Genomic DNA, 57,671 nt, shown 5'->3' on the forward strand with positions numbered 1-57,671 from the left:
CTGCCTAAATAAAAGCCTAAAACTAGTTGATGAGATTTACGAGTTATAAGTCCGGGTAATACTCGAGGAGAAAGGCTGGCGCTGGCGCTATTTAAAACTACCATAACCATAGAGAAGCTAAATACAGTTAACGAAATAATGCTTCCGGCTAAAGTACTGAGGATGGTACGTGCATTTTCTTCACTGTCTACTAGCAATACACTTAAGACTTTCTTAACACTCATTGCTGGATCAGAATACTCAACAGCTGTTGTAATTAAAGCAAAAGTCAAAAATACAACAGACAGCATAGACGGATAAAATCCTATGCTGCTGATCATTTCACGGTAATTATCGGCTATTTTTCTTGGCGTAATCATGCACTTCCTTAAGAACTGTTAGACTTTAATTAGGATTTTGAGCTAACCTAGCAAATTATATGTCAGCCTAGCAATAAACAGTGCTAGGCGTCTAACTTTAAATAATAAATGGAATAAATTGTGATAGTTTCAACTTTTGCTGCTATTTTGGCTATTTTGTATATTCAACTTAGCTTTCGCGTTATTAAAATCCGTAAAGCTAAGCGTATTTCTTTAGGAGACGGTGGTGATGCAAGTTTACAAGCCGCGATCCGCACCCATGCTAATTTTATAGAATATGTGCCATTTTCTTTAATTCTGCTATTTTTATTAGAGTATCAAGGGTTACCCAGCCATTTTACTTATATTTTAGGTGCGATGTTATTAGTAGGTCGTTTTTGTCATAGTTATGCATTAGCAGATGAAAAAATGCAGCTACGCGTCGTTGGCATGGTTTTAACGTTTTTAATGATCTTCATAAGTTCGGTTATGTTATTAATAACACAGGTTTTTTAATATGATAAGAGTTGTATTTACGATTGCATTCGTATTTGTTTCGAATCAAGTTGCCGGCAGTACAGAAGATACAGCTCATGTCAAAAAATCAACTATTCCACCAAAAGTTTTAAATATAATTTATCCTAAAACCTTGCCCAGTTTAGTTGAAGAAGTTTATTACCCACTTATTTTGTTGGATACAGCACTAAAACGCAGTGGCTACAAATACAAATTAACTGCTGCACCAAAGTTATTAGGTCAAAATAGGGTATTAAAAGAAATTGAACATGGCGGTGATATCGATGTCACCTGGACTATGACTAACAAAGTAAGAGAAGACAAGTTACTGCCGGTTCGTGTTCCTATATTTAAAGGCTTGTTTGGTTGGCGTTTAATGTTCACAACAGAGCCGAAACTACCTTATTTAAGCCGACTAAAAACCCTCGACGATTTAAAGAAAGTTTACTTTGTACAAGGACAAGATTGGCCCGATACCCAAATATTGCGTGACAATGGCTTGGTTATATCAACGTCAGGAAACTTTGATTCGTTGTTTGTTATGCTCGACAGAGGCCGGGGCGACTTATTCCCACGCTCTGTGCTTGAAATTGAAGATGAACTAGCAGTTTTTAAGCAACAAATGCCTCTGGTTGTATTGCCTCATTTAATGTTGAAATACACCAGCCCAATCTATTTCTTCTTCAACAAAGACAACACCGCAGTTGCAAAAGCAGTCAATAAAGGCTTACGCATAATGATAGAAAGCGGTGAGTTCGATGAAATCTTTTTTAAATACAATGGTAAATTAATAGAAAACGCCCATATTCATGACAAGATTATTGTAGAATTAGAAAACAAAGAACTACCACCGCTAACCCCAGTAGGCGATAAGTCCTTATGGTTACCGATCCAAAAAGTTAAATGAACAACAAAATATTTATTATTGGCCTACCTCGCACAGGCACTACCAGTCTGTGCCATAGTTTTTTACAATTGGGCTATAAAACGGCCCACACAGCGTATACCGAAACAGCCTTAAAAGAAGCAGACGTTATTGCTGATACTCCTGTTTTTAGCGAATTCCCGTTATTAGATGCGCACTTTGCTAATAGCCGCTTTATTAACCTTGAACGAGACTTGTCTAGATGGGTACCTTCGATCCGTCAACTGCTGGCCCGAATGCACACCAATTTAATGCGAAGTGACGGAGGCTTTAACACGCATTTAAAGCGTTGCTACTTTGAGACATTTGGTAAATATTCGTTAGGAGATATTCAGTCTGATGAGTATTTGATTAACTGCTATGAGCAACATCAACAACGTGTCTCTAATTTCTTTAAAGACAAAAAAGCCAACCTATTAACGTTAAATGTTGCACAGCCACACAGCGCTAAAGCGTTACAGACATTTTTAGGTACAGATGCAGATATACAGTTCGAGCAGCTAAATATGGGTGGTAAAGTAACGGCTTGGAATGATATTAAACACCCCGATAAAATTGCCTCCACCAGAAACGGCAAAATTGATAAGTCACTTGGTTACAATCACAAGATTTTATAACAGAAATACGCTAAAATCGCCGCCATTGTTAGTTAAGTAGTTCGTCATCATGTTTGAATTAAAATATCACACTCCATTTGAGTGGACAGAAGGTGTCTTGGCTGATTTTGATACCTTTTTACAAGATCATGCCGCTGCTGAGAAGAAAGCCTCAGGTATGGCAATGTCAATGCTATCGCATTATCCTGACCGTCGTAAGCTTGTAAAAGCAATGACAGACTTAGCTCTTGAAGAAATGATACATTTTAAACAAGTACTTAAGTTATTAATGGAACGTGATGTTTCACTTGGTAATGACCAAAAAGATCCTTATATCAAACAAATTCGTGCGGTATTCAGAAACGGTCGTGATGAGTTTTTAATGGACCGCTTACTCGTTGCAGGTGTAATTGAAGCTCGAGGCCATGAACGCTTTTCATTGGTCGCTGAAGCATTGCCACCGGGCAAAGAAAAAGAGTTTTATGTTGCAATTGCAAAGTCTGAAGAAAAGCACAAAAACCTATTTGTAGAGTTAGCGTACGAGTATTTTGATAAACATGAAGTGGATGCCCGATTAGAAGAAATTCTTGTGGCCGAAGCTGAAATTTGTAAAAAAATTCCGTTTACCGCGGCACTACATTAATTTAAATACTTATGTATTAGGTTGTAAAACCTAATACATAAAATAGGTACTTATAAAACAATAATTAAGTATTTTGTAAATACTTACAACCAGCCAAATTGATTAAATAAACGGTAAATCATTCATATTATCTCCTATAGTTATAATAGAGCTTTTAACAGGGATAGAAGTATGAAATGGATGATGACTCTTACAACCCTTTCATTAATTGGGATTGTTTTTACAGGTAACTCGATTTATACAGAGCTAAAACTATATAAATCGAATAAAAAACCGACAGAAATCAGTGCTAGTATGTATCGTTCGCTAATTTGGCACAGTGATGTATATAAAGATAATGTGTTTTTATATACCGCTGAACAATATTTTAGTGATGGTATCATCGACACCAGTGAATATATTAAATTAAACCGCTTAGCAAAAGAAACCTCAGGGCCACTTATATTTATTCAGCAAGATAATGAGCAATTATGGCATGCTCGTTTGGCCTATAAACAATATCTTGAAGTACATGCATTAACACAGGTTGCATCCTTAGACTGAATTTAGCTGCATAAATGCTTTAATGAGTGGTTTAAGTTCAACAATGGTAGGCTTGCCACTCAAATAATGAGTATCTATATGATAAGTGTTGCCAAGCCAATAAGGTTCAGCAGTGGTGTTGTGGCCATGCACAGAAAAGTCTATGCTGGCATTTATCTTTGTTATCGTTTGTTTCACAATAGTGCGATCCCACAACAACGATGCCGCGGCATATGGTTTATGCTCACTAGGAGCTTGCCAATTCCAATCTGCAGATACTGTGTGCGACAAGCCTATTTGCATACCAGCATAGTCAAGCAAATAAGAAAGAGGGCACTGTAAAAGCTGCTCAGTTATTGCTTTTAATTCATCATCGGTTGCTTGAGTATGCCAACGTCCACCATTTTCAACCCATAGAGAATAGTAGCTATGATCATCGGCAAGTAGCGATTCAAGCATCATGTGCTCATGATTACCCAGTGTCATATAAACACCCAGCTCTTTAAAACGTGATAACAACGCAAAATTGTCGTTGCCTCTATCTATTGCATCACCAAGTGAAAATAAAACATCGTTGCTTTCATCAAAATCGACAGCGACTAAAGCTTGCTCAAACTTAGCTAAATTAGCATCGAGATCGCTGATAATAAATACACGTTTATTTTCGTTTATCTTAAGTTTCATTTGCGTTGGGTTATTGGCTATCGCTTGACAGTTAACGTGCTTCAAAATCCTTTCCTTTAATGCAATATCAATCAAACCCTAACATAAATTGTTGCCAATTTAATACTAACTGGCTAGTATAAAGGGCATATTTTTAGGAGTAATAGCCAACATGAACAACTAAACCTGTTATCCATTTTTACATTTTTCTTTGGAACAACAGGGCTAGTAGGCGTTGCTCACTCTTGTCAGTAGTATAAATCAATTACCATTTTGGTGGTCATACGCTTAGTTCAATTCGCTTTATAATTAAACGAATTGTATCACTGTCCCTGTATAACAGGAGGCAGTATGCCAAAATTACAAGCAGCCAACTTATCATATCAACACGCCAATGGCGGCCAAGTTCTGAATAATATTTCAGTGTCATTAAATGCTAAAACAACAGCTTTAGTAGGGCGAAATGGTGTAGGGAAGTCAGTATTAGCATCGCTACTTTGTAATCGCCTTATTCCGTCGTCGGGTAATGTTGTTTGCAATGGTCAACTTGGTTTTTATGAGCAACTAGTTGATAGCCACACATTAAAAAATAAAACGATTATAGACGTACTAGGGCTTAACCACTATTTCAAAGCATTACAGCAAATAAATAACGGTCATTTTACAGAGCACGAACTTAACTTACTTGATGGGTTTTGGGATCTGCCCGAGCGATTTTATGCTGAGTTAACTCGTTTAGGTATTTATGGTATTAATGCGAACAGCTGTGCAACAGCGTTAAGTGGCGGTCAACTAAGCCAACTCAGATTATGGGCGCTATTTACCATACACCACGACATTATAATCCTTGATGAACCTTCTAATCATTTAGATAAACAAGGTAAAAGCTGGCTTTTAAATCACATAGAACAATTCACTGGGCAGCTACTTTTAATAAGTCATGACCGTGAAATACTGCAAGTAGCCGATGAAATATGGGAACTCACATCTATGGGGTTATCAGTGTTTGGCACCGGTTTTAGTGATTACGTAACCCAAAAAAACTACCAGCTAGCAGCGCTTGAAAATAAACTATCTCATACTACTAAAGAGCAAAATAAACTGCTATTAGAGCAGCAGCGCAGCAAACAAAAAGCAGCAAAAAGAGCCGCTAAAGGTGTAGTAACAAGAAAATCTGGTAGCCAAGCTAAAGTGCTTATGGATGCTAAAAAAGATAAAGCGAGCGCTAATTTATCTTCGCAAAATAAAAATACCGCAAAGCGAGAAGAGCTACTTAATAGTAATAAGAAGCAGATACTTAACCAGCTCGAACAAGTAAAACAACAGCAGTTTTACTTTAATAATACTGACACTAAACAACGCAACGCACTAAATCTTGAAAACGTAATTTTACAATATGGGTCGCAAACCCCCATTAACCTACAGATATTCAATAATGAAAAAATACACTTAATTGGTGCAAATGGCGCAGGAAAATCGACGCTACTAAAAACCTTAACAGGTGAGTTAAAAGTGAGAGCAGGGCACATACATAGGAATAGCCCGTTGTTGTATTTAGATCAGTACTTTTCCTTAATTAAGGCAGACCTAACTTTGCTTGATAACTTAAAATACTACTGTAAGACCCTTGATGAAAGCACCGCACGTACATTATTAGCAAGCTTAGGCTTTAGAAAACATGACGTATTCAAGCAAGCGACACATTTAAGTGGCGGTGAAAAAATGAAGCTCGCCATGTGTATCGTCAGTAATATTGAAAGCACCGCATTTTTGTTATTGGATGAGCCAGATAATCATCTAGACCTTGAATCAAAACAGCTCTTGGCTCAATCATTACAAAACTTTAAAGGCGGATTTATCCTAGTAAGTCATGATAATTACTTTGTAGAAAGTATCGGCTGTAATAAGCAAATTGTTCTTTAAAATAGTCATTTAAAAATATGCGTATTAGGGTGGTTGTAGGTAGATTACAATTAATGACAATGAAATTTACAGCCACTAACCGTATTTTTATTGCTTCGGCTTTTACCCTTGGTTTACAAATTACTAAGAAGTCGCCGTTACATCATCCACTTCAACCCTCGATTTTATCATCATCCCAGTATGGGCTACCCTATATGGCGTTGGATTTGTGGTGCTGCATGAAATAGCACTAGGCGTTGCTAGGGTGTTTGATTGGGGGAAGTGAATTTCCGAAATGGTTTCTTCATTTAACCACTCTGATTCGTATTCGGGCACAACTTTATCTTTTGCTTCACTACCAAAGCGGTCAGTTATGAAGTTGCGCAAATTGCTCATAAGGCGTGTGAGGGTGTTTGATGTGCGTTGCGATATACTGTCCATATCACCTGCAGCAAATTCAAAGGTAAGGTCGGCATTCTCATCCTGGTTAAATTGCCAGGCTAAATCGTCAACAGCAGGGGGCTTGCCACCTAAGTAACCAATGTGGGCAAGTTTGTAGCCATTTTCGACTTTTTCTAATTTAACTGAACGGTTAGGGTAGCGCTTGTCTTCAACAGCTTGTGCAAACTCACTGCTGACTTCATCGGCTTTTGCGAAAAGTACGCCGTCTTCGGCTTTTAATTCACTGGCCCAGCCCCAAGCGGGTGATTCCATGGTTGGGTGGCCAATAACGAGCGGGGCGGTTTTAGGCTTAAAGTTAGCAACAACGCTATTTAAATCGGCTTCACTAAATTCGCGAGTAACGCCTTTGCTGTCTGTTTGAGTGCCTGCTTTAAAAACTTCAAACCAGTTGAATTGAGTATTGGTAGTTGCTTTGTGTGCCATGCTCTAAGTGCCAAAAACGAGTAATTGGCACTTAGTTTATGAATTGGTGTGTGTGGGTGCTGCTGGAAAAGAGTTTACATTTATACCTGGCTGAATGGCGCTGGTACACCGAATTGAATTAGCAAACTACAAACAACCGCAAAAAAGAACATGATGATTGGAAGGATACTATCTTGAAAGTGTTCACTTTTCAAAAAGAATAAAATGGCTAAAACGGGCGTTTTAATAAAAAATAAGACTTTATATAAACAGTAGTTGGGTACTGGGATGTATCCACCAAAGACATCATTGTTTTGATTACTGGTGGTTTTTGGGTAAATTACCTTATAATAAATTTGGGGGTAAAAATAATTCCTATTGCTTACTCGCATGATTGAATGAATCTCTATCTCATATGAGCCAATTTCTATTTCTTCATTTAATTTTTGAATTGCTTCTAATCTTCTTTCTTCAAAGTTCTCCTTCTTATTCAGGATGTAATCTTTTTTTGCGATATTACTAAATAATTCTTTGTAATACTTTACGTCACTTACTGAACATTTATCACAAATATACCCTTTGAGACCTGGCAAAATAGTATGCCTGCGATTTACTAAAAACCCCCAAAGCACATACACCAGAACACTATATGCAACCCAAGGTAACATGCCAGGGTTCGTTATTTGATAATTTATGAAGGCTAACTTTATTTCTTCATTTGAAGGTTGTAGCCCGAGTACCCAGTATAAAATAAATAGTGTTGAAACAAATTTTAAGTTTCTTGCGTAGTGGTTGGGTTCATTAATCGTCAAAGGAAGTCCTTATCTAGTCTAAAAGCTTTAAATTCTATGCTTTTAATACTATATTCAAAAAGCTAACAACAACCAAGGATCGGTTATGAAAATAAATATCCCTCGTAAAGTGCTATACGGAATGCTCGCACCATTCATACTTTTTTCATTGGATTATATACTTACGTCCACTTCACCAGTAACAGCAAGTATTACTCAACGAACCCTGATGAAGCCTTGGGTGAGTTTAACGTCGCGCTTGCAAAGTACCTTAATGACAATCCAAGTTCTCAGTACGTTAGTTTGCTTCGTGAAGCATACAAAGATGAAATGATAGATGATGATGAATTTATGGCTTTGGCCACAATCCAAATCGAACATATTAATTTCATTACCATTAGTTACGAACAGCAAATCGTGTTTGATGACGCCAAAGAACAATTCGTTGAATCATTGGAAAAGTATCAGAATGAGAATCCAACACTTTAAATTAGGTTCAAACCATGTTTAAAACACGTTTAAATTCGACTGTAAGCGTTTAAACAGATTGTAGCTATTCAACTACTAGTGACAAACCTTTAAAAAGCCTTAAATTCAATTGAGAGAGATATGAGTTCTTATATAGATAAATTAGCAGGACTATGTGAAAACAACAAAAAACTTAAAGTTTGCCAAGTTCAAAAAATAATTGAGTTGCATCCGTTTTTTAATGGCCAATCAATGAGTATAAGATTTATTAATAGCCCTAACTCAGCATTTAAACTTTCTTCTATGGAATTGAGTGACTCATTCTTGAAGAACTATTCAGCTAAAGGCTTTGATTTTGCCATCGATTTACTTAAATCTATATTAGACATTAAAGAGGTAAACTTTAAACAAATAGCCGTCATATGTGGTGTGGAGGTAAGTGATGAGATCGTTATTAACGATAAGCTTTCTTTAAAGCCATTTATTGAACTTACAAAAGCAGGTGGAATTAAACATTTGATGAATGAGATAAACTCAGCAAGAGAAAATCCACATCCCATAATCGGGGTTTCTCCCTATAAGTTAGATGACCATAAATTTCCTTTTCTGAAAAGGTCTGCTTTGGTGTATGAATACGGAGATTTTGATACCAACCGTGAGAATACCAAAGAAAATATCTTAGAAGTCTCAAATATTGAAAGACATTTAGAAGAAATTATATATTTTTTACCCGTTATTGTACCAGGCTGTTGTCCATTCATAGAGGTGATGGACCTTGTGGTGGAACATCCAGGGTTAAACCAATTACATTCTGGGTTCGGAACTTCGATTAAGTCTTCCCCTATAATCCCAACAGAACAATCTACTACAACAATTACCTCAGATAGTTTTGACCTACCGCTACTGTTAAATTTCATGGCTCTTCAAGGAAGGTTAAAGGATAAATTAAATTTAGCTTTAAAACACTATGTAGAGTCTCTTTGGGTTTTCGATTCAGACCGACAGGTTTTAGGCTGTGCAATTGCTTTAGAATGCATGTTACTAAATAGAAATACCGAACGTAAAACAAGGACTCTTTCAAATAAAGCTGCAAATTTACTTGCAACATCTAGGCGGAAGAAAAAATACTATAGGGAATTATTTAAAGGATTTTATAACTTGAGATCAGAAATTGTACATGCTGGAAAGGCTAATTACAGCAGGGAAATAACTTTAAATACTTCTAAAGTTATCAGCGGAATTGACTCGTTGACAGAAGTTAAAAGCTTAATACCTTTGATTATTAAGGCTTTAATTTACCGAAATCAAAGCAAAAGCTGAAATAGCTTTTTACTGTTGTCTGACTGTATTGTTTGCTTTTCTTTTAGCTATTAAAGCAGGCACGTTAGCGCGGGCTTTCATTAACTTAGTTAGCTCGCTTTTGAAATCACTAATATCCAAACCATATTGCTTAGCATCTTTAAGGTTTTTCTTTGCTATGGCTATTTTATCATCTAATTTTGCTTCTATTCTTAATTGTTCGGCACTCTTAACTTTTTTCTTCGCTAGCCACCAATCAATCCCAAAAACAATTAAATTACATATAAAGGGTGAACTTGTGGAATATGCTAGTTTGGCAGAATCGTCAAATACATGTGCTTGAATCATTGCTATAGCGACCATATTCAATCCAGTCGCACAACTAATGAGCATCGGGTTATTAAAAAACTTACTCATTAGTTTTACCTTCAACATTCAGAAGAGCGTTTACAAGTTCTTCATCGTTTTCTAAATTTATGCGCTTAAAAGTTATATGGTCGCCATCAATTATTTCTACATCAATGAACTTTGGAGGAAAGAATTTTGCGGTAATGATTTTTGCAACTGTAGGTATTACAGACACCCAAATGTATGGCAAACATAAAATAATGCCTACCATAATTATTAATTGAATGTATGCTTCAGTCTCACTCATTATCTGGTACTAATTTATTTACTTTTGCTACTCTATGCCTTTCAACTTTTATTACCTCACGGGTAATTGAAGGAGAAGTGCCAGTTTTAAACTTTGTTGTTGTTTTTAATTTTACAACGAACAAATCACCTTTGGAAACACGTTTATTTTCTTCAATTAGACTTAAAAAAGATTCATCTTTCATTTTAACGCTAATAACTTCACCGGAGGTTAATTCTGCTGTCCACCCAGTAGAACCACTAAAATTAACTTTAACAAAACGAACTTCTTTACTTTCTGTTTCTTCTTTAATTTCTTCTATAATTTCTCTTGAAGGAGTCTTAAAATCCTTAACTTGCTCTTCTTCATATAATGACACCTCATCATCCTTTTCATCTCTGATGACAAGCTTTGCATTAGAAGCTCCATCTAGAGGCGCTTTGATAACTTTTTCTAAGTCTTTTCTAAATGTTCTATCAACTATAAGTCTTGCAACATTACTATCGGCCTCAACTTCAGATCCATCTTTTAAAATTATTTTAGATGTTCCATTTCCTAAGTCTATACGTGAAGCAACAGGTCTTGACTGAATCTCCCCAAGTACTTCCAAAAGTGTTTTAACTCCTAATGGTGCTGCAGAAAAGCCTAATAAACTGAGAGGGTTTATACCGGTACTATTTAGCCAGGTCACAAATTCAATCACAAATGAACCTTGATTATTCGCTCGAACATCAAGATCAATACTTGAATCATCACCATTTATAACTTTATCAGCATGCTTTAAAACACTAGCTGTATTAACTATTGCATTCCCTAAAAGCTCAGCATCAATAGTATGGTCTTTAGTTTCACTTGTATCATAGGATATTTTGAAAACTTGTTTGATTTTATCGTTCATATTATTTCTTATTTTTTTATAGAGGGAGGAGAGTACTTCTTAAATCTTAGTTTAGGAGTAAAAAGCTTAGATGAGTTTTGAAGTATTATTGAAAAGTGCAGTTTCATATAACATTAGATCCATCTAAATTGATTTTTATATTTTAAACACAATAGCATGTAAACGACTAGATATTTAATTTAAAAAGCTACATTCCTTTCATTGCATTTAAAAATGAACTGAATGAATCCTCAAGTATTGCTGAGTTTAAATTTTCTGACTCAGTAAGTTCCGTTTCATCAATCTCAAGACCTAATTCTTTTCTGACTGAGATAATATATGGCGTTGTTAGATACGAAATTTGGTTGTGCTTTTCCATACATAAATTTACAAAGCTCAGAAAGTCTTTTTTTTCTGATGCCTTTAATCGATCTAACTCTAAAATCTCAGAATTGTTTAATTCTTCTTTAGCCTCTAAATAGTTAATGCGATCATTGCAAATAATTAAAGGGGTCCTGTGCTGTTGTAATTCCAATGAAGCAGAATTAAAAGCTGTCATTAATTCAACAGTAGCTTTACAGGTTTCAACTGAACCAACGACCTTAACTTTGGAGATTTTTTTTGCTTCGCTTTCAATTATTGATGTAAATTTACTTTCAGTTAAAGAAAATTTGGATAAGCCAGCCAGACTATTTGTTATTACAGTGAATGACTCCATTGCATCTGTGTAAATTTTAATTTTTAAATCAAGATGTTTATCTACAGTTGAAACAAAAAGTTGATTTTCTTTTCTAATTTCTTCAAGCTTCTTGGCATGTTCTGCTTTTAACTCCTCTAATACGTGAGCATTATCAGACTTGATTTTTTCAACTATAGATGTGATTTTATCAATATCTTCTATAGTTGCTAGATTCTTACTTTTTTGATCTATATATCCAGTAAAAAACCTTTTACCAAAAAATAATATAGGACCAACTATTACGATAGAGTACGCACTAAGTTTTAAGATCTCAGTTAGAAACTGCATCCATGTCATTTATACTTTTTCCTTTGCAAAACTACCTCTACACGGCCAAGAACTGTGAAGCGGCCTGATTCGATATCGTCTATCTAAACAAGGAAACTTGAATAGACTACGTTGTCGCTGTTGACTTTGAGATATTACACTAAAGATTAATGTTTATTCAATCGGGCTGAGATAAAGGGCGCATTAGTTTATTTCTCTTAATATCCTAAGGTAAGGGTAGGGCATGAGCGCCGATGCAAATTCTATAGACTTATTTTTCATTGTTATTGTTCAAATAGGTGGCGAGTTCGCCACCGTTGTAGCGGTGAAAACAGACATTACTTGGATAAAGCGTGTAATTGAAAAACAAAACGAAACTACAGGATAAAAGTTTATAAACAGATAATTTAAGTAGACTTTGATCTGGAAATAACATTAAGTTAAATTGACAGTTAAGTATACGGAAAAAGAGTACACTAAGGATAGTTTTGAATAAATTCATAATTTTTCTCTTTTTATTGCCCCTCGCTATTATCTCTTTTGGTGCTTCAGCAAACGCAGGACTACCTATGATTATGCTTACAGTGCCTGTGTATTCGATCTCTTTGTTACCAATAATTGCTATTGAAGCAATATACCTTCGAAAGAGCCTAGATTTAACCAAAGCACTATCGGTGAAAATGGCATTTGTTTCAAATTTAGTATCTACGATTATAGGGGTTCCTTTAACTTGGGTAACTCTTGTTTTAATACAAGTGCTGACGGGCGGTGGCGCAGCGTATGGTGTGGATACATTTGTCGGTAAAATGTTAGCAGTTACGTGGCAAGCACCTTGGTTAATCCCTTATGAATCAGACTTACATTGGATGATTTTATTTGCGGGGTTATTCCTACTTATTCCATTTTATTTTGTATCATGGTGGTCTGAATTTTTAGTTTCAAAGAAAATTCTTGCAGATACAGCGCTTAGTAGTAATAACATTAAGATAAAAGTAAGGAATGCAAACCTAATCACATATAGTTTGTTGGCGTTTTGGCCAATTGGTTGGTACGTAGTTGGCTACGTATTAAAGTAACTAACAATTTATGAAAGTCTAAAATTAATAAATCATTTTTTATATTCAGAAGTAGCAAATTCTTACAGAGCAAGTTGATCACTCATTTTGATTAAGTCATTACCAATGATATTCAGCATCTAGCTCACATAAACCAAATCGTACAGCTATCCAATTTGATCTTGCAGGGCATCTATGTGGCTTTCGTAATTACGAACAGTTTGTTGTAGAAATAAATCATAGTTAATGAACTTAAAGCCATAACGGTTACAGGCAGTGAAACCAAAATTGCTTTTATATTTTTGGGAAGCCGTACAAGAAAGGCATTTCAAATCTAGGTTTGTAAAAAGTCATCGTTGTGGACTTATTGGAATGAAGTAAGTTTGGTGAAAACTTACAAAGTAAAAATGAGCATTCATAAAAAGCTATAACTTCGTGAAAACCTATATTAAGCAAAAAAGGGGCTAAAAAACCTTAAAATCTAACGACTGACAAAAGACTCATAACTTGAGATCAGACAGCCTTGAGATTAAAGGGCTGGGACAGTTAAGGCGAGATCCAAAAATCCCATTTGGGACACTTAAGCTGAGTCTCTTGGGGTCTTGCGACTCATAAAGTGAGATTTATTTCTTAACCAACTGTTTTTATTTAATTTATCTAATAACAATCTACGGCAAGAATGTTAGAATTGCAACATGCAAAGGGATAAATTGTGATACTGGTTTGGAGTCTGGGCGATTATTATTATTTTTAGCCCACTTATATATAGAGAGTTTTAGGCTGAGTGGATTTGTTGAAATGGCCAGTTGTTCAACCTTTTAGTTTTAAAGGTTCTAATTGGCTGGATAATTTTCCCTTCCTTTATATAGGTAACCACTTGGGTCTTACATTGATAGAAAGAATCACCAACAATTGGATCGATATTATTTTTTGACATTTCGGCTTTAAGCTTATCAAAGTCAATATTTCTAACTAAACAGTATCGCTTTAGATTGAATACCTTGTTTTCAATATTTTCTAAATCGCGGATTCGAAAATAAGTAGCTCCTTGCTGCCAAGGTAGTGAATAGGCCAATTCTTGCTGCCAAAGTGCCTTGAGGTCTTTTTGAGTAAAGCCAAATAAAGCAACTGCTTCGACGTCAGTTATCTTTTCGTCAAGTCTTCCTTTATATTTAGAAAGGATTGTATTTAAAAACTGTCTTGTATCGTTAACTTTCAGCCTTTTGAAAAAACCATCTGTAGATTTCGACTGAGTAAATATTTGAGGTGTCTTGCATACCATTTCGAATACGTCTGCCAAATCACAGTAAAACAATTTCAAAAAATCGTTACTCAAGAGATTATGATCAAAGATTTCATTTTCTTGAAAATCAACCTTTAAGAAGATTGTGCTTAGCTCTCTAATGTCTATTTGAGCTGTTAGACCAGCTTTAGCTGCTCTTAGAGTTTTCACAAACCCATTTAAAATAATCGAATTTGCTTCATTTACGTTACAAGACAAAATATCAGCTAATGTATCCACAGAACATTTACACTGTGCAAGTTCATCTTGTTCCTTGTCACTTAACCCCTTAGTTTTCCAACTTGGCTTAATGCCGAAGTTCTTGGGGCTGAAAGAAGATAATTCCTCTGCTACAGAAAAGCATTCGTTTATGTTAGTTTTCGCCAGTACTTGTTCAAGGATGGGCCATTCCATCTTTGTATCTCTGAACAGGAACCTTGGCCCTGCATATATAGAACGATAATCAGTAAATTGGCTATTTGCTCGTATATTTGCTAACCAGTTCTGTATGTTTCTTACATTTGTGAGTAATGAGAATGCTGACTCAAAAATGTGGTCCCATGTCTTGATGGCATTACGGTTAACGCGTTCCGGTACAATATCAAAAGGTCTTAGAACGAAACCAACAGCAAGTGAAAGGTCATCTAAAAAGAGTGGCAACATCGCCTTATCAAGATTTTCCATAAACGTTATGTACGCTGAAGTTTCGGAATATTGCGTTTGAAGTTTGTTACCACAATGACTGCACAATCCTTTCAGTAGTGCATTATCCCATTTCAACTCTTCACCGCAATGGTTGCAGGTTTGCACTGTTTTACACTGGTGAACACTACAATATGTAGTTGTTAGATAACGACTGTCAAAATTTACATGTCCGTCATCAAGGCAGGTCGGGCAAATGTTCACACCAGTATAAATTAAGGATGTTAAGTAACGGCTTTTATCATACTCAAAGCCTTCTAACTCTTTGGTATTGGTTTCAATACCAGTCGTTTCTTTAATGATTTGATTATAACTTTCGAGGTTGCCATCTAACTTATTAGGAAATCTAAATCCATTCGCACTCACCATATCCTTTAAATCAGCGTAGCCATGCAAACTAGCCACTTTAAGAAGGTAATATGCAGGATGTATTGTTGGACTAAAATCTAATCTAAGTGGCAGCATTACGCAGTCTCCTTCATTTTAGCCTTAGCTTTGCTTAAGGCATTTAGACGAGCGCGTTTAGAAAACTTATTAATCGCTGTAATTCGTTTATTTAAATCAACTTCACTACATGTAAATGGGTTAATGCCGCTTTTATCCCATCCCCCCGTAGCTATAGCATCATGAGCTTTACCAAGTACAGAAAAGTCAATTTGTTGCCCTTCACCGGCTAGCTCAATAGCCCATTGTAAAACCAATGCCATTCTGCCAATAACACCTTCGCTAGATGCCCACATCGCAGCTTGAAATTTTGCTGAGGTCATTTTGATGATCGATATCCCATATTGGCGGTGCAACTTGTCGAATATCATCGTATAACCTTGCATCACGGCAGCCATTGTATCTTTGTCGGACAATTCAATTGTATTGAATTCAATCGGGGGCAATGTTCTGTTAAATAGTTGCTCTTCTTCTAGTTGCATTTCAGAAGCTCTAGAAAAATTGTTTTCAATTAACTTAGAAATAGATGAGATCCCGCACAACAAAATCGGAACATGGCTCTCGTCCACTATATTTTTGATAGTATCTGCCAATTTTTGGGTAGTTTTCGAATTTGTTTTATTTGGCAGTGCATGTTGAGTTTCGTCAATAATGAGTAACTCAATACCAATATTTTTCAATACTTCAATAACTTGATTCTCAAGCTGCGGCTGTTTTGTTCCTGCTTTTGGCTTTATTCCAAGTTGAAGTAATATCGCTTCACAAAAGTCTTTAGGGGTTACTCCAGAAGAGAGTCTTACAAGAACAATATCTTTTATACCGCTATGCTGATCAATGACGTCTGCATGCTTTTTAATGAAATTTTTTAGAAAGTTTGATTTGCCTGTATGAGAACTACCGTACAAAGCACGAACTTTAGCTTCATCATTACTGATCTTAATAAGGTCGATAACTTTTTGTTCCGCGTCTTTATGCAAAATCATATCAAATCGCATTTTTTTGAATTCTAAAGCCGCTTCTTTTAACTTAAATTTCTGTTTTTTAATCATCTATAGATACTCCTAAGTATTTGTTTTCAGCATCGTTAAAATGCTCGTTAGCATGTTCATCACTTAACTCTGATTCTTCCTCATCTAGCTGCTCTTCGGCTTTAACATCAACGCCAGCAGAGTTGATGATTTCATCAATTTCAGAGTTAACTTCGTCTTCTGACAAATCAGAATCTTGGCTATGAGTGATGTCAATGAGGTCGCCTTGCTTTGGCGTACTGCGATAGCCAGATAAGTTATGGTCTTCAAGAAACGTTGTAGCCCCGTCTAGCACTTCGCAACGGCCTTCAATAACGCTCAATTCATTAAATGACTTACCAAAAGCAGATCGATTAGTATTTGGAATACTAAGTAAAACAATTTCATCAGGGTTCGGGCTTACAACGCTCGGTACAACAACGCTTACTGATGAAGCATCGTTTAGATCAACCAGCAGAGTCAGAGGCATAAAATCTTTTTCAGTTGCAATGCAGTACTCTTCATACATAGCTTTCAACTCTGGCGAATTGAAATACTGATAATCATAGGTAGTGCCGTATTTGATATGGTAAGTAACATCCACTTCCAAACCTTTATATTTGCGCAATTCAGGAATATCAGAAGGCTCTAATACTGGGTAAACCTCAGTTCCTTTTATCCATGCTTCGTTTGGTGTTAATCCGTGCAACCTTGCTAAAGGAGCGTTATGGTAATCTCGAACATAGTTGGCAAATTTTTGATGAAATTGTTCAAACGTATATTTTGCATCTTTTTTGATATTTGCTTCGGAATATCGATTTTTATCATATACACCACAATATCCCTCCAGACCTTGGAAAAACTCTAGTCTGAGTCTGTTCACGAAATTCTCTACAAACCCTTTTGAGCTTGGCTTTCTTACTTCGGTTGTTTCAAATACTCCCTGAATCTTTTGTAATAAGCTTTTTGTCATGGATGAGCGATAGGCCGTACCAGCATCCATGACTGCTAAACGCATACACCCGTGTTGAATATAAGTGGGGTCAGGTTTTCTGTTGATAGCATGATGAATAGAGGCAATTACGTAACTTGACGCTTCCTTATTCTTGCCTACTTGAATTGCATAACCTAATAAACTGGCTGTACCGACATCAAACACAAGCGCCATCGAAACGGTTCCACGATAGTACTTTTTACCGTTAATAAACTTAACAATCCCAACGTTAAAGTGAGCCATATCGAGTTCTACTCGATCTAACGGAATAGTGATACCATATTGCTCTAACTTTTGTTTGTATTTGTTTTTTGCGAATGATTCACCATAGCGCAGGCGGTCATAATCATAAGGACCGAGCGATTTAGCTCTTCGTTGTAAAGTCTTAGCACAAGGGGCATTTCCTTCGTACCCAAGCTCTTCATACTCTTTTTTTAAAAGTTTTTGTGTTGCAGCAAAAGATTTTCCATTTTCTTTTAAATGATGAGCATAAAGGTGTTTCCAAATTAAATCTTCCACATCTTGTGTGAATCCAGTGTCGCGATTTCGTTTGTTATTTAACACTTGTGGTGCTGCACTATAATTATCTCGTTTAAATTTTTTAAAGTCCTTACACACACTTGATCGGGCGTAACCAATGGTGTCGCCAGTTTCACGCTGGATATCTTCAACTAATTTTTCGACATCTTTAGTCGGTTCTTTTTTAGCCAGCATAGCGTAGAAATATTTCTCTCGACGATTGATTTCTAATATTTGCTGATTTGTTGCTCCTCGCATTGACGGAGCTTTTGCAAGTTCCTGAATAATAGTAATTTTCCCTTTTCTGATCTCTTCCAATAAATCTACAAAAGGTCGAATGAAAATGGGTTGACCTTCTCGCTTAATGATTACTTCTTGAGTAGCTTCATTTACAGCTCTGACAACCGCTTTTTTCCCCATGTATTCTAATTTTTTGTCTTGGAGTGAACTAAGTGTGATACCTCTACCCATACGTCACCTCCAATGGCAGGTCCAAAGAAAATGGTTGTTCGAAGTCAATATGAACTTTCTTTTGAGCGATTAGTGCCGGAGCAAAAGCAGGGGATGCATTAAAACGTGAACACATTTCATACAAGTCACCAACACATTTAATATCTGTTAAATGTGTAAAAGCTAAATCCAAGTCATAGCGTGAAAAGTCATATGCTCTGTATTGGTAGAAACGAGCTAAGTTCTCAGCTTTGATCGGTTTATAAAAATCATCTTCAGTGTGAACCGTGAGAGGTCGGTTATATCGATCTAGAAATTGTTCACTCAATAATTGGTGTTTGGTATAGACCGATTCGTTATTGGCAAAGATATTAGGCTTTAGCTCAATGATCTCAATCTTTTCACCTTCAGGCGTTTTGCGCCTTCTAATAATGTCGGGAGTATAGCGAGTGAGCTTTCCTTTGATATTAAAAACAAAGCTTTGCGCCTGACCAGCCCACGCAAACACATCATCATCAAACTCTTGTTGCAGCATGAAACTGGTCTCGAAGCTGCTTTCAGGTCTGAACGTTTTTCTCATTTGAATAGAGTTAAAGTAAGTCGCTTTTTTCTTTCCGTAAAAACGAATTTGTTTAGGAAACACCATGTTGCACCTCCTTAATTTTAAATGCTACATTTCTCAGGGTGTACATACAGTCTTGATCAAATGTTTTGAATTTGTCAAGTTATTTTGCTACATTTCTCAGTATGCAATTTATGGTTGGTGAAAATATGAGAATTGAACAGCTTTCAAAATACGCGGATATTTCTACTGGAAGGTCTTTTCGTGGAGCCATTAAAAAGGCTGCCAACAAGGGCTTTAAGGTGATCCAAATAGGAGATATTGTTTTTGATAAAGGCGAAGCAACCTTAGATTTTGACAAGTTAACAGAAACTGAAATAAATACTTCAAGGAGTATTGAGTGTCTAAACAACGGTGATCTAATCATGGTCGCTAAAGGACGAGAAAAGCATCTTGTATTGCTAAATAATGTGCCTGATAAACTAATATGTACTCAGCATTTTCTAGTTGTTAAACCGAAGGCGGAATTTTCAACGGTAACTAGCTTATTTTTAAAGTCTTATTTAGAAACCGATTTTTCAAAGGATTGGATAGAAGCAAATTCAGGTGGTAACTACCAAAGTACGATTGGTAAAGGGATCTTAGAGAAGCTGCCGCTCCCAGATTTGAAGGACGAAAGTGGTAGTGATTTCATCCAGTACGTATTAAATGTCAATGCTGAATTAGAAAAATATCATCAACTAATAGAAGCAAGAAAAAACCAAGTAGCCGGGTTAATAACTGAGATGGTGAAGCAATGATGACTAACGAATTAGCAGTAAAATTTGTAGAAGCTTATAAAGACAGTGATTTGTTGCCAGCCAATTTAGATGAAAGACTTTCCTTTCTAGCCCTGTTAACCATTGAGTTACTTGCCATCACAGAGCACGGTAAATACCAGAAGTCCTTAACGAACCTTCAAGTTTCTGATGATATAAAATCAATTGACGTAGAAAAGTTTGATTTCACTGAATCTGAACAGTTAGTTGTAAAACAAGCAATAGCACATTTGAATGATGAGAAAATCAATAAGCTCCTGAGTAGATTCAATGAAATACATGAAGCGTTTGACTTAAGTAAGTTGACGCGTACCGACTCAATTACATTATACGAGCAAACTCTCAAATTATTACAAGAACCAAAAGTTTTTGAATTGATCCAAAGTGATGCAAAGGGGTTTGATTTTCAACTGAGACCAGATGATTTCTCTAGATTGATAGCCAGTATCGTCAAAAGTAATGAAAAATTAGCTGTATATGACGCAATGGCATCAACTGGTGAGTTAAGCAATTACCTCGCGCAATTAAACCCGCAATGGCACTTTACCACTGAAAGTTTACTTCAAAACCCTCACTATCTTGTACACAAGTTTGTGCTAGCCGGGAATGACGATTGTGTAGTAAGCCAGAGTTATTCACTCAATAGCACTCCATTTATAAAAGCTTCAACTTTTGACTTAGCGTTTGCGCTGTATGAGCCAACAGCCGTTAGAAAATCAGCAAGTCCCAAAGTCAAAAAGTCTAAAGAAGGCGGGTCGTTGAGTGGCCACTATGACCCAAAAAGAATAGATCTGGATATAATTTCATCTCAATATAACGATCACGCGCTCCTTCAACACCTAATCTGGTCAATTAACGAAACGGGCATTGCAATAGCATTTGTTGGGCGAGGTGCATTGCAGCGCATAGAAGAAGCAAAATCACGTAAATTCCTGATTGAAAATAATTACGTTGATGCAGTTATTCAGCTACCAACGAGCTTAATAAGTGCAAGAACAGTTGATTTGTTTGCAGTAATTCTTCGTAAAAATAAGCAAACCGATGATATTATGTTCATTGATGCATCTTCTTACTTTAATCGTGATATCAAGCGCAACAAACTAGTTCGTGAAGATGAAATAGCAAATATTCTCACTTCACGGAAAAACATTCCTGACATTTGCCAAGTAATAACCAATGGGCAAGTTGAAAAGTTAAGTCTGATTGATGAAACCACAAATGAATCTAATTTCTCTTTAAACGTTGCAGCTTACATAAGCAGAAGCAAAAAGATTATAGATCCCACTTCGATTGATGAGTTAATTGACGAACTTACTTTAATTCAAAGTAACACGAATCAGTTATTCGACAAATTAATGAAAAAAATTTAAGAATAATTGTCATTCACTTTCAATAAATTAACTCTCAACTTATTGTTTTTATACATATTTGTATAATGACAAGATTGGATGCCTCTTCTATAAAACTTAATGTTCAAGTAGAAAAGGTAAGCGATATGGAACATATAAGTAATAATCAATCTAATTCTGAATATAGTGATTTTCAGATCGATACATTAAAAACATATCTACGGGAAGTAACCGTTGTTTCTGTGGTAGATAAACTAGACGGAGAGTTAATAGAAATAGCCCAAGTTCTGCACGGCTTTGTTGAACTCGATGAAACACTAAGGTTTTCACATGATGATGTTGTGATTTCATCGCCAATACAAATTTCATCTAATCATAATACTCGATTTATAACAAAATCTGGATCTCAATATGTGAGTTGCGATGAGGTAGAGTACGTCACGTTGTCTGGTTTAGATTGGCTCAAAATGCGGCAAACATTGATGAATCCAAGAGATATTTTGATTATGAAGTACCTCTCTTAGTCAAAAGATAAACGAAAAGGACTTAACTGCTCCTTTTCTTTTATCTGGACATTGACGTGATTATCAAAATGATACACACTAACTCAAATACGTAATTAGTATAATAAGTTAGATGGACCTCGAAAACGTCAGTTACGCACAAAAACAACGTCTTGCTTACATTGATTTCAAGTTAATGTTTACAGGTTCGGTAACGCGTAACGAAATTATACAACGCTTCGAATGTGGTACTGCCGCAGCATCACGCGATTTAGCCCTTTATAAACAGCTTGCGCCAAAAAATCTCACTTACAACACAACTGAAAAGCAGTACCTTTTAGAGTCTAACTTTAAACCACTCTTCAATCACGATGCCCGTAAAACTCTTGTAAAACTAGCAAATGAGATATCAGATGGATTTGATGCGATTAGCGATACAAAATTTCCAGTAGAGGCTCCTAGTTCATTAAACGTTCCAGATTTGATGATTGTTGCTCGTATCTCGCAAGCCATCTTTCAAAACAAAGCAGTCAATATCATTTATACATCGTTAAGTAGTGGCTCAGAAGCACGAGATATCGTGCCGCATTCGATTGTAGATAACGGTCTTCGTTGGCATGTTCGCGCTTATTGCAGAAAATCAGAAGAATTTCGCGACTTTGTATTAACTCGCATCACGAAAGCATCAATCAAATCTGGTTTATCAAAAGAGTACGAACACAAAGAACACGATAAAGAGTGGAATACGTTCATTTCACTAGAACTGGTTCCTCATCCTCGAAACATTGAGCACCCCACAGCGATTGCTTTGGACTACGGCATGGTTGACGGCAGTATGACAATTAAAACAAGAGCCGCGCTTACTGGCTACTTATTAAGGCGTTGGAATGTAGATTGCTCAAATAATGCTGAACTTGGCAGCAGCGAATATCAGCTCTATCTCAATAACAAACATTTAATATCTGGGGCAGGGAATTTGACTTTGGCCCCCGGCTTTCAAGATTTATAGGAATTTATAAACATGACAGAAGAAAATAAAAAAGCCCCAAATAAAAATGTAAAGGGATTCGAAGAGTCGCTTTGGGATGCGGCTAATAAGCTTCGCGGCAGTGTTGAATCATCTGAATACAAGCACATTGTATTGAGCCTTATCTTCTTAAAGTTCATTAGCGATAAGTTTGAAAAGCAGCGTGAAAAGCTAATTGCCGAGGGCATGGGTGATTATGTTGATATGGTTGAGTTCTATGCCAAAGACAATGTGTTTTATTTACCAGAGGAAGCGCGTTGGTCATTTATTCAAAAGCAAGCTAAGCAAGATGACATTGCAGTAAAAATTGATACGGCCTTACATACGGTTGAGAAAAATAACGCATCACTGAAAGGCGCATTGCCTGACAATTACTTTTCTCGTTTAGGGCTTGATGTCAGCAAGCTTGCAGCACTTATCGATACCATCAATAACATCGATACCATTGCTAACGAATGTCATATGACCGAAGAAGACCTTGTTGGGCGTGTTTACGAGTACTTCCTTGGTAAGTTTGCCGCGAATGAAGGCAAAGGTGGTGGTGAGTTCTATACACCCAAATCGGTAGTAACCTTGATTGCAGAAATGCTTGAACCCTACAAAGGTAAGATATACGACCCGTGCTGCGGCAGTGGCGGTATGTTTGTTCAATCGCTTAAGTTTATTGATAGTCACAAAGGTAGTAAGAAAAACATCTCAATTTATGGGCAGGAATACACCAGCACAACTCATAAATTAGCAAAAATGAACCTTGCTGTGCGTGGTATTAACGGTAATTTAGGTGATGTTGCAGGTGACACTTTCTTTAAAGATCAGCATCCCGATTTAAAAGCCGATTTTATTTTAAGTAATCCACCGTTCAACCAGAAGCAATGGCGTGCAGAAAACGAATTAGTTGACGATCCTCGTTGGGCTGGTTTTGAAGTACCGCCTACTGGCAACGCTAACTATGCGTGGATCATGCACATGATCTCAAAGCTTAGTGAAAACGGTACAGCAGGTTTTGTACTAGCTAATGGTTCAATGAGTTCTAATACAGGTGGTGAAGGCACAATTCGCCAGAAGATTATTGAAAACGATTTGGTTGATTGCATGATTGCGCTACCGGGGCAGCTTTTCTACACCACACAAATTCCAGTTTGTTTGTGGTTTATCACCAAAAACAAAAAAGAAAATGCCGAACTGGGTTATCGTGACCGCCAAGGTGAAACCCTGTTTATCGATGCTCGTGAAATGGGCACTATGGTTAGCCGTGTTCATAAAGAACTAACTACGGATGATATCGCAGAAATTGCAAGAACTTATCATGCATGGCGCGGTGAGAAAAAAGATGGCGAGTATGAAGATAAAGCGGGTTATTCAAAATCAGCAACATTGGAAGAAATCAAAGCTAATGACTTTGTATTAACACCGGGTCGTTATGTCGGTGCAACCGAATTAGAAGATGATGGCATCCCTTTTGAAGTGAAAATGAAAGAGCTAAGCCAAACTCTTTACAGCCAAATGGAACATGCCGAAACGTTGGATAAAGCGATTCGCCAGAACTTGGAGGTGTTGGGTTATGGTGAGTAATAGGTCTGAATCGTCATTGCTTGATTATTATGATGTAAGTTCTGGGTTGTCTAAATCGGCCAAGTTTTTTGGTCAAGGCTATCCTTTTGTGTCTTTTAAAGACGTATTTAAGAATACCTTTTTGCCTGAGCAATTGGAGCAATTAGTACAATCAGAAGATAAAGAGCGCCTTAAATGTTCTGTTAAGAAAGGCGATGTGTTTATTACTCGCACAAGTGAAACAATGCATGAATTAGGGATGAGTAGTGTTGCTCTGAAAGACTATCCAGAAGCGACTTTCAATGGTTTTACTAAACGATTAAGGCCGAAATCTGGTACGGAGAAAGTACTGCACCCTGAGTACGTTGGTTATTATTTGAGAAGCCCGATATTTAGACAGAAGATGCTTGCATTTTCAACTATGTCAACTCGTGCGAGTTTGAATAATGAAATGATTGGTCGCTTAACTATATCGTACCCAGAATTGACTGAACAAAAGCGAATATCAGGAGTTTTAAAGCGATTAGATGAAAGAATCGAACTAAATCAGCAAACCAACGTAACCTTAGAGCAAATGGCGCAGGCGTTATTTAAAAGCTGGTTTGTTGATTTTGATCCTGTTATCGACAACGCACTTGCCGCTGGCAACAACATTCCTGAAGCTTTGCAATACAAAGCTGAACAGCGCAAACAAGTTCAGCAGCTACCAGACTTTAAACCACTGCCTGATAATATCCGCGCATTATTCCCAAGCGAATTTGAACAAACCGATGAATCAACAGTTGGTTTTGATGGTTGGATACCTAAAGGCTGGAAGGCATCAAATATAGGTTCGAGCTTTGATGTAACTATGGGACAAAGCCCTCCGGGAAGTACTTACAATGAAATTGGGGAAGGTATCGCATTTTATCAGGGACGTGCGGACTTTGGTTTTAGATATCCTAAAAACAGAGTTTATTGTACGGCTCCAAAAAGACTTGCCAATAAGTTCGATACATTGGTAAGCGTGCGTGCTCCAGTTGGTGATGCAAATATGGCAAAAGAAAATTGTGCTATTGGCAGAGGCGTTGCCGCAGTCAGGCATCAATCAGGAGCTATCTCATTTACCTATTACACCATTCAAAATTTAAATCATTTCTTCGAAAGGTATGAAGGTGAAGGGACTGTTTTTGGTAGTATTAACCAAAAAGACTTTAAAAACCTCCCGTATGTAGCGCCAGATGACCGAGTAATAAGTAAGTTTGAAGCTGTTTCGTCATCAATGGATGAAATGATTGATCTAAATAGTAAAAATTTAATGGCGTTAGAAAAGTTAAGAGAGACGTTACTACCCAAATTAATTTCAGGTGAAATTAAATTACCAAGCAAGGATGTCGCATGATTAATTCTCTAGAGATTGCTAACGCAGCAACATATGGATTAACCCCTCAACAGGTGTCACCACTTGAAAAGTTTAATTTCTTCTTTGGTGCAAATGGTGCTGGTAAAACGACAATTTCTAGATTGATAGAGGATTCAACAAGGTACGCAAACTGTGCCGTAAAGTGGTCTGGTTCACCCATAGAAACATTTGTTTATAATCGAGATTTTGTAGAGAAAAATTTCAATCCTCAAAAAGACCTGCCCGGTGTATTTACCTTGGGGGAAGCTGATCAAGCAATTATTGATAGGATCGCACAAGGAAAAAGTGAATTAGATAAGATAGTTGAAGAAATCAAATCCAAAGAGTTAATTTTAAATGGTGACGAGAGCAACAAGGGTAAAATAAAAGAGCTTGAAGTTATCGACAATAATTTCACAGACAAGTGTTGGTTAGTAAAAGATAAATTAGATGAGTTATTTAAAGACGCTTTTCAAGGTGTACGTAACAGTAAATCTAAGTTTAAAGAACGAGTTGTTAGTGAGAGCGCTAGTAATACTGCTGATTTAAAATCAAAAGAATATTTAATTGAAAAGGCAAAGACTCTATTTGGTGATACACCTGAATCAAAACCTTTGATTTCACTAACTGTTGACTCATCAAAATTAAAGGAATTGGAACAGCATCAAATTTTAAAAGACAGAATAATTGGTAAAAGCGATGTCGATATAGCTGGAGTAATTAATAAGCTTAATAACAGCGACTGGGTTAGGCATGGTATGAACTACTTACCTCAATCGGCAGGTGAGTGCCCATTTTGTCAACAATCACTGCTGAGTGGCTTTGAAGAGCAGTTAGCTAATTATTTTGATGAAACCTTCACTCAAAACATTGAATCTCTACAGGCTACAGTGGCGTCATATTCTAGTTCATCACAACAATTAATTTCACATCTCGAAAATCTTGTAGCTAATAATCATGCAGATATTGACAACGAATTATTAAAAGCCAAGTTTGACACATTAAAAGCAATAATCAGTGAGAATATGCAGTTGCTTGGTAATAAAGTATCAGAGCCTGCTTCTACTGTTACATTAAAAGCTACTCATCAAATAATTGATGAGATTAGAACGATAGTGGAAAACGCCAACAACTCAATAAATCAGCATAATTTAATTGTATCCAACTTTAAAAACGAAAAAGAATTGTTAAGCAATCAGGTTTGGAAATATGTGTTAGAGAATGAGCTAAAAGCTGAAATTCAGCAATACACAAAAGACTACTCAAGTTTGCAAAAAGCTATTCGGGGTTTAACTGTCGGTATAAATACTAAAAAGGCAGATAAGATAGCTAAGGATGCTGAAATAAAAGAGTTAGAAAAGGATACTACTTCAATTCAGCCAACAATTGATGCGATAAACGGCTTATTAAAGTCATTTGGGTTCACTAGTTTCACTATCGGAAAATCTACGAAAGACCGTTGCTACTCAATTGTTAGGAGGGATGGCTCTTGTGCAAAAGAGACCCTAAGTGAAGGAGAGAAAACCTTTATATCTTTTTTATATTTTTACCATTTACTTAAAGGTAGCTTCAGCGAAGTTGGCATAACGACTGACAGGGTTGTGGTTATCGATGACCCAGTTTCTAGCTTAGATAGCGATATCTTATTTATTGTTAGTACCTTGATTAAAGGGCTAATGTCTGATGGTAGAAATGAAACTAGCTTAATGAAGCAATTATTCATCTTGACCCATAACACTTATTTTTTTAAGGAAGTTACATTTAATAAAAAACGGTCAGGGCAAGATAAAATGAGAGATGAAACATTTTGGATTGTGCGGAAAGTTGATGGTACTTCTAAAATTGTTGGGCATAAATCAAACCCAATAAAATCATCGTATGAATTACTCTGGCAGGATATAAAATCGCCAGAGCCTTGTTCGCTAACCATTCAAAATACAATGAGAAAGATTTTAGAACACTATTTTACGTTCTTAGGGAATATCAAAAAAGATGACATGATTGAGCTTTTCGAAGGGGAAGAAAGGCTGATTTGTCAGTCACTGTTTTCGTGGGTTAACGATGGCTCTCACCATGCCATTGATGATTTGTACGTAACTCAAGACATTGGGGTTATTGATATCTACAGAAAAGTTTTCAAGAAGATTTTTGAAGCGTCTGATCATGGTGCTCATTATAAGATGATGATAGGAGTTGAGGGCGAATCAGATGAATCGTCAAAAGAGCAAGGAGTGGCTGCATGATGAAATTTACTGAAGCACAACTGGAAGCGGCAATTATTGAACTGCTTGGTGAGCAAGGTTTTCCTTATGTTCCCGGTTATGAACTTAATCGCACTAATACTGAAGTTTTGATTAAGGATGACATGCGTCAGTTTTTATCTGATAAGTATCAAGCTGACAATATTACTGCTGGTGAAATTGATTCAATCATCAAGCAAATAGAATCACTGCCTGCTAGTGACTTGTACGATAGCAATAAAACCTTCTGTAAATGGTTAAGTGATGGCTTTTTGTTAAAACGTGAAGATCACACTCAAAAAGATCTCTATATTCAATTAGTCGATTACACCAATGTTGTCCAAAGCCTGTTACCTGATTTAGCAAAGGAACTAGCATCAGAATTACCGAAAGTAGCAGAACAGCCTGCCACATATAACGACACCAATATATACAAAATAGTTAACCAGCTTGAGATTGAAGGTGTTGATGGCGAGAAGCGTATTCCCGATGGCATTTTGTACATTAACGGTTTGCCGTTAGTGGTGTTCGAGTTTAAGAGTGCCATTCGTGAAGAAGAAGCTTCAATTCATGATGCTTATGTTCAGTTAAATACTCGCTATCGCAGGGACATTCCCGCTCTATTCGTCTACAACGCATTTTGTGTTATCAGCGATGGTGTTAACAACAAAATGGGGGGCTTATATGCGCCTTATGAATTCTTCTATGCATGGCGCAAGGTAACGGGTAATGAGTCGATAGAAAAAGATGGTATCAACTCGCTACATACTATGTTGCAGGGATTATTTAATAAAGCTCGCCTGCGTGACGTTATTCGCAACTTCATTTATTTTCCTGATTCGTCAAAGGCTGAAGTAAAAATTGTCTGCCGCTATCCGCAGTACTATGCGGCTAGGAAGCTCTACTACAATATTAAACTAGCACGCAAGCCAGATGGTGATGGGAAAGGTGGTACGTACTTCGGTGCAACTGGCTGTGGTAAAAGTTTTACTATGCAGTTTTTATCACGCTTATTAATGAAAAGTATTGAGTTTGAAAGCCCAACTATTGTGTTAATTACTGACCGAACAGATTTGGATGATCAGTTATCGCAACAATTTTCTAATGCAAAAACGTATATTGGCGATCAAACCGTTGTTGCAGTTGAAAGCCGTGACCATTTACGAGAACTGCTACAAGGTCGCAATAGTGGTGGTGTGTTCTTAACGACTATTCATAAGTTTACTGAAGATACCAAGTTACTCACTGATAGAAGTAATGTTATTTGTATTTCAGATGAGGCGCATCGAAGCCAAACAAACCTAGATCAGAAAGTTAGAGTGACGGAAAAGGGTGTTAAGAAAACTTATGGTTTTGCCAAATACCTTCATGACTCGTTACCCAATGCAACCTTTGTAGGTTTCACTGGAACGCCAGTTGATGCCACGCTTGATGTGTTTGGTCAGGTTATTGATGCCTACACTATGACTGAATCTGTGAAAGATGAGATCACTGTCCGCATCGTCTATGAAGGTAGAGCGGCTAAGGTCATTTTAGATAACGCTAAGCTCGAAGAAATTGAAGCTTACTATCAGCAATGCGCTGATGATGGCAGTAATGAACACCAGATAGAAGAAAGTAAGAAAGCCTCTGCAAATATGACAGCCATTTTGGGCGATCCAGATCGTATAAGCGCGTTAGCAAGAGATTTTGTTGCCCATTATGAATCACGCATTGAGGAAGGGTCTACCATAAAAGGTAAAGCTATGTTTGTAAGCTCTGCGCGTGAAGTAGCTTATTTATTTTACCAAGAGTTAAAAGACCTTCGCCCAGATTGGTTTGAGGTACTGGAATGCGAAATTGGCGTAGAGCTATCAGAGCAAGAGCGCAAAAAAATAAAACCAATGGAACGAGTCAAAATGGTGATGACTCGTGGCAAGGATGATCCTAAAGAGCTTTGGGATTTACTTGGTACTAAAGAATATCGTAAAGAGTTAGACCGCCAATTCAAAAATGAAAAGTCGAACTTCAAAATCGCCATTGTTGTCGATATGTGGCTGACGGGTTTTGACGTACCTTTCCTTGATACCATCTATATCGATAAGCCAATACAACGCCATAACCTAATTCAAACTATATCGCGTGTTAACCGTAAGTTTGAAGGTAAAGACAAAGGGCTGGTTGTTGACTATATCGGCATCAAAACACAGATGAATAAAGCATTAGCCATGTATTCAAAAACGGATGAAACTAATTTTGAGGACATTGCTCAGTCCATCATTGTTGTTAAGGATCATTTGGATTTATTGGGCAAACTCATGCATCAGTTTGATGTGTCACCTTACTTTACTGGGCAACCAGTTGCGCAACTTAACTGCCTCAACAATGGCGCTGAATTTGTTTTGCAAACTCAAAAACTTGAACATCGCTTTATGGCATTAGTAAAACGTTTAAAAACGGCTTATGACGTTTGCTGTGGTAGTGAAAAACTATCGCAGAAAGAGCGTGATTACATCCATTTCTATTTAGCTGTTCGTTCTATTGTTTACAAGCTCACCAAAGGTAATGCGCCCGATACTGCACAAATGAATGCCAAGGTACGTGAGATGATTTCTGAAGCACTAAAGAGTGACGGTGTAGAAGAGATTTTTAAGCTAGGGCAAGGCGAAGATGGCGTTGATATTTTCGATGATGATTACTTAGCTAAAATTGAAAAAATTAAGCTTCCCAATACCAAAATCAAGCTACTTCAGCAGATGCTGGCAAAGGCAATTGGCGAGTTTAAGCAAGTAAATAAGCTAAAAGCTGTTGATTTCTCAGCTCGTTTTAAATCATTGGTTGATAAGTATAACGAGCGCAAGGAAGAAGATGTTTTAGTCAGTGAAGTACTTGAAGACTTTTCAGATGAAATTATCAACATGTACCAAGATCTCAAATCTGAAATGGGTTCATTCGCGGACATGGGAATTAACCTTGAAGAGAAAGCTTTTTACGACATTTTACTGGCGCTAGCGATCAAATATGACTTCAACTACCCTGAGGATAAGCTTCTCGACTTAGCTAAAGCAGTAAAAGATGTTGTTGATGACAAGGCTAAATACACAGATTGGAGCCAACGGGAAGATATTAAGGCTGAACTAAAAGTAGACCTTATAATGTTGCTAGCTAAGTTTGGCTACCCGCCAGTTGATCGTGATGAAGTGTATAAAGAGATCTTCGAACAAGCTGAGAATTTCAAGAAAAATAGGGCTGCATAATGGCGATAGAACAGGGAATCTGGAAAATAGGCGATAAACCAACAAGATTAAAAACTGTAACCTTGGAAAGCGAACAACAATTGGAGGAACTGATTGTTGCAGACATTTCTATTTTAAATCCAAATTGGTTGCTTATTGGTCGTCAAGTGCGAACTGATTTTGATAAATACATTGATTTACTTGCTATAGATGCAAGCGGAAGTGTCATTATCATTGAGTTAAAGCGCGATAAAACACCAAGAGATGTCGTAGCTCAAGCACTAGATTACGCATCTTGGGTGGTTGAAATTGACGACAGTAAATTAGTTGATATTTATCATGATTACAGTACGAAATGCGCAATATCGGAACAAAGTTTGGATAGGGCGTTTGAGTCAAAGTTCGGTGTTCCTTTCAAAGATGTTAATTATGACGGTTCACACCAAATGGTAATTGTAGCTGCTGCATTGGATGCAAGTTCAGAGCGGATTATCAACTACTTAAATGACAAAGCTAAAATACCTGTAAACGCAGTGTTTTTCACAGTATTTGAAGATGGTACAAATCAATATTTAAGTCGAGCTTGGATGATAGCTCCAGAAGAAACCCAAGAGCGCGTTATTTCAAAATCAACAAAAGAGCCTTGGAACGGTGAGTTTTATGTTTCTTTTGGGCATGGTAAAGAGCGACATTGGAATGATGCTTTAAAATATGGCTTTGTTTCAGCGGGTAGAGGTCGTTGGTATTCAAATACATTAAATATGTTAGATATTGGTGACCGTGTATGGGTTAAAATTCCTCAAACGGGCTTTGTTGCTGTTGGAAAAGTTGCTGGTGAAATATCCAGAGCAGAAAACTACCAGTTTGCAAAGCACGATAATAAAACCTTACTAGACTTAGACACTGATGGCGACTATTCGAATTTTACTAGTTTAGACGATGATGATGCTGAGTATCTGATTCCTGTTGAATGGATCAAAGCAGTGCCGTTGGCTCAAGCATTTAATGAAACAGGATTGTTTGGAAATCAGAATTCAGTCTGCAAACCACAAACACCGAAATGGTCGCATACTGTTGAAAGAGTAAAAACGCATTTCAATCTATAGAATTACAATTATATTAGCCTGTATTAACATTTTTAAAAATAATCTCGATTTATAAGTCCCAAGGGGACTCAATCTCCAGTGAGTCCCAAATCTCAATTTAGAGTCCGTTTGTCAGACTAACGAACCTACTTATAAAGATAAATAAGCTATTTAACATAATATAAATTATAGGAAGTAACGCATAAATACATAACCACACCTACACTCTGTGTGCGCTAAGTCCAATACTAGACGGTATCGGACATTGTGGCGGTGTTTTATCAACTTATTCATTTAATTCGTGGCTGTTTCTTGAGCTTAGCTACTCCATAGCATATATTAAAACTATCAACTTGAGATGTAACGATAAGATGTAAACGATATGGAATTTGTGAAACCGTTAGAGCCAATTTTGATAATTGATGATATGCAAGATATCAGAGATTATTTAAATCAAATTTTAACTGGTCTGGGTTTTGACGATATTTTAGAAAGCCGAGATTTTGAATCAGCAAAAACTGTTATTGAGGAAAAGTCTCCAAATGTTATCTTTCTAGATATTGAGCTTCCTAATACAGACGGCACTGAGATCCTTGAATACTTAAATGACCATCACCCACATACTCATGTTGTTATGTGTTCCGGCCATAATAGTCTTGAGAATGTGCAAAATACTTGGGAACTTGGTGCTAAGGGTTTTATTGCAAAACCATTTAATGCCAAAAAAGTCGATACTGTCATGAAGCGCCTAGAAATGATGGAAACCATCGCAAGTTAAGTAGTTTATGAACTCAACAATCAATCTTATTATAGATGACCTATCTACTGTTATTCTTGGTAAACAACAACAAATTAAACTTGCTCTAGCTTGTTTGTTTAGCGAAGGCCATTTATTAATTGAAGATTTACCTGGGATGGGAAAAACCACATTATCTCATGCACTTGCGGCAGTCTTAGGGTTATCTTACCAACGTATTCAATTCACCAGTGATTTACTACCATCAGATATACTAGGAACAAATATTTTTGATGCAAAAGAACATGCGTTTTCTTTTCATCAAGGCCCTGTTTTTAGTCAGGTTGTGTTAGCAGATGAAATAAATCGCGCGGGACCTAAAACACAAAGTGCGTTACTTGAAGCCATGGAAGAAAAACAAGTTACTGTTGATTCGGTTAAACATGCCCTGCCTTCTCCATTTTTTGTTATCGCAACACAAAATCCAGTAAATCAATCAGGTACTTACCCGTTACCTGAGTCACAATTAGATCGTTTTTTCATGCGTATTAGCTTAGGCTTTCCTGATAAACAAGCAGAAAAAAGCTTAATTTTAGGTTTGAATAACCGCAATTATGATGAATTACCAGTTCGCATTACCCCTGAGCAACTTGCTGTTATTCAAAAAGAAATATCTTCAGTTACATTGAGTAACGCGATTGTTGATTATATTTTAGAACTGGTTGATTACACACGCCAAAGCTCTCATTTTGTTAATCCTTTATCGCCAAGAGCCAGTATTGCTATTTCGCGTGCAGCGAAATCATGGGCTTATATTGAAGGACGTGACTTTGTGTTACCTGAGGATGTTCAAGCTGTATTTAGCAGTGTGACTGATCACCGCCTTGGTTTGAACAATCAAGATAGTGGCTATGCATTAAATCATGTGCCTGTAAGCTTATAAGCATGTTAAAGCGCCCTGCTTTTATTATTTCTGAAATTGGCCAATCCATTTTCAATAAATTTTTGAAGAATAAACATAACGTTAATGAGATCTCTCTTCAACATAAAAACATTTATGTATTACCTTCTAAATTAGGCATGAAGTTTTTACTCATTGCACTGCTTAACTTTGTGATGGGCATCAATTATCAAAACAATCTGATCTTGGCGATGGCCTATTTGATGGTAGTTATTTTGGTGTTCTCGATTCTCACTGGTTATAAGAATATGCGCGGTTTATCTGTTAAGTATCTTTTTGCTATAAATAGTTATGCTCCAAAATCTCCATATGCGCGTTATCAGTTACAATCAACCTCTAGTAGCCAACAAGTAAAATTAATGATATCTGGCTCAGAGTCAGAGACTATATCGCTGGATAACTCGGACAAAAAAACCATTGAAATAGCACTTAACTGTACTAAACGTGGTGTTTACGGTCTTGAAAAAGCAAAAATAATAAGTCACTTTCCATTTGGTTTAGTGTCTGTGTGGAGTTATATTCAGCCGAGTGATGTGATCTATGTTTACCCTACTCCTAAATCAGCAGAAAACTTAGATATTGAGTTACATGAAGAGCTGAACGATGCAGGTGATAATGCACAATCTAAAACAGGTTCTGATGAGTTTTATCAATTAACACCTTTTATTAAAGGCTCAGCTTTGAATAAAGTATCATGGAAACATTATGCAAAAACACAGCAATTGTTGAGCAAAGAATTTACCAGTGATACGACTCAAGAGTTAGCGCTTAATTTTAATATGCTAAGTGGTAATACAGAGTATCGCTTAAGTCAGCTATGTTTTTTAGTTAATCAACTTACAGAACAACAAATCGCTTTTTCATTAACTTTGCCAAAAAAGAAAATTTCAAAAGCGTCTGGTGATGTCCATCAAACAGCATGTTTAAAAGCCTTAGCGGAGCATTAGTTGTGAATTTATCGCTTATTAATGCCGTTTTATCATTCCTATTTATAGCAATCAGTGGCTTATTATTTGGTGAGATCCCTAGTTCGTTTTTATTCATATTAGTCGGCTTAAGTTTTTTTAATCTCGTGTTAGACCGGTTTTATAAAAAACTCACTGCACTGATGGCAAATATCCTTGCGGCACTGTGTTTAATTGCTCTGTTTGTAACTGTAGGGATTAGCGATACAGTTAAACTGTTTGTATCTATGATGTTACTCGCTAGCACTTTTAAATTGTTGCAAGCAAAAGCTGTAAAACACTATCAAACCGTATGTTTACTGGTGTTTTTTAACCTTTCCACGGTATATTTATTCTATCAAGGCATTTTAGAGACCTTTATTGTCAGCTTGCTTTACATCGTTAACTTTGCGGTTCTGGGTTATTTATCAAGCCCTAAAAGCTTCAAGTCTGCCAATAAGCAAAGTATTAAAACAGTTTTACTCGCATTACCAGTATCGGTTTTTTTAATTATATTTTTACCTAAACTCCCTGCATTTTGGCAACTTCCGGGGCCAAAGCTTGCAAAAACTGGCTTATCTGAACAAGTTGACCCTTTTGCAATTGCCAAGCTTGCAGAGTCTGATGACCTTGTGTTCAGAGTTGAAGAGCAGCCGAACTCGACCTTACAAGCGCCCTATTATTGGCGCAGTTTAATTCATGATGCCTTTGACGGTCAGCAATGGTTAGTATCGGATATTTTGAAGTCTCAACAATTTAGCGACAATCGTAGTGTCAATATCGAAGAACCTAACGTTGAATATAATGTTATTGCCGAGCCGTCATCATCGAATTGGCTTTTTGCGTTAGGGTTTGCCACGAGTAGTCATAATAATGTGGCAAGCACATACAACGGTTTACTAAAACGTAAAGGCAATCTAAATAAAAATATTAAATATGCTGTGCAAAGTACGAAAGTAAGTTATAGCCTAACTCCTTTTGAGCAGCGACTTTATACACAACTCCCCGTTGAAAGTAATCCCAAGACTCGTGAGCTGGCAAATAATTTAGCCAATAAAAATACTACCGCACAATCGTATTTCAATGCTCTATTAGGCTATTTTAATACGCAACAATTTAGCTATACCCTAACTCCTACTCCTATGCTTAATAAAAACACCATTGATCAGTTTGTGTTTGAAAATAAAAGTGGGTTTTGTGGCCACTACGCCAGTACAGCAGCTTTTATGTTTCGTGCGGCAGGTTATCCAGCACGCGTTGTATCAGGCTACTTAGGTGCGGAACGACAAGGCAAAACCCTTAATATTTACCAATATGATGCACATGCATGGGTTGAAGTATTTTACGATGAGCGTTGGCATGTTTTCGATGCAACTGAAGTTGTTGCACCTGAGCGTCTCAACGGTTCGTTGTCAGAGTTTCAAGCGTTGAGCGAACGGTTTAATGATAATTTAAACTTTGGCTTAAAGCGCTGGAGTCACTTAAAAGCGATTAATTGGCTTCGTATTAAATTAGAAGAGCTTGATTACAAGTGGACAAATTGGGTTTTAACTTTTGACGAGCAATCGCAACAAAACTTATTTAAAGCGCTTTTTGGTAATAATGCATTTTGGTTAACTCCATTGGTAATTATGGTGACTCTCGCACTTTGTTTTACCAGTTACTTTTTATACAGCAAGCGTTTACCTCGCAGTTCTGAACCCCTTGTTTTTGAACTGATGCAACTTTATCGCTGGGCTGAAAAACAACAAATTCACTACGATGAAACAAACACTCCTTTGCAAAATATCGCTTTGATGAAGCGCTCAAAGCCAACAGTTGCCAGCAAACTAGCTAAATTTGAACAAATATTCATCGAAGTACGTTATCAGCAACAGCCTTTTAATCAAAACCGCAAAAAGCAGGTACGACTTCTGTTAAACTCCATCAAAACAGCAAAATAGAGAAAACCATGAATGCAGTAATTATTGGCGTTATTTTGATGCTGGTACTAACACTTTGCCGAATTAACGTTATTGTCGCAATGACACTGAGTGCGATTGTTGCTGGTCTAACTGCCGGGCTTGGTCTATCAGAAACACTGAATGCATTTAATGACGGGCTCTCTGGTGGTGCAGAAATCGCATTAAGCTATGCCATGCTAGGGGCATTCGCTGTGGCTATTTCAAAATCAGGATTGACCCGAATACTTGCTTCAACCCTGTTAAAACAGGTGAATGAGCACAGCCATAAAGGCGAAACAACGCTAAGTTATTTTATTTTAGTTATTATCTTACTTTGCGCGATCTCTTCGCAGAACCTAATCCCAGTGCATGTAGCCTTTATTCCGATATTGATCCCACCGTTGCTAGTGATATTCAACAAACTACGCTTAGATAGGCGTGCTATTGCGTGCATTTTAACTTTTGGTTTGGCAACCTCGTACATGGTTTTGCCCTATGGTTTTGGTGGAATATACCTATATTCAATTTTACATAAAAACTTAACCGATAATGGTTTAGAAATTGTGAATACCCAGGTGCCCATGGCAATGATCATCCCAGCACTTGGCATGGTTGTAGGTTTGTTAATCGCAGTGTTTATTAGTTATAAAAAACGCCGTGACTATGCTCCACACCCGCTTACTGAAACACCTCAAAATGTTGTTATCGAACAACCTAAAAAAGTGCTTATTGTGGGAATTGCAGCTGTGCTTTGCTCGTTAATAGCTCAAAGTGTTAGCAATTCGATGATATTAGGTGGGCTAGTTGGTGTAATGATTTTCAGTTTATTTGGAGTTGTTAAGTGGGAACAAAATAGTGATGTTTTTAGTAAAGGCGTTGCTATGATGGCGATGATTGGCTTTATTATGATTTCTGCACAAGGGTTTGCTTCGGTAATGCAAGCAACAGGTGATGTCACCTCCCTTGTTAGTTCAGCAGCTGGCCTTATGGAAGGGAATAAACCACTTGCTGCTGCATTAATTTTACTTGTTGGGTTATTAATAACGATGGGCATTGGTAGCTCATTTTCGACGGTGCCTATTATTGCCACCTTATTTGTACCGCTGGCATTAGAACTAAACTTTTCAGTAATGGCCACTGCGGCGCTTGTTGGCACTGCAGGGGCATTAGGTGATGCAGGCTCCCCCGCATCAGATTCTACACTTGGGCCAACATCCGGTTTAAATGCAGATGGGCAACATGACCATATATGGGATTCTGTGGTACCGACATTTATTCATTTTAATATTCCGTTGCTGATCGCCGGTTGGATTGCAGCTATGGTATTGTAAAAGGCCCTTCGGGGCTTTGTTACTGACTAAATAGCACCCTCAAAGCCCTATTTAAATCATGAAAGCGAATCGGTTTAGTTAATACTTTGTTCATTCCCGCATCTATACAGATTGCTTTATCTTGATGCGAAGCATTGGCTGTTAACGCTACTATGGGTAAGGTCATCTTTAATTCATCACGAATGTACTTTGTTGCGGTTATACCATCCATAACGGGCATCATCATGTCCATAAGAACTAAATCAAAGTGTTGTTGTTGTAACTTTTCAATAGCTTGTTGGCCATGATCAGCCAATGTGACATGGTGATTAAGCTTTTCTAAGAAAGCTTTAATCAACACTTGATTGGTCTTATTGTCTTCAGTTACCAAAATAGCGATAGGCTCTAATGTGTTTTCGTCGTCAACTACTTTGGTATCAGCACTGACAACCGTATAGGGGATCTGAATAGTAAACTTAGTACCTACATTTTGTTCACTAACAACTTTAATATCCCCTTTCATTAGATCAACAAGGCTCTTTGTTATGCTTAACCCAAGACCAACCCCTTCAATCTGCCGGTTTACACCATAGTCATGTTGTTTAAAGGCATCGTAAATTGAATCAATATGCGAAGGAGATATTCCCTGCCCGGTATCTGATATTTCAAAGTGTAGGTATTGGTCAGTGTAATCTGCTACAAAATTGACCGTCCCCACTTTGGTAAACTTAAAAGCATTATCAAGAATATTAAAAAGTATTTGCCCTACTCGCGCACTATCAATATTTATTTTATCCGGTAAGCCGTCTTTGATTTGTGTAGAAAAAACAACGTTAGTGCCTTGTGTTATCTCTAAAAACTGTGATGCAATATTCTTCACCAAGGCATTGATGTCGGTTGCTTTAATGTCTAAATCTAATGAGCCACTTTCAATTTTAGAAAAATCCAGTACGTCACTAATTAAATCAAGTAATAAATCGGCACTTGAATTAGCATAATCAAGCCAGCGGCTTTGTTTGTCGCTAAGTTTTGAATCAGCAAGTAAATCTAACATTCCGACTATCGCATTCATAGGGGTACGTATTTCATGTGACATCACGGTTAAAAATTTAGATTTAGCAAGATTCGCTTCTTCTGCCTTTTCTTTTGCTAATTGCAAAGCTTGCTCACGGTCTTTGTTTACTGTGATATCTTTTGCAATTCCGAGGTAGCCTCTAAACTGACCCTGCGCATCAAACTGTGGCTTGCCACTAAATGATACCCATGCCGATGGTGAGGAGTTAACTTCAAAGTCAAAATCAAGAAACTCAGCATGCTCGGCTAAAAGGTGCTTAAAGTGAGACCATTTTTTAAGCTGTTTTTGTTCTTGCTGAGTAATGATCGCATCGAAATTTTTATGTAAAAAATGACGTTTATATAAATTACTGTGGCTAGCTGTGGTCAGCACATTAATAAACCGCTCTTCTTTATTGGTGCGCCAAAACCATTCACTGGCAAAGTCTCTAAATAATTCTGACAGCTCTCCAAGGCGAGTTAATAACGAGGTTGAATGAAATTTTTGCCTATTTAAACGTGTTAATTGTGAATACTGCCATGCTACTTGCTGTAATAGCACATGGAGCGCTGTTGATGCTTTTTTAGAAAAATAGTCACTTTCTTTAACTGAAAAAAACACAAAACATTGCATGCTTTCTTCAGACAAGGCGACTTTAAATATCAAGGCATCATTAAGTGGCTCTGAGCTTAGGAAAACATGGTTAGTATTAAAAAAACACCATTCGTCGTTACTGGATTTTAGTATTTCCTTTAGTAATTGTTCATCAAATTCAAGGTGTTTTGTGGTTCTCATTTCGAAAGATGCTTTGTCATGTTCGATATTGATTAAACAAAGTTCGTTAAAAGTAAAGTACGGCGCTAATACATGTTCAAGCTGCGCTTTCAACGCTCGACTGTCATTTATACCGTGAAACTTGCGAAGTTCACTCTGTAACTGTTGTAAATTTAATTCAGCCATTGCTTTTCCACGTTGATATTGCGTCGCATATTGCAAATAAATGCACCACTTTTAGTGTAGACACTAAACCTAGAAAATAAAGTATTTAAATTTCATTACCTTATAAAACTTAATCTTTTGGTACAGACTATGCTTTTAAGTAGTATTGAACGAATAAGGGGTAAGAATCATGAAAATAGTATGCATTGGTGGTGGCCATGGTTTATCTCATATGCTCAGTGCTATAAGACCTCATTGTGCAGAACTAACTGCGATTGTAGCAACAACCGATAATGGAGGTAGCACTGGCAAGCTAAGAAATAGTCAAGATGTTGTTGCATTGGGTGACATACGGCGCTGTTGTTTACAGCTTGCAGATAATGACTCACTTATTCATCAAGTATTTCACCACCGTTTTAATGGCGGTGAACTCGACGGCCACAGCTTAGGTAATTTAGCATTATTAAGTTTAACGCAGCAAACAAACTCTGCGACTCAAGCGGTAGCATGGTTTAACGCAATGTTAGGAAACTCTGAAACTATTTTACCCATGTCAGATGAACCTACCGATTTACTTGCGGTGTTACCTTCTGGTTTAAAAGTATTTGGCGAATGCGAAATTGATTCTCTGGCAGAATTACCCGATTACGTCACCCTTTCTCAAAATGTAAATGCCGCACCAGGTGTTATTCAAGCAATAGAAAACGCAGATATGCTTATTATTGGCCCAGGCAGTCTGATTACCAGTGTTATGCCAGCCATGTTAGTAGAAGATATTGCCAAAGCCGTACAAAACACATCGGCATGTAGAGTGTTTATTGAAAACATCGCTAAAGAAACCAGTGTTATTAAATCGCTCGATATGAAACCTGTTGACTGGCTTGAAGGCATGCTGGGCTATAGTTTTTGCGATTTAAGTATTTCTTTAGATGCACTTAGTGAAATTGTTTCTCATTTTAATGATGTGGTGAAATCGGCTAATCAACAACACGATATAGAGCAGTTAAGCACGGTGTTTGGAGAAATCCTAAAAATGCCGCTCAGTTTAGAGACTGAGCATGAGCAATTAATTCGCGCTGATCAAGCTCTGCGCGTGGGTTGAGGTCTGTGTAAATTGATCTTGCAACGTACTGATTAGGCTAACAAGTTGGTCATCGAATTGATCTGCTTTAGCTTTCATTTCAATTTGTTCGGCAAGTTTTCCGACAGCTAATGCACCATAGCTCAGGCTACTGCTTTTTAAGCTATGCGCATTAATTTCGATGTCAGTTTGCTTGTTTGGATCAGCTAGGCTTGAAACAATTTGACTGGATTCAGTGATATAGACTTGCAAAAGCTGTTTAGCTAAGTCATCACCAACATCCTGTTTTAACTGAGAAAATGTAGCATTATCTATCATGGTCTCACCTTGGAGTGAATATGAAATACAGTGTTATTTTATTTGTTGATTCAAGCCTGATAGGTGGAATCGAAAGTCACCTAATTGCTTTAAATAAGCTTTTAGAACGAAACAATATTAAGAGTTCAATCCTATTTTATCAAGATCATAATAACCGGGATTTTTACTATCGCTTAGAGCAAGAAAATATCGTCTATGGTTTTGCTGGCGGGAGCTTAAAAAGTTTAAACGATATTTTAAAATCGTTTCCTCTTTCAGCGTTACTGCACACCCATGGGTACAAGGCAAGTATCATGGGTAAGTTAGTATGCCGCTGGCAAAACCGCCCTTGCATTTCGACTTACCATGCTGGAGAAGTTGGCCGTGGTAAAGTCTTTTTATATAACAAGCTTGATAAGCTTTTAAGCTTCTTTTCTAAAAATTTTGCAGTTTCAAATCAATTAGCTGCCGATATTTACAATGCCGAAGTACTTGAAAACTTCATTTCTATTCCTAATGCTAACCCGACATTAGAACCTAAATGCAAAAGCAATTTAAATGTTGGTTTTGTTGGTCGGCTTTCAATAGAAAAAGGGCCCGATATATTTGTAGATGTTGCTAAGCAATTTGCCACTAGTTCTTTAAATTTTCATATGTTTGGCGATGGACCTATGCGTGACGAACTTGAGCTTTCTTCAGTATCCTTTCACGGCATGTGCGAGCAACATGAAATTTGGCAAAAACTCGATGTATTAGTGGTCTGTTCTAGGGCTGAAGGACTGCCAATGGTAGTGCTTGAGGCAATGTCGCATGGCGTATTAGTTATTGTCTCTCCTGTTGGGCAATTACCTCATATTGTGAGTCACTTAACTAATGGGCTATTAATGGCAGACAACTCTGCACAAGCGCTATCTAAGCAATTAAATAATTTAATCAATTTAACCCCTGACCAAATTACTTACATGCTTACTAATGCACATACTTTGGTCAGGCAACGGTTTGGTGGAGAGCAACAATTCAAGCAACTTAACCGAGTTTATCGAACTAGCTTACTTGCATCTCTTCCCAGCTTTTAATTTTTCGGTATAAAGTTGAAGGGCTCACATCTAATAAAGCAGCTGCTTTAGGTATGTTGTTATCACATGCTTGTATAGCTTGTTCAATGTAACGTTTTTCAACAAGCCATAATGGTTCAATGTCTGCTTGAGTGAACGGCAACAAAGTGTCATTCATAGTAGCCTGTTCAGTATGCAAGCCTGTATCTACAGCAGTAATAATGACTTCTGGTTGCGGTACTTGATGCAACGATGCTAGTTGATTCTGATTAGAGGATTGAGGTAATGCGGGGATCATATCCACTTCGATATATGATTCATCATGTAACACCATAATATTACGAATCGTGTTCTCTAATTGACGAACATTACCAGGCCAACTGTAGCCCAAAAATAAGTTTTTTACGCCTTCAGACATCCCTTTATATTGACGCTTTTCTTCTTTACTTATTTTTTTAAATAACGCATCAGCAATTTCTATAACATCTTTGCCCCGTTGTTTTAGTGGCGGTAAGGCTATTGGAAAAACGTGTAAACGATAATAGAGATCTTCCCGAAAGCGACCTTCTTGTACTTCTAGTAACGGGTCTCGATTGGTAGCGCAAACGAAGCGTACATCCACTTTTACTTCTTTTTCACTGCCTACTTGTTGATAACATCCCGTTTGAATAAAACGCAGTAGTTTGCTTTGTAAATTGATATCCATCTCACAAAGTTCATCAAGAAATAACGTGCCGCCATCAGCTTGACCTGCGGCTCCTTCTCGATTTGCTATAGCACCAGTAAAAGCGCCTTTTAAGTGTCCGAATATTTCGCTTTCAATTAAGTCTTTAGGAATAGCTGCACAATTTAGAGCAACAAAAGGCTTATTAGCTCGAGGTGATGCTAAATGCACAGCACGTGCACACAACTCTTTACCAGTACCACTTTCACCGGTGATGAACACGGTTGCTTTACTTGCCGATGCAGATTTTATGATTTGATAAACTGACTGCATCACGCTTGAGCTACCAATCAAATCAAAATATTTACCATTTTCGTATGTAGTTTGATAACTTTTTACCGTTTGCTTTAAGTCTTTTAATTTAAGCGCGTTATTTACGGTGATCCTAAAACGATCGGCTTCTATTGGTTTTTCTAAAAAGTCACTCGCGCCGAGTTTAATGGCTTTAATGGCCATTTCTTTGGTGCCATGACCTGTAAGAACAATAACTTGTGGTGCGGTGTCTGAGTCTAACGAAGATAAAATATCCAAGCCATTTATATCGGGTAGCATGACATCTAAAATTATTAAGTCAGGCTCGAATTCTTGTAATGCACACATTGCTTGCTCACCGTTATAAGCGATGCGTGTTTTCACTCCCGTTGGAATCAGATAAGACTGATACATCAAGGCGAGTGACTCAGTATCTTCAACAATGAGTATTTTAGGTGGCATTACTGGCTTCCTTTTTATAGTTTTTATGCTGAGATAAAGTGATTATTTTACAGTTCCTTACTAGTAGCTTAGTGCTTAATTGGTGACTTTGTAAACTCTATATTTAGTGTTTATTGATGACAATTAAAGATGCATCATCAACTTCGTCTGATAGTTTAACTTGGCTTGATTGCCAAAGCTTATATGCAAATTGTTCACTGTGAAGATCTTCGGCCGTTAAATTTGCTATGTGTTGACCCACCTCATTAAAATGTTGGTTGTCTAACCAGCCATCAGTAAATAGTAAAATATGCTCAACATCACTCAGGTCATATTGGTAATGTGAGTAGTGATGCTCATCACTTAAACCAAGTAAAGGGTCTGTTCCAGTTAACTGTTTTAACTGCCCTTTTTTAGTAATAACACAAGGAGCAGGATGACCGGCATTGAACCAATGGAATGTGTTGTTTTCTATAAATGTTATTAATAAGGTCACTAAACTCGATTTACACAGTCGTTGTTCACAGAGTGCTGTGTTTAAGGTGCTAAGAACATTTTGTAAGGGGATCTCTGTGGCCAAACAGCCACTCAAAAAACCTTTGATGGCGAAGCTTTCTTTTAAAGCTGTAATGCCATGCCCCATCATATCTCCTAAGATAACTGGCTTTTGTGGCTGGTGGGGATATAAACAGAAATCGCCACCATTTTGTGAAATAATCGAGCCAAAATTATAGGCGGTATGATCTGTTAAACTACGCTGTGTTTGCATTCGCTCTTGGTTAATTAAATATTTTAACGCAGAGAATCGATGAACAATTCGTTCAATACTTTGAAGTAATCGAGTTTTTGTTACGGGTTTTACTAAGTAGTCATCAACCCCTAATAAATTTATCCGTTTAATAAGTTCATCACTATCATCTCCGGTTAGCATGACTACTGATAAATTTGTTTTAATATTTGACTGATTTAATTTTTTTAATAATGGCTCACTTGTGCCATTTTTTAGTTTATGGTCAAGCAACAAAATCGTTGCGCCCGATGTAAGTAGCTCTTGCCAACCTGACTCTATATCTTCACAGCAAATTACCTGAAAGTGGTTGCAAAGATAAGCATTTAGCAAAGCTAACTGAGATTTGTCATCATCGATATAAATCAGTGTTGGTCGTTTATCAATGTTTGATAAATGAAATGAAAAGGTATTTTTGTGCTTCTCTGATGTGTACTTAGCATTTGGGAAGTAGTGCTTAATAAGCGCTACACCCATACCACCTTCTACTAACTCACCACTTTCTAGATGCCAATCAGAGCTATGATTCTCAAACAAATTATAGCTTGGCATTGCATCAGTGAACTCTATAAGCAATTTATTTTTAGGTAATTTATACATTGAAAACTGCAGCTTTTTATCACTTTCCTCGCTATGACGTAGCAAGTTTGTTAGGTACTCAGTAGCAACCAAGCCGACAGCATCAATATCTTGATTTTTAACACTTATAGCTGTTAATACATGTTTTAGAATATGGCGGATCTCACTAACAATAGGCCAATCTAATTGAAATGATTTTTGATATAAACAATCCATACAAGGCCTCAGTAAGGAACAAATAACCAACGTTGTTTGATCACTTTATTAATTAAAAAATTAGTGAGTGTTGGCCACTTTTGTTGGTATTTATTGAGTGTATTTAAAATACGACTACCAAGCGGTGCAAACTGATGTTGAGCAACAACAATTTTTATATTTTTTATCCCCGCATTGTTTAAATTTGCGACCCCGTGACACAGCGCCTCTTCATTGTTGTAACCAAGTGATACTGTCAAAAAGGTTAATTCAGTACACAGACTTAATGCATGCAGCGGCACATTACCTCGGTTACGTTTCAAGGCCGGGCTCATATCTAAAAAAATAAAATCGTACTCTTGCTTTATTCGTTCAATCGCATCATTGAGTACTGTTTTATTTTTTACCGATTCCAACTCTTTTAGGTGCTGCATGGTTAATAAATCAACATAATCAGTATTAATAATATTAAGCTGACAAGATATATCACTAAAACACCATGATTCTGCTTTTGTTTGCGCATCCAATTTAAAAGGGTTTAAAGGGTTCAAGTCGATAATTAGTACTCTTGAACCTTGTAAACTTAAACGTCTAGCAACACTTGCACACAATGACGTTGACCCTTCATTGCCTGTTAAAGAAATAAAACAAATGCAACGTGCTTTAGCATTATCTATTTCGTTACACACAGCTTCTAGTTCTTGGTATTGCGCAGGAATTAATTTCATAAGCCCACCACTAAAGCTAGCACAGTAATAAAATCTAAGAAGTTTGATTTAAATTGACTCATTAAATCTTGCCCTTTATCAGGGACATAAAGTGTATCGCCCGCTCGTAGAACCGGTATGTAAGCTGAGTTAGGGTTTTTCACAAACTCTTCTAAATCAAATACTCTTGATTGCTCTTTGCAGCAAGAGTGGTTCACAACCACGATTTTGTCGATGAGTGCTGAACTTGATGGACCGCCTGCTTCTGCTAAAACATCAAGCACAGTCATGGTATCGTCAAAGCTATAGCGTCCTGGTTTTTCAACTGCGCCCATGATTCGAACAACTTGCTCTTTAGGTGTACGTAACCAGTCTTTGTTTTTTTCTGGGATATAAATGGTGTCGCCAGGTAAAACATGGGGAAATAATGTTTCATCGCCGGTTTCAAAATACATTGCAAGGTTTAACCTGCTAACTTTAGCCGTATTACCATTACGATGAGTAATACGAATATTACGTAGGTCTGCATTATCGGTCGGGCCATCAGCTGCAGCCAAAATATCAATAAAGTGCATGTTGGTATTAAAAGCATATCGACCAGGTGAACCAACCTGCCCCATAATATAAATTGATTTTCCAGACTCTTGGCGGATCCACTGTGATTTGTTGTCTGAAGGATCAACAGGTAACTCTTCAACTATAATGGTATCACCCGCTTGTAAACTCGGTAACGCATGCTTTTTAGCGCCACTAATTGTGTATTGCTCTAAATCAAAGCGTTTTGTCACTTCGCCATTTCTAACAATTTTAATGTCGTTTATATTGGCCCCTTTTGTTGGGCCGCCGGCATGGGCGAGTAAATCTGTAAAGTCCATTTCAGGGCTCCACTCATAACGGCCCGGAGATAAAATGGCACCTATAATTTTGATGGCACGTTTTGGGGGTACTTTTAACCAGCTTTTTTCGTTTTGATCGGTTTTCTCTGGTACAAAAATCACATCGCCTGGGTTAAGGCTTGGTACTTTTACTGTGACTATGCCTTCGCTGTAACCTTGTAAGTCAAATAAGATGCTTTCGCCTGCTGGAGTTAAGATTTTAATCTGACGTGTCTCTGCAAAGCGTGTTGGCCCCCCAGCATTAGCAAGAATATCTAAAAAGCTTGTATTTTCTGCGGCTTCATAGGCACCAGGCTTTTGTACCTCTCCCATGATGTACACGGTTCTTGATGTGGTATTCACATCATCGACCATAATTGGTACATAGATAGTAGAGCCCGCTTTGAGCCCTGGCATGGTATCGTTGCTTGGTTTATCTAAGTATGCTTTTAGATCAAATACCACTGGGGTTTTATCAACAATGACGCGAATTTTAGTTACATCAGCATAGCGAGTTACGCCTTCTGCACGCATTAATGCATCTAGCACACTCATATTTTCTTTAAAAGAGAAACTACCCGGGTTGTGCACTTCACCCAATAAAGTAATCGCACTGTTATCGCTCGCATCGCCAGAAGCACTTAATGTTTGAGCATCAAAATCAATTTGTACATTACCTAATAGCGGAGAAACAGGCACAAATACAGTATCAGCGCTTTGTAAGCTGGGAAGTAAATCTATGTTGCCTGAGTCTAGATACGCTTTATAGTTGAACTCTATAACTTCATTTGCACGGCGGATTTGTAAGCGGTCTAGTTGGGCGCCGGGTTTTAAGCCCCCAGCTCTGGCTATTACCATTTGAATGTTACCGTCGTTTGGAATACTAACTTGTGAAGGTTCATTCACATAACCCATTACATTAATAAAGATATCGCGCGAATGTATTTCTACATAAAAATCATCCATTGCAACAAAGACTTCACTGAGTGATTTTTTGAGCTGTGCTTCAATTTCTTTAAGTTCTAAGCCTGCCACATTAAAACGACCCAGCTCAGGCAGTGTGATAGAGCCATCTTTATCTACCTCAAATGGTTGAGAAAAATCAGCTTCACCAGGTAAATAGACGAAAAGCTTATTGCCCACTTTGATTTCTTCAGCAACCACTGAGGTTGCGAGAAAAATTAAACAAAGTAATAAAAGTAATTGTTTCATGGTATTACTCCTTAGGCCCGTTTAAGATTTTCGTCCAACTAGATAATGCAGGATGTTGCTCATTTGCTTTTTCGTCACCCTTGTCGATAATAATCGCGTTTACACGTCTATCTGAATGGCGCTTAAAACTTGAATCAGGTTGTTCGCTGTAAGGCGATAAACTTCCTTGTGTTAAGGTGGTCATAGTTGCAAGGTTTACCCCATAAACACCCAGCCAATGTTTCACTGTTTCGGCGCGTTTAAAAGCCAGTTCATAATTTGTTATTTGCTGACCACTAATATCAGCATGACCGACAAGCAATAACTCAACATTTTTCACTTGTTTAATTAGATCTGCAGCTTGTGCTAAGCGTGAGAGATACTTCGGCGTTACCTGAAAGTCGTTTAACGAAAATTGATTATCGCTATTCAAAAGCTCTGTGATCTGTTCTTTTAGAGAAACACTCATTGGCTCTTCTGCTTTTGTTGCTGCACCGCATTTAGTTAAAGCATTAACCGTCTCGAAGTGTTTAGTTAGTTGATTTAGTCCATGGTAATGAACGAGTAAATCATGCTCGGCATCAGACCACATTTTAGCCGCAATGAGTCGACGAATGCGGTTTTCGTATATCTGTGCTTTTAATAATTGAGCAGGCATACATTGTTGAATACCTTGTGCTTTTAGTAAATCAAGTTTGAGTACGTGATGTTCAAACTCACTAAGTACAATGGTTTCCTGTGTATCGTATATAAGCTCGTTTTGCTCATCGGTTAACGGGTAGTTCTGATATTTTTCAGCCCAGCCGCCTTGCCCTTCATCAGGCCAAGAAGCACATCCACCTAACGTGAGCAAAATTATGATAAAGAGTGTGTGCTTCATAACTCACCTCAAGCTATATCATTTTGTTCAATGAAAGGGATTGTTTTGTCTACTCTTAACAGACTCATTAACTTATGAGGCTGACCAGAGACATTAAGTAATGACAGCTTTTGGCCTTTCTTCTCAATGCGTTTATATAAAAAGACCATCGCACCTATACCAGATGAGTCGATAAAAGTTGTTTCACTAAAATCGAGTACAACGTTGGTTTGTTTACCTTGTGCTACTTCTTCGAATTGATCTTTAAAGCCGTCTACTGCAAGGCCCGAAAAATCATTTGGGAGTGTGATGTATTTACTGTCTGCAGATACTTTTGTGTTGTTAGCCATGATCTTCTACCTTTGTATTTGGTTAGTCATAGTTAACAGTACAACTACAGTGCCAGTTTATAACGCATTGATTTATATATTAATAAATGCTGGTTGATGCATAATGCAAACTTTTTTGATAGTAAAAATTGCATTATGCAACGTAATTTGCAGAACCTGTTATTGTCCTTTACCAGTGAAAACAACAAGTAAGGTTCGCAGGATAATTGATAATTCTAATTTTGCCCATGCAACAGGAGAAGACATACTCAATGAATAAGCGTAATCCCAACCTATCTTACTTCTGGCGTCTTCTATTGTTTCGTCGTATCCGTTCATTACTTGTGCAAGACCTGAGATACCCGGTTTCACCCCGTAAGTACGTTGACAAAAATAGGGAATATCTTTTTCCAGTTTGCCATAGAAAACTGGGCGTTCAGGTCGAGGGCCTATTAAAGACATCTCTCCTTTAAGAACATTAAAAAGTTGCGGAAGCTCGTCGATACGGGTTTTACGCATAAAACGGCCAACCGCTGTTATTCTTGGATCATCTTTACTTGCCCAAACTGCACCTGAGTGTGACTCAGCATCAACAACCATAGAGCGAAATTTGTAAACGTAAAAAAGAGACACAAATTCATCTGAGCTTTCGCCCACTCTCAACTGTTTAAATATCACTGGGCCTTTTGAGGTAAGTTTAATTACAACAGCAGTTATTAAGCAGATTGGCCATACAAGAGTGAGAAGTGCTAGCGCGCCAACAATATCAATTGTGCGTTTTATTATTTTAACTAGCGTTTTGGTTGAGACCTTACGAATTGACCTAACCCGTTTCCAAGGTTTGTCAAAGTAGCCAAGTTCGTAGCGAATGATTCCCCACAATGCTAAGAAGTAGCTATTTAATATATAGTTGATCTTATCAATCAAAGGTATAGGTGTTGAAAGTTGGCAAGTTGCTTTGACTATATGTGTAATGTGTAAAGACGCTATAGCTGTTGCAAGAGCTTGTGCCCACAATGTGTGTGCAATAAATGCCTCAAAAATAATGCTGGCATAGATAAAGGCTAAAATAATAGGCATTACACCACGCAGAACTTTATGAGAAAAATAATTAAGAAAAGTCCAACCTAAACGAGGATTTAACAAAATCATTAAGGCTTTAATTTGTTGCCAATTTCCAGCGCCTAAACGTACGCGGCGGGTGTAATCATCGCTTTGTGAATCGCAATCACGTTCGTATATCACAACGTCTTCGTCAAGTACCGCCTTGCCCCCTTTGCCCAATACTTTCATTGATAAAACAAAATCGTCATTTATGGTGTTTTGTTCAAGTTCAAACGCATCGCTTGAGCGCATAGCGAACATAGCACCAGGGACACCAATAACAGCACCAAGGTTCGATTCTGATTTCTTAATTTGATTTTGGTAATGCCAATAAACCTTTTGTGACTCAGGTGCATCGTCATCCAATGTGTACACACCGGTTAAAATACTGATAGAGGGATTAACAAAATGCTCTACAACTTTATTAAGCACATCAATGCTTAATAAGGCACTGACATCGGTAAAAAGTAGAATATCGTTTTGATATTTTGCAATGCCCATCAGGGTATTTAAGCCTTGTACTTTCCCCATATTCTCATCGCGAATATGAAAAAAGCACTGTACTCCTTGGCTATGAAGCACTTGTTGAGCTTGCATTGCCTGTTCTATCGTGTTGTCTGTACAGCCATCAAAATAAACATGGATTGAATAGCGACTGTTATCATAAATTAATGAGGCTAGATTATGGAGCTTCTCAGCAATGTGCTGCTGTTCATTGTAAGCGCACATTAAAATCGCAATTTTTGGTTGATACTTATCAGCACACTCTTGCTGTGTAGTTGGTTTTAACTTTCTTGAGGCAATCAGTTTTAACAAAATTGGGTAACCGATATGGTGATATATAACAACACACACCAAGGTAATAAATAGAAGCGTAACAAATGTCATACTAACCTCCTACATCAGCAGTGCTGAGTATAAATTATCGTATTTACTGCTCATTGTTCGTGCATCAGCAACCTTAATAGCATGGTGACGGATACAGAGTCCCCGCGGTAAAGTACAAGCTCTTTGAATTGCAGGAGCAAGTTGATTAAAGTCATTAACACTGACAAGTTCACCTTGCTCTGGAGTAACGACTTCATGAATGCCTCCCACATCACTGGCCACAATTGGAATACCACATGCCATTGCTTCAATTATTGAAAGTGGAAGGCCTTCGCGTTGAGAGTACAAACACATCACATCAATACTTGAATAAAATGCACGCATATCATGTACATTTCCCAAAAAATGAACCCGCGAAGTTAAGTGCAAGCTTCTTACCAAATTTAATAAATACTCTTTTTGGTCTCCATCTCCGGCAAATACCATATGAAAATCATCGGGTAAGTAGCGAAGTGAATGAATCATATCTTTATGACCCTTCCCTTCTATAAGTCTTGCTGCGCAGCCGATTAACCTAACATTATTTGGTAAGTTGAATTGTTCACGAGCTGCTTTAGCATCAATAGCCATAAAGTTTTCGCAATCTATGCCATTTAAAATAGTGCGCTCGGGGATAATCGCAGTTTTGGCTCTAAATTCGTCTGCAACAATGCGTGCGTCAGCAACCCAATATATATTAGTTAACGAATCTAATAACTTTGTAAAAGTGCGTTGCTTTGTATTAGTGAGGTACCATGCGTCATGTATTGTTGAAATATGCCGTACTGAACCTTGCGATAACGAACTTGCTATCCCCGCATAAATCAGTGGCCCAATGTGGTGGCTATGTATTATGTTAATATCATGCTCTTTGATTAGACTTTTGATTTTAGCTATAACAGATAAACTGATCCCTGGCTTTTTATTTAAACAAATGATGCGATGACTGAAAGGCTCAAGCTCAGGCCACTGTTCAAATGCAGTATTTCTATCTCCCTCAAGCGAAACAATAATACTTGAATGCTTAAATTGACTGTTTTGAAGCAGCGTTATTGCCATTTTTTCTAAGCCACCTACCTGTAAGTGTTGAACTAAATGCATAACATTCATGATTTTTCTCCTTCAATAATGCCGGTTAATTCCCCGTTATTGACGATAGGAAGTATTGTTACCACCTCAGTGTTAGTTAACTTTTCAATGGTTTGCGTGTCTTTTAAATGGCTATCACAAAGGGCTGCAACAAACACACTTGCACCACCTGTAAATATCCCTAAGATAAGTCCAACTATTGCAGTCATCATAATTGAGGTATTTATTGGTTGCGTTGGGCTATATGCGCGTTCAATTGTCTTAACTTTGTCAGGGCCTTCATATTTAACAAGCTTGCCGGTCACTTTGGCCATTTCGTAACGACTGAGCATATCTTTGTATAGTGATTGTTTTACTTCATAGTCACGCTCGAGTTTACGTAATTGCTTTTCAACATCACTGGTCACTAATAAACGATCGCTCACTAGCTTCACTTGCTCTTCTAACATGGCAAACTCTTGCTCTTGTTGTAGTAAGTTGTTGCGTGCCTCTTCAAGTGCTAACAGTTGAGAAACCAATACACTTGATTCTTTGTTATCTTGAGAAGGTAAGGTGTTCACTAACTGCCAAAGCTGATCGATATTTGTTGTACTTAACTGTTCGCTTTTCTCTAGTAATGCTTGTTGACGGCTTTTTAAATTAACGAGGGTACGTTTTTTCTCGATGATTTTGCTGTGCTTATCGGTATAGCGAGTGCGCAGCAAACTGAGTTCTGATTCTGTACGGATTATTTTTTCTTCTAAGTTTCCTAAAATAGGATTTGCTTGCCCTACTTTACTTACCAGTGCGTTAAGCTTTGCTTTTGCACCAGATAGAGCAATCATTTTTTGTTGTTTTTCAGTTAGTAAGGTATCAAATGTTTGCCGGTTACTATGAAGCACGGCTGGTAAAGTATTACTGTTTTGACTTTTAAATTCTGCTAGTGCTTCTTCTGAAGCCTCTAATTCTTCACGTAGACTATCAAGTTGTATGTAGAAAAATTGCTCAGACGTATCCAGAGAAGCTTTAGTTGGAGCAAGTAAACGCTCTATAAATTTTTCAACGACCTTTTCAAGCACGGGTTTCATTTGTGCTTGGTTATGCCAAATAAAGTTGATGCGGACCAGCTCATCACCAATCAAAGATAAAGATAAAGCCTTAGACAACTGTTGATGTATTTCTTCAACCTGTTTATTGCTGGCATTTTCAGGGATTAATTGTGTTTCTTTCGCTACAGAGATAAGTACTTTGCGACTGATAACTAAGGTGCGTAATGCTGCAATACGATCTGATAATTGAAATGAGAAAGATAAGTCATCTAAATATGGGTTAAGTAGTGCAGATTCTTCGATTAAAATAGTTGCATGATTGCTGTATTGTTTTTGTGCAAATAAAGCAAGCACAATCACGACGAGTGGCACAATACAAAACGGGATAATAAAAAGCTTAATACGCGTGTATAGCGCATAAAGCCCTAAATATAGTAACCGTTTGATTTGCTCTTTTACTAACATGATTTACCTATTGCTTTGCATTTTGCAAAATGTTTGGGTTATTGATTGCAAATTGAAAATAAATAACCCTGATACATTCATTTAATAAGTAAGTTGCAGGTCTCGAGCCAAAATGCAAAAAGCTGCATGTTGTAGCTATACAAGATGCAGCTTTTAGGTTTTACGATTAAATCAGCAAAATCTTAGTTGTTTACAAACTAACGTTGCTTTTGCTTGCCAACTATGATTATTAGCTTGCTGAGATTGATTGGTTCGCCAGTTTAAGTTTTGTGATTTACTTAAGCTAACTGCATAGTCAATTCGATCGATAAAACCTTGATGGGTATCTGCTATTAAGATGGTCTCACGATAAGGATTAACCGCAGCAAAGCGTGTTGTAACGATTGGTGTGCCTGTGGCTATGTATTCTTTTAACTTGAGTGGATCACAAGATCTTATCTGCTCATTATCAACAAACGGTAAGATCGATACTTGCCAATGCTGTGCAAATGAAGCTAAGCGATGATGCTCTACAGCCTTTATATGGGTTACATTGTCCAACTTGAGTAGCTCAGAGAAATCTTCTATGAGGTGTCCTATTAACACTAATTGATACTCAGGCCTCACTTTAGCAAGAGTCAACAATAAGGCTTTATCAAGCCAAGCATTTAAGGAGCCATAAAAACCAATAATTGGTTTGCTTATTTGCTCAAGTTCTCTGGCTTTTGCTGTTTGCGTAGTAAAAAGTGCTAAATCAACCCCATGAGAAAGCATTTTCACTTTGGATTTTGGCATTTTGTTGGCAAGTCGCTCGCTAACAACATAGATAGTATCTGCTTTTTTGATAAGTTCACTTTCAAATGGCGCAACCATTTTATGATCAACACCAGCCAGTGCTGAGAAGTCATCACCACAATAGTAAATTACTTTATCTTGCTCTCTTGGAGAAATTAAACTAATTGCTGTTGGCACACTTAACCAATACACAATTGGCTCATCACCTATCAAACCTTTTTTATTAAAAATCCACTTATTATATAACCTTACAATAAGGTTATCGTGCCAAGGTAAAACAGCTAATGTGTGCGCTGTTAAATCTAAATTGAGGCTATGATCAGTTGTTTTAGCATTTGGGCTTGAGCGCTTTGATAAAAAAAGACTTTTTAATTTATTAAAAACTCGTTTCACATCAATCAAGCGAAATGTTGGTTTGCGCATCCCAATCGAGTTAATCCAAATAACCTGATGCTGTTTTGCTAGTTGTTTGAATAGATGCTGTGTACTACTTGGGTGACTTTGCCAGTCTTCGCCGAATACAATAAATTTCATAGCGAATCCTTAAGCTGTTTAACAACTTTTGCTGGGTTACCGGCAACGATAGTATTTGCAGGTACATCTTTAGTTACGACAGCGCTTGCTGCAACAATAGCCCCTTCACCGATTGTTACTCCTGCAAGTACAGTTGCACCAGTACCAATCCAAGCGCCTTGTTTAATGATGATATCGCCTACTTGGCACTCATCATCAGGCTCACCCTTTGCACGTCTTTGTGAATTTAATGGGTGACCAGGAAACCCTGCTAGAAACACCCTACCAGCAAGACGCACATCGTCCTCTAGAATGATATTACGCCCCACTGAAAATGCGTTTTGCCAGCCAATATCAACATTACTGCCAATCATAAGCTTAGGTGTGTATTCGCCCTGACTCCGCCCACAAAATGTTGTAATACCACTAATGCGCGTATTATCTTTACAACTAATTTCGAGTTTGCCTAATATTTGTGGCATTCCTGAATAAAGATATAAATTAGCTTTAGTGCCTTTAATTTGGCTTTTAAATAACGGTGTGTAATAAAAGATACGTGCCATCTCGCTAATCGTTGTGCTAATAAGTAAATGCAGTTTAAACAGCAAGGAATGTACACCGGGGATCACCCAAATTTTCGGATTGCGAATAGCTTTTGCAAATTGAAAAAGTGATTTTGCAAATGGGCTGTCACTTGATTTTAACCAATGTTTAAGTTGTTCACTCATGTGCGTTCTCCCGTTGTCTATCCATTACCAGCTTTTCTAAGGCAATTGTTAAAGCAAGGATTATATAAATAGGCCATGTAAATGCTTGAGTTAAAAAGGTTCCAGACACCATAAAGCCAATTAAACCGCCTTTTAACGCTTTCGCATTTACCGCTATTTTTTCATCATTTAACTGCGTATTTATCAAAAATACTCGGTTTAAACTGCGGTAAATACAGGCAATCACTAATATGAAAATGCATATGCCAACAATGCCTGTTTCACCTAAAACTTGAAACCATGTACTGTGTACTGCATGATTCTTGCCATCCCAATGGGGGCTGTAAAAATAGTAATTAACAACAAAATTATTAACGCCAACCCCCGTTAGTGGGTTATGAATCGCCATATTGATCGCTGCTTGCCATGCATAGATACGGCCCATAGCAGATTCATCAACTCCGCCTTCATGTGAACCACCACTTTGCCTATCAGCAATACCAGCAAACGCTACCATAGCAAGCATTCCAACAGCACCAATACAAGCTACAACTACGGGGTTCTTAACTTTTTGATAAATAAAGAAGCTAATCACTGCTGCAATACCGAGTAGTCCGCCTCGACTTTGAGTCGCAATAACGCCGCTAATAGCAATCACTAAGCAAATTAATGCAATTATTCGTCTGACTTTATGCGCACTTGTATCAAACACTTCTGCTGCTAAAAACGACACAGGGAACATCATTACCAATGACAAGTCATTGGGATCACCTAATTGTGAACGTAGTTCACGTGAGATTGTCACGCGTGTCCCTTCAACTAAACCAATCCCATTCATTTTGTTACTCAGTGCCACTAAGGCTATGGCAGCACCAGAAATCATGATGCCAATTCTGACTGCATTAAAATGTTTAAGTGATGTCATCCACCAAGAAATTGCAAAGACCATTATGAGCACTTTAGTTAAAACGCCACTCCAGTATTCCATCGCAAGTCCACGATTAGACGCACTGAATACACACACGGTTAGCCAGACAAACCATAAAAAGAACACAAGGTGACTTGTTTGCCAGTGAGGCTTAAGTTTTTGAGAAATGAAAAGATGCCAAACAATACCAAGCAACGATGCAAGTGCTAGCAGCTTTGGTATTTTAAAAGGCATTAATATTGGAAATGCCTCATGGAGTCTAAAGTAACTAAACAGGATGAATAATATAATAAATGCAACACTGACTTTTACCGCAGTGAAGGCAGCGAATGGCAGAAGCAACAAAGCAAATACAGCAATTGGCCCTACCATTGCGTATGTCACTGCTACAGCAAAAGTAATTAAAATGCCATTAATTAAAAGCGTGTTTTGTTTATAGTAATTGAGCATAATCATGCCCCTTAACTAGCTTTTTAATGGCAGGTAAAAATAGTGACTTATATTGGAAGGCTAATCCGGTAATGTAAAAGACAAGAATAAGCCCTTTAGCTGTTAGTGAACTTTCAAATTGCAGTGTTACAAAGGTTATTGATACTAATGCAATCCAACTTGGGATAACAGCAAAAAAATCTAGCTGCAAAGGCTCAAGATGTTGACTCAAAATGTAAAAACACACTAATTTAAAGCTTTGCATGATAGCTAAAGCGGC

53 protein-coding genes (2 of these 53 cut by a window edge) are annotated in these 57,671 nt (G+C 37.4%); 26 read left to right on the top strand and 27 right to left on the bottom strand.

Features of this window, described 5'->3' with window-relative positions; translation table 11 throughout:
- Positions 1-359, bottom strand: the 5' portion of a protein-coding gene (locus tag QL229_RS10185) for a DUF2254 domain-containing protein (protein WP_138556943.1). The gene continues 997 nt to the left of window position 1, outside the view; only the first 359 of its 1,356 coding nucleotides appear in the window; its start codon is at positions 357-359; its stop codon lies off the left edge, out of view.
- Between the two features lie 120 nt (positions 360-479).
- Between QL229_RS10185 and QL229_RS10190 the strand changes: the two genes are divergently transcribed.
- The 5 genes from QL229_RS10190 (at position 480) to QL229_RS10210 (ending at position 3,561) form a co-directional block, all read left to right on the top strand.
- Positions 480-854 (top strand): MAPEG family protein, encoded by a 375-nt coding sequence (locus tag QL229_RS10190; RefSeq protein WP_135924515.1) that lies wholly within the window; start codon positions 480-482, stop codon positions 852-854.
- Between the two features lies 1 nt (position 855).
- Complete coding sequence (locus QL229_RS10195) at positions 856-1,761, top strand: transporter substrate-binding domain-containing protein (RefSeq protein ID WP_138556944.1); 906 nt, start codon at positions 856-858, stop codon at positions 1,759-1,761.
- On the top strand, positions 1,758-2,396 hold the full coding sequence (locus tag QL229_RS10200; RefSeq protein ID WP_138556945.1) for a sulfotransferase: 639 nt from the start codon (positions 1,758-1,760) through the stop codon (positions 2,394-2,396). Before QL229_RS10195 ends, QL229_RS10200 begins: the two co-directional genes overlap by 4 nt.
- Before the next feature lie 49 nt (positions 2,397-2,445).
- A complete protein-coding gene (locus tag QL229_RS10205) occupies positions 2,446-3,018 on the top strand; it encodes a tRNA-(ms[2]io[6]A)-hydroxylase (protein ID WP_135924522.1) in 573 nt (190 codons plus the stop codon).
- A gap of 171 nt (positions 3,019-3,189) precedes the next feature.
- Positions 3,190-3,561 carry a hypothetical protein gene (locus tag QL229_RS10210; protein ID WP_138556946.1) on the top strand — a complete coding sequence of 124 codons (372 nt, stop codon included), beginning with the start codon at positions 3,190-3,192 and terminating at the stop codon, positions 3,559-3,561.
- Here QL229_RS10210 and QL229_RS10215 read toward each other — a convergent pair.
- Positions 3,553-4,269, bottom strand: coding sequence for a metallophosphoesterase (locus QL229_RS10215; RefSeq protein WP_138556947.1), 717 nt, complete (start codon positions 4,267-4,269; stop codon positions 3,553-3,555). The genes QL229_RS10210 and QL229_RS10215 overlap by 9 nt on opposite strands.
- 285 nt (positions 4,270-4,554) lie before the next feature.
- Between QL229_RS10215 and QL229_RS10220 the strand changes: the two genes are divergently transcribed.
- Entirely contained in the window at positions 4,555-6,126 is a 1,572-nt protein-coding gene (locus QL229_RS10220) for an ATP-binding cassette domain-containing protein (protein WP_281546831.1), read from the top strand.
- 123 nt (positions 6,127-6,249) lie between these two features.
- Here QL229_RS10220 and QL229_RS10225 read toward each other — a convergent pair whose 3' ends face one another.
- Together QL229_RS10225 and QL229_RS10230 are read right to left on the bottom strand one after the other, a co-directional pair.
- Complete coding sequence (locus QL229_RS10225) at positions 6,250-6,990, bottom strand: hypothetical protein (protein WP_249930270.1); 741 nt, start codon at positions 6,988-6,990, stop codon at positions 6,250-6,252.
- 80 nt (positions 6,991-7,070) lie between these two features.
- Complete coding sequence (locus QL229_RS10230) at positions 7,071-7,781, bottom strand: hypothetical protein (RefSeq protein WP_138558898.1); 711 nt, start codon at positions 7,779-7,781, stop codon at positions 7,071-7,073.
- 216 nt (positions 7,782-7,997) lie between these two features.
- On the opposite strand from QL229_RS10230, the gene QL229_RS10235 reads away from it, so the two are divergent.
- Together QL229_RS10235 and QL229_RS10240 are read left to right on the top strand one after the other, a co-directional pair.
- The gene (locus QL229_RS10235; protein ID WP_138558897.1) at positions 7,998-8,249 is read left to right on the top strand and encodes a hypothetical protein; all 252 of its coding nucleotides are present in this window, start codon (positions 7,998-8,000) and stop codon (positions 8,247-8,249) included.
- A gap of 120 nt (positions 8,250-8,369) precedes the next feature.
- The gene (locus QL229_RS10240; protein ID WP_138558896.1) at positions 8,370-9,548 is read left to right on the top strand and encodes a HEPN domain-containing protein; all 1,179 of its coding nucleotides are present in this window, start codon (positions 8,370-8,372) and stop codon (positions 9,546-9,548) included.
- A gap of 9 nt (positions 9,549-9,557) precedes the next feature.
- Here the strand turns inward: QL229_RS10240 and QL229_RS10245 are convergent, their stop codons facing one another.
- From QL229_RS10245 to QL229_RS10260, 4 genes are all read right to left on the bottom strand, one after another.
- Positions 9,558-9,944: a hypothetical protein gene (locus QL229_RS10245; RefSeq protein ID WP_138558895.1), complete on the bottom strand. Its 387-nt coding sequence runs from the start codon at positions 9,942-9,944 to the stop codon at positions 9,558-9,560.
- The gene (locus QL229_RS10250) at positions 9,937-10,182 is read right to left on the bottom strand and encodes a hypothetical protein (protein ID WP_281546832.1); all 246 of its coding nucleotides are present in this window, start codon (positions 10,180-10,182) and stop codon (positions 9,937-9,939) included. The genes QL229_RS10245 and QL229_RS10250 overlap by 8 nt, the downstream gene beginning before the upstream one ends.
- A complete protein-coding gene (locus tag QL229_RS10255) occupies positions 10,175-11,059 on the bottom strand; it encodes a hypothetical protein (protein WP_138557548.1) in 885 nt (294 codons plus the stop codon). Before QL229_RS10255 ends, QL229_RS10250 begins: the two co-directional genes overlap by 8 nt.
- 187 nt (positions 11,060-11,246) lie before the next feature.
- Positions 11,247-12,074, bottom strand: coding sequence for a hypothetical protein (locus QL229_RS10260; protein WP_281546833.1), 828 nt, complete (start codon positions 12,072-12,074; stop codon positions 11,247-11,249).
- Between the two features lie 214 nt (positions 12,075-12,288).
- On the opposite strand from QL229_RS10260, the gene QL229_RS10265 reads away from it, so the two are divergent.
- Positions 12,289-12,432, top strand: coding sequence for a hypothetical protein (locus tag QL229_RS10265; RefSeq protein ID WP_171040411.1), 144 nt, complete (start codon positions 12,289-12,291; stop codon positions 12,430-12,432).
- 181 nt (positions 12,433-12,613) lie between these two features.
- Positions 12,614-13,120 (top strand): hypothetical protein, encoded by a 507-nt coding sequence (locus QL229_RS10270; RefSeq protein WP_212748194.1) that lies wholly within the window; start codon positions 12,614-12,616, stop codon positions 13,118-13,120.
- Between the two features lie 754 nt (positions 13,121-13,874).
- On the opposite strand, the gene QL229_RS10275 is transcribed toward QL229_RS10270, so the two are convergent.
- The 4 genes from QL229_RS10275 to QL229_RS10290 are packed head-to-tail and all read right to left on the bottom strand — an operon-like array spanning position 13,875 to position 19,143.
- Positions 13,875-15,548 carry a hypothetical protein gene (locus QL229_RS10275; RefSeq protein WP_281546834.1) on the bottom strand — a complete coding sequence of 558 codons (1,674 nt, stop codon included), beginning with the start codon at positions 15,546-15,548 and terminating at the stop codon, positions 13,875-13,877.
- A complete protein-coding gene (locus QL229_RS10280) occupies positions 15,548-16,576 on the bottom strand; it encodes a TniB family NTP-binding protein (RefSeq protein ID WP_281546835.1) in 1,029 nt (342 codons plus the stop codon). The genes QL229_RS10275 and QL229_RS10280 overlap by 1 nt, the downstream gene beginning before the upstream one ends.
- Positions 16,569-18,518 (bottom strand): hypothetical protein, encoded by a 1,950-nt coding sequence (locus QL229_RS10285; RefSeq protein ID WP_281546836.1) that lies wholly within the window; start codon positions 18,516-18,518, stop codon positions 16,569-16,571. The genes QL229_RS10280 and QL229_RS10285 overlap by 8 nt, the downstream gene beginning before the upstream one ends.
- Positions 18,511-19,143, bottom strand: coding sequence for a transposase (locus tag QL229_RS10290; RefSeq protein WP_138764834.1), 633 nt, complete (start codon positions 19,141-19,143; stop codon positions 18,511-18,513). Before QL229_RS10290 ends, QL229_RS10285 begins: the two co-directional genes overlap by 8 nt.
- Positions 19,144-19,268: 125 nt before the next feature.
- Between QL229_RS10290 and QL229_RS10295 the strand changes: the two genes are divergently transcribed.
- The 14 genes from QL229_RS10295 to QL229_RS10360 all read left to right on the top strand — a co-directional run bounded on the left by QL229_RS10295 (position 19,269) and on the right by QL229_RS10360 (position 38,143).
- On the top strand, positions 19,269-19,859 hold the full coding sequence (locus QL229_RS10295; RefSeq protein ID WP_281546837.1) for a hypothetical protein: 591 nt from the start codon (positions 19,269-19,271) through the stop codon (positions 19,857-19,859).
- A complete protein-coding gene (locus tag QL229_RS10300) occupies positions 19,856-21,247 on the top strand; it encodes an N-6 DNA methylase (protein WP_281546838.1) in 1,392 nt (463 codons plus the stop codon). Before QL229_RS10295 ends, QL229_RS10300 begins: the two co-directional genes overlap by 4 nt.
- Before the next feature lie 125 nt (positions 21,248-21,372).
- Positions 21,373-21,750, top strand: coding sequence for a hypothetical protein (locus QL229_RS10305; RefSeq protein ID WP_281546839.1), 378 nt, complete (start codon positions 21,373-21,375; stop codon positions 21,748-21,750).
- Positions 21,751-21,862: 112 nt separating this feature from the next.
- Entirely contained in the window at positions 21,863-22,738 is an 876-nt protein-coding gene (locus QL229_RS10310; RefSeq protein ID WP_281546840.1) for a WYL domain-containing protein, read from the top strand.
- Positions 22,739-22,750: 12 nt separating this feature from the next.
- Positions 22,751-24,328: a class I SAM-dependent DNA methyltransferase gene (locus tag QL229_RS10315; RefSeq protein WP_281546841.1), complete on the top strand. Its 1,578-nt coding sequence runs from the start codon at positions 22,751-22,753 to the stop codon at positions 24,326-24,328.
- Complete coding sequence (locus QL229_RS10320) at positions 24,318-25,688, top strand: restriction endonuclease subunit S (RefSeq protein WP_281546842.1); 1,371 nt, start codon at positions 24,318-24,320, stop codon at positions 25,686-25,688. The genes QL229_RS10315 and QL229_RS10320 overlap by 11 nt, the downstream gene beginning before the upstream one ends.
- Positions 25,685-27,931, top strand: a complete 2,247-nt coding sequence (locus tag QL229_RS10325; RefSeq protein ID WP_281546843.1) for an AAA family ATPase — start codon at positions 25,685-25,687, stop codon at positions 27,929-27,931. The genes QL229_RS10320 and QL229_RS10325 overlap by 4 nt, the downstream gene beginning before the upstream one ends.
- On the top strand, positions 27,931-31,164 hold the full coding sequence (locus tag QL229_RS10330; RefSeq protein ID WP_281546857.1) for a type I restriction endonuclease subunit R: 3,234 nt from the start codon (positions 27,931-27,933) through the stop codon (positions 31,162-31,164). The genes QL229_RS10325 and QL229_RS10330 overlap by 1 nt, the downstream gene beginning before the upstream one ends.
- The gene (locus QL229_RS10335; RefSeq protein ID WP_281546844.1) at positions 31,164-32,249 is read left to right on the top strand and encodes an endonuclease NucS domain-containing protein; all 1,086 of its coding nucleotides are present in this window, start codon (positions 31,164-31,166) and stop codon (positions 32,247-32,249) included. The genes QL229_RS10330 and QL229_RS10335 overlap by 1 nt, the downstream gene beginning before the upstream one ends.
- A gap of 361 nt (positions 32,250-32,610) precedes the next feature.
- Positions 32,611-33,006, top strand: coding sequence for a response regulator (locus QL229_RS10340; protein WP_135924536.1), 396 nt, complete (start codon positions 32,611-32,613; stop codon positions 33,004-33,006).
- Positions 33,007-33,013: 7 nt separating this feature from the next.
- The gene (locus QL229_RS10345) at positions 33,014-33,907 is read left to right on the top strand and encodes a MoxR family ATPase (protein ID WP_138557544.1); all 894 of its coding nucleotides are present in this window, start codon (positions 33,014-33,016) and stop codon (positions 33,905-33,907) included.
- Positions 33,908-33,909: 2 nt separating this feature from the next.
- A complete protein-coding gene (locus tag QL229_RS10350) occupies positions 33,910-34,872 on the top strand; it encodes a DUF58 domain-containing protein (protein WP_138557543.1) in 963 nt (320 codons plus the stop codon).
- Between the two features lie 2 nt (positions 34,873-34,874).
- On the top strand, positions 34,875-36,812 hold the full coding sequence (locus tag QL229_RS10355) for a DUF3488 and transglutaminase-like domain-containing protein (RefSeq protein ID WP_281546845.1): 1,938 nt from the start codon (positions 34,875-34,877) through the stop codon (positions 36,810-36,812).
- 8 nt (positions 36,813-36,820) lie between these two features.
- Positions 36,821-38,143: a Na+/H+ antiporter family protein gene (locus tag QL229_RS10360; protein ID WP_281546846.1), complete on the top strand. Its 1,323-nt coding sequence runs from the start codon at positions 36,821-36,823 to the stop codon at positions 38,141-38,143.
- A 19-nt stretch (positions 38,144-38,162) separates the two neighbouring features.
- On the opposite strand, the gene QL229_RS10365 is transcribed toward QL229_RS10360, so the two are convergent.
- Positions 38,163-40,136, bottom strand: coding sequence for a response regulator (locus QL229_RS10365; RefSeq protein ID WP_138557540.1), 1,974 nt, complete (start codon positions 40,134-40,136; stop codon positions 38,163-38,165).
- A gap of 169 nt (positions 40,137-40,305) precedes the next feature.
- Here QL229_RS10365 and yvcK point away from each other — a divergent pair, with 169 nt between their 5' ends.
- On the top strand, positions 40,306-41,217 hold the full coding sequence (gene yvcK, locus QL229_RS10370; protein ID WP_138557539.1) for a uridine diphosphate-N-acetylglucosamine-binding protein YvcK: 912 nt from the start codon (positions 40,306-40,308) through the stop codon (positions 41,215-41,217).
- Here yvcK and QL229_RS10375 read toward each other — a convergent pair.
- The gene (locus tag QL229_RS10375) at positions 41,182-41,514 is read right to left on the bottom strand and encodes an Hpt domain-containing protein (protein ID WP_138557538.1); all 333 of its coding nucleotides are present in this window, start codon (positions 41,512-41,514) and stop codon (positions 41,182-41,184) included. The two genes, yvcK and QL229_RS10375, sit on opposite strands and share 36 nt — an antisense overlap.
- A 20-nt stretch (positions 41,515-41,534) precedes the next feature.
- On the opposite strand from QL229_RS10375, the gene QL229_RS10380 reads away from it, so the two are divergent.
- Positions 41,535-42,569 carry a glycosyltransferase family 4 protein gene (locus QL229_RS10380; RefSeq protein WP_138557537.1) on the top strand — a complete coding sequence of 345 codons (1,035 nt, stop codon included), beginning with the start codon at positions 41,535-41,537 and terminating at the stop codon, positions 42,567-42,569.
- On the opposite strand, the gene QL229_RS10385 is transcribed toward QL229_RS10380, so the two are convergent.
- The 13 genes from QL229_RS10385 to QL229_RS10445 all read right to left on the bottom strand — a co-directional run.
- On the bottom strand, positions 42,538-43,986 hold the full coding sequence (locus QL229_RS10385) for a sigma-54 dependent transcriptional regulator (RefSeq protein ID WP_281546847.1): 1,449 nt from the start codon (positions 43,984-43,986) through the stop codon (positions 42,538-42,540). The genes QL229_RS10380 and QL229_RS10385 overlap by 32 nt on opposite strands.
- Positions 43,987-44,089: 103 nt before the next feature.
- Positions 44,090-45,547, bottom strand: coding sequence for a SpoIIE family protein phosphatase (locus tag QL229_RS10390; protein ID WP_281546848.1), 1,458 nt, complete (start codon positions 45,545-45,547; stop codon positions 44,090-44,092).
- Positions 45,548-45,555: 8 nt separating this feature from the next.
- Positions 45,556-46,254: an AAA family ATPase gene (locus QL229_RS10395; protein WP_138557535.1), complete on the bottom strand. Its 699-nt coding sequence runs from the start codon at positions 46,252-46,254 to the stop codon at positions 45,556-45,558.
- Positions 46,251-48,320 carry an SLBB domain-containing protein gene (locus QL229_RS10400; protein ID WP_281546849.1) on the bottom strand — a complete coding sequence of 690 codons (2,070 nt, stop codon included), beginning with the start codon at positions 48,318-48,320 and terminating at the stop codon, positions 46,251-46,253. The genes QL229_RS10395 and QL229_RS10400 overlap by 4 nt, the downstream gene beginning before the upstream one ends.
- Positions 48,321-48,324: 4 nt before the next feature.
- Positions 48,325-49,179 carry an OmpA family protein gene (locus QL229_RS10405; protein WP_281546850.1) on the bottom strand — a complete coding sequence of 285 codons (855 nt, stop codon included), beginning with the start codon at positions 49,177-49,179 and terminating at the stop codon, positions 48,325-48,327.
- Positions 49,180-49,187: 8 nt separating this feature from the next.
- Complete coding sequence (locus QL229_RS10410; protein ID WP_138557532.1) at positions 49,188-49,508, bottom strand: STAS domain-containing protein; 321 nt, start codon at positions 49,506-49,508, stop codon at positions 49,188-49,190.
- Positions 49,509-49,667: 159 nt separating this feature from the next.
- Positions 49,668-51,479, bottom strand: coding sequence for a sugar transferase (locus tag QL229_RS10415; RefSeq protein ID WP_138557531.1), 1,812 nt, complete (start codon positions 51,477-51,479; stop codon positions 49,668-49,670).
- A 9-nt stretch (positions 51,480-51,488) separates the two neighbouring features.
- Positions 51,489-52,568, bottom strand: coding sequence for a glycosyltransferase (locus tag QL229_RS10420; protein ID WP_138557530.1), 1,080 nt, complete (start codon positions 52,566-52,568; stop codon positions 51,489-51,491).
- Positions 52,565-54,040 carry a GNVR domain-containing protein gene (locus QL229_RS10425; protein WP_281546851.1) on the bottom strand — a complete coding sequence of 492 codons (1,476 nt, stop codon included), beginning with the start codon at positions 54,038-54,040 and terminating at the stop codon, positions 52,565-52,567. Before QL229_RS10425 ends, QL229_RS10420 begins: the two co-directional genes overlap by 4 nt.
- Positions 54,041-54,211: 171 nt before the next feature.
- Positions 54,212-55,348: a glycosyltransferase gene (locus tag QL229_RS10430; protein WP_138557528.1), complete on the bottom strand. Its 1,137-nt coding sequence runs from the start codon at positions 55,346-55,348 to the stop codon at positions 54,212-54,214.
- Positions 55,345-56,055: an acyltransferase gene (locus tag QL229_RS10435; protein WP_138557527.1), complete on the bottom strand. Its 711-nt coding sequence runs from the start codon at positions 56,053-56,055 to the stop codon at positions 55,345-55,347. Before QL229_RS10435 ends, QL229_RS10430 begins: the two co-directional genes overlap by 4 nt.
- Entirely contained in the window at positions 56,048-57,412 is a 1,365-nt protein-coding gene (locus tag QL229_RS10440; RefSeq protein ID WP_281546852.1) for an O-antigen ligase family protein, read from the bottom strand. Before QL229_RS10440 ends, QL229_RS10435 begins: the two co-directional genes overlap by 8 nt.
- Positions 57,396-57,671: the 3' end of an oligosaccharide flippase family protein gene (locus QL229_RS10445; RefSeq protein ID WP_138557525.1), read on the bottom strand. It continues 1,143 nt past the right edge of the window; 276 of the gene's 1,419 nt are visible here — the last part of the coding sequence; its start codon lies beyond the right edge, outside the window — the gene reads right to left on this strand; its stop codon occupies positions 57,396-57,398. Before QL229_RS10445 ends, QL229_RS10440 begins: the two co-directional genes overlap by 17 nt.

The sequence above is a fragment of the Pseudoalteromonas sp. PAR1 genome, from assembly GCF_947311895.1.
Taxonomy (GTDB): Bacteria; Pseudomonadota; Gammaproteobacteria; order Enterobacterales; family Alteromonadaceae; genus Pseudoalteromonas; species Pseudoalteromonas lipolytica_C.

Coding starts and splice junctions, on each gene's coding strand:
- QL229_RS10195 (WP_138556944.1), top strand. CDS start 856: ATGATAAGAGTTGTATTTACGATTGCATTCGTATTTGTTTCGAATCAA.
- QL229_RS10200 (WP_138556945.1), top strand. CDS start 1,758: ATGAACAACAAAATATTTATTATTGGCCTACCTCGCACAGGCACTACC.
- QL229_RS10205 (WP_135924522.1), top strand. CDS start 2,446: ATGTTTGAATTAAAATATCACACTCCATTTGAGTGGACAGAAGGTGTC.
- QL229_RS10210 (WP_138556946.1), top strand. CDS start 3,190: ATGAAATGGATGATGACTCTTACAACCCTTTCATTAATTGGGATTGTT.
- QL229_RS10220 (WP_281546831.1), top strand. CDS start 4,555: ATGCCAAAATTACAAGCAGCCAACTTATCATATCAACACGCCAATGGC.
- QL229_RS10225 (WP_249930270.1), bottom strand. CDS start 6,990: ATGGCACACAAAGCAACTACCAATACTCAATTCAACTGGTTTGAAGTT.
- QL229_RS10240 (WP_138558896.1), top strand. CDS start 8,370: ATGAGTTCTTATATAGATAAATTAGCAGGACTATGTGAAAACAACAAA.
- QL229_RS10245 (WP_138558895.1), bottom strand. CDS start 9,944: ATGAGTAAGTTTTTTAATAACCCGATGCTCATTAGTTGTGCGACTGGA.
- QL229_RS10250 (WP_281546832.1), bottom strand. CDS start 10,182: ATGAGTGAGACTGAAGCATACATTCAATTAATAATTATGGTAGGCATT.
- QL229_RS10255 (WP_138557548.1), bottom strand. CDS start 11,059: ATGAACGATAAAATCAAACAAGTTTTCAAAATATCCTATGATACAAGT.
- QL229_RS10260 (WP_281546833.1), bottom strand. CDS start 12,074: ATGACATGGATGCAGTTTCTAACTGAGATCTTAAAACTTAGTGCGTAC.
- QL229_RS10265 (WP_171040411.1), top strand. CDS start 12,289: ATGAGCGCCGATGCAAATTCTATAGACTTATTTTTCATTGTTATTGTT.
- QL229_RS10270 (WP_212748194.1), top strand. CDS start 12,614: ATGATTATGCTTACAGTGCCTGTGTATTCGATCTCTTTGTTACCAATA.
- QL229_RS10275 (WP_281546834.1), bottom strand. CDS start 15,548: ATGCTGCCACTTAGATTAGATTTTAGTCCAACAATACATCCTGCATAT.
- QL229_RS10280 (WP_281546835.1), bottom strand. CDS start 16,576: ATGATTAAAAAACAGAAATTTAAGTTAAAAGAAGCGGCTTTAGAATTC.
- QL229_RS10285 (WP_281546836.1), bottom strand. CDS start 18,518: ATGGGTAGAGGTATCACACTTAGTTCACTCCAAGACAAAAAATTAGAA.
- QL229_RS10290 (WP_138764834.1), bottom strand. CDS start 19,143: ATGGTGTTTCCTAAACAAATTCGTTTTTACGGAAAGAAAAAAGCGACT.
- QL229_RS10295 (WP_281546837.1), top strand. CDS start 19,269: ATGAGAATTGAACAGCTTTCAAAATACGCGGATATTTCTACTGGAAGG.
- QL229_RS10300 (WP_281546838.1), top strand. CDS start 19,856: ATGATGACTAACGAATTAGCAGTAAAATTTGTAGAAGCTTATAAAGAC.
- QL229_RS10305 (WP_281546839.1), top strand. CDS start 21,373: ATGGAACATATAAGTAATAATCAATCTAATTCTGAATATAGTGATTTT.
- QL229_RS10310 (WP_281546840.1), top strand. CDS start 21,863: ATGGACCTCGAAAACGTCAGTTACGCACAAAAACAACGTCTTGCTTAC.
- QL229_RS10315 (WP_281546841.1), top strand. CDS start 22,751: ATGACAGAAGAAAATAAAAAAGCCCCAAATAAAAATGTAAAGGGATTC.
- QL229_RS10320 (WP_281546842.1), top strand. CDS start 24,318: ATGGTGAGTAATAGGTCTGAATCGTCATTGCTTGATTATTATGATGTA.
- QL229_RS10325 (WP_281546843.1), top strand. CDS start 25,685: ATGATTAATTCTCTAGAGATTGCTAACGCAGCAACATATGGATTAACC.
- QL229_RS10330 (WP_281546857.1), top strand. CDS start 27,931: ATGAAATTTACTGAAGCACAACTGGAAGCGGCAATTATTGAACTGCTT.
- QL229_RS10335 (WP_281546844.1), top strand. CDS start 31,164: ATGGCGATAGAACAGGGAATCTGGAAAATAGGCGATAAACCAACAAGA.
- QL229_RS10340 (WP_135924536.1), top strand. CDS start 32,611: ATGGAATTTGTGAAACCGTTAGAGCCAATTTTGATAATTGATGATATG.
- QL229_RS10345 (WP_138557544.1), top strand. CDS start 33,014: ATGAACTCAACAATCAATCTTATTATAGATGACCTATCTACTGTTATT.
- QL229_RS10350 (WP_138557543.1), top strand. CDS start 33,910: ATGTTAAAGCGCCCTGCTTTTATTATTTCTGAAATTGGCCAATCCATT.
- QL229_RS10360 (WP_281546846.1), top strand. CDS start 36,821: ATGAATGCAGTAATTATTGGCGTTATTTTGATGCTGGTACTAACACTT.
- QL229_RS10365 (WP_138557540.1), bottom strand. CDS start 40,136: ATGGCTGAATTAAATTTACAACAGTTACAGAGTGAACTTCGCAAGTTT.
- yvcK (WP_138557539.1), top strand. CDS start 40,306: ATGAAAATAGTATGCATTGGTGGTGGCCATGGTTTATCTCATATGCTC.
- QL229_RS10375 (WP_138557538.1), bottom strand. CDS start 41,514: ATGATAGATAATGCTACATTTTCTCAGTTAAAACAGGATGTTGGTGAT.
- QL229_RS10380 (WP_138557537.1), top strand. CDS start 41,535: ATGAAATACAGTGTTATTTTATTTGTTGATTCAAGCCTGATAGGTGGA.
- QL229_RS10385 (WP_281546847.1), bottom strand. CDS start 43,986: ATGCCACCTAAAATACTCATTGTTGAAGATACTGAGTCACTCGCCTTG.
- QL229_RS10390 (WP_281546848.1), bottom strand. CDS start 45,547: ATGGATTGTTTATATCAAAAATCATTTCAATTAGATTGGCCTATTGTT.
- QL229_RS10395 (WP_138557535.1), bottom strand. CDS start 46,254: ATGAAATTAATTCCTGCGCAATACCAAGAACTAGAAGCTGTGTGTAAC.
- QL229_RS10400 (WP_281546849.1), bottom strand. CDS start 48,320: ATGAAACAATTACTTTTATTACTTTGTTTAATTTTTCTCGCAACCTCA.
- QL229_RS10405 (WP_281546850.1), bottom strand. CDS start 49,179: ATGAAGCACACACTCTTTATCATAATTTTGCTCACGTTAGGTGGATGT.
- QL229_RS10410 (WP_138557532.1), bottom strand. CDS start 49,508: ATGGCTAACAACACAAAAGTATCTGCAGACAGTAAATACATCACACTC.
- QL229_RS10415 (WP_138557531.1), bottom strand. CDS start 51,479: ATGACATTTGTTACGCTTCTATTTATTACCTTGGTGTGTGTTGTTATA.
- QL229_RS10420 (WP_138557530.1), bottom strand. CDS start 52,568: ATGAATGTTATGCATTTAGTTCAACACTTACAGGTAGGTGGCTTAGAA.
- QL229_RS10425 (WP_281546851.1), bottom strand. CDS start 54,040: ATGTTAGTAAAAGAGCAAATCAAACGGTTACTATATTTAGGGCTTTAT.
- QL229_RS10430 (WP_138557528.1), bottom strand. CDS start 55,348: ATGAAATTTATTGTATTCGGCGAAGACTGGCAAAGTCACCCAAGTAGT.
- QL229_RS10435 (WP_138557527.1), bottom strand. CDS start 56,055: ATGAGTGAACAACTTAAACATTGGTTAAAATCAAGTGACAGCCCATTT.
- QL229_RS10440 (WP_281546852.1), bottom strand. CDS start 57,412: ATGCTCAATTACTATAAACAAAACACGCTTTTAATTAATGGCATTTTA.